At 53.8% G+C, this 42,676-nt stretch carries 34 protein-coding genes and 2 pseudogenes; 13 read left to right on the forward strand and 23 right to left on the reverse strand.

What is annotated here, in order from left to right; all coding sequences use genetic code 11:
- The 3 genes from G461_RS25910 to G461_RS0112850 form a co-directional block, all read right to left on the reverse strand.
- The coding region (locus G461_RS25910; RefSeq protein ID WP_211236276.1) for a transposase at positions 1-163 on the reverse strand (163 nt) is incomplete at its 3' end.
- 167 nt (positions 164-330) lie between these two features.
- The gene (sstT, locus tag G461_RS0112845; RefSeq protein WP_026972152.1) at positions 331-1,581 is read right to left on the reverse strand and encodes a serine/threonine transporter SstT; all 1,251 of its coding nucleotides are present in this window, start codon (positions 1,579-1,581) and stop codon (positions 331-333) included.
- Positions 1,582-1,776: 195 nt separating this feature from the next.
- Positions 1,777-2,340: an acyltransferase gene (locus G461_RS0112850; protein ID WP_084429234.1), complete on the reverse strand. Its 564-nt coding sequence runs from the start codon at positions 2,338-2,340 to the stop codon at positions 1,777-1,779.
- A 244-nt stretch (positions 2,341-2,584) separates the two neighbouring features.
- Between G461_RS0112850 and G461_RS0112855 the strand changes: the two genes are divergently transcribed.
- From G461_RS0112855 to G461_RS26270, 4 genes are all read left to right on the forward strand, one after another.
- Positions 2,585-4,288, forward strand: a complete 1,704-nt coding sequence (locus G461_RS0112855) for a proline--tRNA ligase (RefSeq protein WP_026972154.1) — start codon at positions 2,585-2,587, stop codon at positions 4,286-4,288.
- A gap of 294 nt (positions 4,289-4,582) precedes the next feature.
- On the forward strand, positions 4,583-7,576 hold the full coding sequence (locus G461_RS0112860; protein ID WP_026972155.1) for an EAL domain-containing protein: 2,994 nt from the start codon (positions 4,583-4,585) through the stop codon (positions 7,574-7,576).
- Positions 7,577-7,636: 60 nt separating this feature from the next.
- Positions 7,637-8,773 carry a patatin-like phospholipase family protein gene (locus G461_RS0112865; protein WP_026972156.1) on the forward strand — a complete coding sequence of 379 codons (1,137 nt, stop codon included), beginning with the start codon at positions 7,637-7,639 and terminating at the stop codon, positions 8,771-8,773.
- A gap of 144 nt (positions 8,774-8,917) precedes the next feature.
- A complete protein-coding gene (locus G461_RS26270) occupies positions 8,918-9,805 on the forward strand; it encodes a GGDEF domain-containing protein (protein WP_051333559.1) in 888 nt (295 codons plus the stop codon).
- On the opposite strand, the gene tilS is transcribed toward G461_RS26270, so the two are convergent.
- The 4 genes from tilS to rnhB all read right to left on the reverse strand — a co-directional run bounded on the left by tilS (position 9,756) and on the right by rnhB (position 16,227).
- Complete coding sequence (gene tilS / locus G461_RS24225) at positions 9,756-11,099, reverse strand: tRNA lysidine(34) synthetase TilS (RefSeq protein WP_051333560.1); 1,344 nt, start codon at positions 11,097-11,099, stop codon at positions 9,756-9,758. The two genes, G461_RS26270 and tilS, sit on opposite strands and share 50 nt — an antisense overlap.
- Before the next feature lie 33 nt (positions 11,100-11,132).
- Positions 11,133-12,089 (reverse strand): acetyl-CoA carboxylase carboxyl transferase subunit alpha, encoded by a 957-nt coding sequence (gene accA, locus G461_RS0112880; protein ID WP_026972157.1) that lies wholly within the window; start codon positions 12,087-12,089, stop codon positions 11,133-11,135.
- 11 nt (positions 12,090-12,100) lie between these two features.
- Entirely contained in the window at positions 12,101-15,532 is a 3,432-nt protein-coding gene (gene dnaE, locus G461_RS0112885) for a DNA polymerase III subunit alpha (RefSeq protein ID WP_245587178.1), read from the reverse strand.
- 95 nt (positions 15,533-15,627) lie between these two features.
- Positions 15,628-16,227 (reverse strand): ribonuclease HII, encoded by a 600-nt coding sequence (gene rnhB, locus G461_RS0112890; RefSeq protein ID WP_026972159.1) that lies wholly within the window; start codon positions 16,225-16,227, stop codon positions 15,628-15,630.
- A 211-nt stretch (positions 16,228-16,438) separates the two neighbouring features.
- On the opposite strand from rnhB, the gene G461_RS0112895 reads away from it, so the two are divergent.
- Positions 16,439-17,617, forward strand: coding sequence for a tetratricopeptide repeat protein (locus G461_RS0112895; protein ID WP_026972160.1), 1,179 nt, complete (start codon positions 16,439-16,441; stop codon positions 17,615-17,617).
- A gap of 115 nt (positions 17,618-17,732) precedes the next feature.
- Entirely contained in the window at positions 17,733-18,794 is a 1,062-nt protein-coding gene (locus G461_RS24230; protein WP_051333561.1) for a polysaccharide deacetylase family protein, read from the forward strand.
- Between the two features lie 3 nt (positions 18,795-18,797).
- On the opposite strand, the gene lpxB is transcribed toward G461_RS24230, so the two are convergent.
- From lpxB to rpsB, 14 genes are all read right to left on the reverse strand, one after another.
- Positions 18,798-19,943 (reverse strand): lipid-A-disaccharide synthase, encoded by a 1,146-nt coding sequence (gene lpxB, locus G461_RS0112910; RefSeq protein WP_026972161.1) that lies wholly within the window; start codon positions 19,941-19,943, stop codon positions 18,798-18,800.
- Positions 19,944-20,088: 145 nt separating this feature from the next.
- Positions 20,089-20,877, reverse strand: a complete 789-nt coding sequence (gene lpxA, locus G461_RS0112915) for an acyl-ACP--UDP-N-acetylglucosamine O-acyltransferase (RefSeq protein WP_026972162.1) — start codon at positions 20,875-20,877, stop codon at positions 20,089-20,091.
- A 12-nt stretch (positions 20,878-20,889) separates the two neighbouring features.
- Positions 20,890-21,345, reverse strand: coding sequence for a 3-hydroxyacyl-ACP dehydratase FabZ (gene fabZ, locus G461_RS0112920; protein ID WP_026959489.1), 456 nt, complete (start codon positions 21,343-21,345; stop codon positions 20,890-20,892).
- A gap of 14 nt (positions 21,346-21,359) precedes the next feature.
- Positions 21,360-22,388 carry a UDP-3-O-(3-hydroxymyristoyl)glucosamine N-acyltransferase gene (lpxD, locus tag G461_RS0112925; RefSeq protein WP_026972163.1) on the reverse strand — a complete coding sequence of 343 codons (1,029 nt, stop codon included), beginning with the start codon at positions 22,386-22,388 and terminating at the stop codon, positions 21,360-21,362.
- Between the two features lies 1 nt (position 22,389).
- Positions 22,390-22,899: an OmpH/Skp family outer membrane protein gene (locus G461_RS0112930; RefSeq protein WP_051326747.1), complete on the reverse strand. Its 510-nt coding sequence runs from the start codon at positions 22,897-22,899 to the stop codon at positions 22,390-22,392.
- Positions 22,900-22,920: 21 nt separating this feature from the next.
- On the reverse strand, positions 22,921-25,356 hold the full coding sequence (bamA, locus tag G461_RS0112935; RefSeq protein WP_026959486.1) for an outer membrane protein assembly factor BamA: 2,436 nt from the start codon (positions 25,354-25,356) through the stop codon (positions 22,921-22,923).
- A gap of 28 nt (positions 25,357-25,384) precedes the next feature.
- Entirely contained in the window at positions 25,385-26,731 is a 1,347-nt protein-coding gene (rseP, locus tag G461_RS0112940) for a sigma E protease regulator RseP (RefSeq protein WP_026972164.1), read from the reverse strand.
- Positions 26,731-27,927: a 1-deoxy-D-xylulose-5-phosphate reductoisomerase gene (gene ispC / locus G461_RS0112945; protein ID WP_026972165.1), complete on the reverse strand. Its 1,197-nt coding sequence runs from the start codon at positions 27,925-27,927 to the stop codon at positions 26,731-26,733. Before ispC ends, rseP begins: the two co-directional genes overlap by 1 nt.
- Position 27,928: 1 nt before the next feature.
- Complete coding sequence (locus G461_RS0112950; protein WP_026972166.1) at positions 27,929-28,771, reverse strand: phosphatidate cytidylyltransferase; 843 nt, start codon at positions 28,769-28,771, stop codon at positions 27,929-27,931.
- The gene (locus tag G461_RS0112955; RefSeq protein WP_026972167.1) at positions 28,764-29,555 is read right to left on the reverse strand and encodes an undecaprenyl pyrophosphate synthase; all 792 of its coding nucleotides are present in this window, start codon (positions 29,553-29,555) and stop codon (positions 28,764-28,766) included. The genes G461_RS0112950 and G461_RS0112955 overlap by 8 nt, the downstream gene beginning before the upstream one ends.
- A 64-nt stretch (positions 29,556-29,619) precedes the next feature.
- On the reverse strand, positions 29,620-30,177 hold the full coding sequence (gene frr, locus G461_RS0112960) for a ribosome recycling factor (RefSeq protein ID WP_026959481.1): 558 nt from the start codon (positions 30,175-30,177) through the stop codon (positions 29,620-29,622).
- A 21-nt stretch (positions 30,178-30,198) separates the two neighbouring features.
- A complete protein-coding gene (pyrH, locus tag G461_RS0112965) occupies positions 30,199-30,933 on the reverse strand; it encodes a UMP kinase (RefSeq protein WP_026959480.1) in 735 nt (244 codons plus the stop codon).
- Between the two features lie 77 nt (positions 30,934-31,010).
- Positions 31,011-31,859 carry a translation elongation factor Ts gene (gene tsf / locus G461_RS0112970; RefSeq protein WP_026959479.1) on the reverse strand — a complete coding sequence of 283 codons (849 nt, stop codon included), beginning with the start codon at positions 31,857-31,859 and terminating at the stop codon, positions 31,011-31,013.
- 98 nt (positions 31,860-31,957) lie between these two features.
- Complete coding sequence (gene rpsB, locus G461_RS0112975; protein WP_026959478.1) at positions 31,958-32,695, reverse strand: 30S ribosomal protein S2; 738 nt, start codon at positions 32,693-32,695, stop codon at positions 31,958-31,960.
- Between the two features lie 340 nt (positions 32,696-33,035).
- On the opposite strand from rpsB, the pseudogene map reads away from it, so the two are divergent.
- From map to G461_RS0113000, 5 genes and pseudogenes are all read left to right on the forward strand, one after another.
- Positions 33,036-33,848: pseudogene (map, locus tag G461_RS0112980) on the forward strand (type I methionyl aminopeptidase); the annotation flags it as partial.
- 28 nt (positions 33,849-33,876) lie between these two features.
- Positions 33,877-36,474, forward strand: a complete 2,598-nt coding sequence (gene glnD, locus G461_RS0112985) for a bifunctional uridylyltransferase/uridylyl-removing protein GlnD (RefSeq protein WP_342664370.1) — start codon at positions 33,877-33,879, stop codon at positions 36,472-36,474.
- Positions 36,475-36,525: 51 nt separating this feature from the next.
- Positions 36,526-37,560, forward strand: a complete 1,035-nt coding sequence (gene dapD, locus G461_RS0112990; RefSeq protein WP_026972170.1) for a 2,3,4,5-tetrahydropyridine-2,6-dicarboxylate N-succinyltransferase — start codon at positions 36,526-36,528, stop codon at positions 37,558-37,560.
- Between the two features lie 81 nt (positions 37,561-37,641).
- Positions 37,642-39,297, forward strand: coding sequence for an HD domain-containing phosphohydrolase (locus G461_RS25580; protein ID WP_051333562.1), 1,656 nt, complete (start codon positions 37,642-37,644; stop codon positions 39,295-39,297).
- Positions 39,298-39,462: 165 nt separating this feature from the next.
- The gene (locus tag G461_RS0113000; protein ID WP_026972171.1) at positions 39,463-39,855 is read left to right on the forward strand and encodes a tautomerase family protein; all 393 of its coding nucleotides are present in this window, start codon (positions 39,463-39,465) and stop codon (positions 39,853-39,855) included.
- A gap of 51 nt (positions 39,856-39,906) precedes the next feature.
- Here G461_RS0113000 and bamC read toward each other — a convergent pair whose 3' ends face one another.
- A complete protein-coding gene (bamC, locus tag G461_RS0113005; protein ID WP_169727257.1) occupies positions 39,907-41,028 on the reverse strand; it encodes an outer membrane protein assembly factor BamC in 1,122 nt (373 codons plus the stop codon).
- Between the two features lie 297 nt (positions 41,029-41,325).
- Between bamC and G461_RS0113010 the strand changes: the two genes are divergently transcribed.
- Both G461_RS0113010 and bcp read left to right on the forward strand, forming a co-directional pair.
- Entirely contained in the window at positions 41,326-41,853 is a 528-nt protein-coding gene (locus G461_RS0113010; RefSeq protein ID WP_026959472.1) for a glycine cleavage system transcriptional repressor, read from the forward strand.
- A gap of 16 nt (positions 41,854-41,869) precedes the next feature.
- Complete coding sequence (gene bcp, locus G461_RS0113015; protein ID WP_026972173.1) at positions 41,870-42,334, forward strand: thioredoxin-dependent thiol peroxidase; 465 nt, start codon at positions 41,870-41,872, stop codon at positions 42,332-42,334.
- 77 nt (positions 42,335-42,411) lie between these two features.
- Here bcp and tnpA read toward each other — a convergent pair.
- A pseudogene (gene tnpA, locus G461_RS25915) lies at positions 42,412-42,676 on the reverse strand (IS200/IS605 family transposase); the annotation flags it as partial.

Raw genomic sequence — 42,676 nt, forward strand, 5'->3', positions numbered from 1 at the left:
GCTCGACGACCTCACATCCCAACTGAGCACAGTAAACTTGAATACACCGATAGACTTCTTTCCCTACATTATTTCTCAATATCCTAAATCGGTACTTGGGCGTCCAAACTATGTGATATTGACACCGCCAAAATACGTGTGATGCTTGCTTGTATCTGCTCATGTTATTTGTCCTTTTGACTTCGCTAAAAATCAAAGGCGCATTTAGCATGAGCGGGTCTTCAGGCAAAGCCTCACCGGATGATAACCACCTACTGAAGTAGGTGGTTTAGGGCCGAAAATAAAAAAGCTACCCTCGGGTAGCTTTTTTATTATTCAACAGGCGCTAGCTTAGCTTTGTGTGCTTTGACGGTAGCTCGACAGGTCGGCCGCCACATTGGCGCCTGAGTGACTAGCCGCCGCAGTAAACACTACGTCGGTTGAGCTGTTCAGTGCGGTTTCAGCCGAGTCTTGAATCACACCGATAATAAAGCCAACCGCCACAACCTGCATCGCCACTTCTGGCTCGATACCAAACAAGCTGGCAGCCAGTGGAATAAGTAGCAGCGAACCACCCGCTACGCCCGATGCGCCGCACGCCGAGACCGAAGCCACCACACTCAGCAGCACGGCAGTGGCAAAGCTCACCTCAATACCCAAAGTGTTCACCGCTGCCAAAGTTAGCACGGTAATAGTGATCGCCGCACCCGCCATGTTAATAGTCGCACCCAGTGGGATGGATACCGAATAGGTGTCTTCGTGCAGCTTAAGGCGACGACATAGCTCCATGTTAACCGGAATATTGGCCGCTGAGCTGCGGGTGAAGAAGGCAGTAATACCACTCTCACGTAGGCAGGTAAACACCAATGGATAAGGATTTTGCTTGGTGTGAAGGTAGACGATGATCGGATTCACCACCAAAGCCACCAGCAGCATCGCCGCTAGCAGTACCGCTAGCAGGTGGCTGTAGCCCCACAGTACCGAAAAGCCGGTCTCAGCGATGGTGCTGGCTACCAGGCCAAGAATACCCAGTGGTGCGAAACGGATCACCATCTTAACCACTGCCGACACGGCATTGGCCAGATCGCCCACCATCTGACGGGTGGTGTCAGTGGCTTTACGAAATGCCAGGCCGAGACCGACAGCCCACACCAGCAGACCAATGAAGTTGCCTTCAATCAGCGCATTCACCGGGTTATCGACCATCTTGAACACGAGATTGCTGAGTACTTCCTGCAAGCCTTGTGGCGCGCTGCGCTCAACGGCGGCTTCCAACACCAACTCAACCGGGAACAAGAAGCTAAGGGCGACCGCAATCAGTGCGGCAGAAAAGGTACCGATCAGGTACAAGATGACGATGGGGCGCATCTGGGTATTGCTGCCTTGCGCCTGATTGGCCAGGGCCGACATCACCAGCACAAACACCAGAACAGGTGCGACTGCACGCAATGCCCCGACAAACAAGCCACCCAATATATCCAACGACAGGGCCAGCTGAGGTGCAACGATAGCCAGTACCGAGCCAACGATAATGGCGATAAAGATCTGCATTACCAAACTGCCTTTTAGCAGCCATTGAAGCAGAGACGGACTACGATCCATGATATTTCCTTCTACTACGTTGTGTTAACCGCAAGATAATACACCATATACAGAAGGATATTTTGATCAACCCAGCAAATAACAGCTTAGTGAGCTGGAATTATTGCTTTACCTTCGAAGTAAAAAGCAAATCAAACCAATCACTCAGCATTAACGCGCGCCGCGCATCAGGGCTGGCAATTCAGCATAGCAGCACTATTTGTCGCGACGATCGCCGATCACCGCAGCGGGATTACCCGCAACAATGGCATAGGCCGGCACATCACGGGTCACTACCGCGCCCATGCCCACCACCGCATGATCGCCAATGGTGACCCCATCAGTTACGCACACATTGCTCCCTAGCCATACGTCCTTGCCGATCACTATGCCTTGGCTGCGCACCGCTTGCTGAAACACTGGCATATCCGGGGCCATACCGTGATCGAAGGCATAGATGCGACAGCCCGGGCCGATCCGGGTTTGCGAGCCGATACTCACCCCCGCCCGTCCCCCATCTATCGAGCAGCCATGGTTAATCCCCACATCGTCGCCAAGGGTCAGTGGGCCATGCACAAAGCAGCCTTCCGCTACCGCGATGCGCTCACCACATTCGATAGACCGGCCCGGCTCCGCGAAGATCCGCGCCGTCTCAGCAATAAAGGAGTTAGCCCCCAGCGTCACCGTCTCCAGCGCTTGCAGCTTAGCTTGTACGGCTTGTTGCCACGGCTCAGCCCAAGCCAACTGCTTAGGTTTGAGGCTGTAATAGAGCCAGGGCATCGCATTCAAACGTTGCTTGTGTTGCTCAATAAGTTGCTCTGGGGAGTAGGCCTGCCAGGGCTTATCAGGATTGGAACTTTGCAAGGTCGCTCTCGGTAGGTGGAACACTAACAAGGGATTAGTTTAGCAAGATGGTCTCGCCCATGGCACTGGGATGGCCTGCATTTCCCGGCGAAACACTGACAGCCAGCCACCAGCCTGTTACAATCGCCCAGTTTTAATGAATCACCAATGAAGGACTGATATGCGTTCCAGCAAATATCTTCTGTCTACGCTAAAAGAAACGCCTAGCGACGCTGAGATTATCTCCCATCAGCTGATGCTGCGCGCAGGAATGATCCGCAAGCTGGCGTCAGGTTTGTACACTTGGCTGCCAAACGGTTTGCGTGTGCTGTCTAAGGTTGCCCAAATCGTTCGCGAAGAGATGAACGCGGCCGATGCCATCGAGGTATCGATGCCGGTGGTTCAGCCCGCCGACTTGTGGCAAGAAACCGGCCGTTGGGACAAGTTTGGTCCTGAGCTGCTGCGCCTAAAAGACCGCCATAGCCGCGACTTCGTACTGGGCCCAACCCACGAAGAAGTGATCACCGAGCTAGCGCGCAAAGAGATCAACAGCTACAAACAGCTGCCGCTGAACCTGTATCAAATCCAAACCAAGTTCCGCGACGAAGTTCGCCCACGCTTTGGTGTGATGCGCTCGCGCGAGTTCTTGATGAAAGATGCTTACTCTTTCCACCTCGACCAAACCAGCCTGCAGGAAACCTACGACGAGATGTACGCAGCCTACTGCCGCGTATTCGAGCGTCTAGGCCTGGAGTACCGTCCGGTATTGGCTGACACCGGCAGTATCGGTGGTAGCGTATCCCACGAGTTCCACGTACTGGCTGAATCCGGCGAAGACGCCATCGTGTTCTCCGACCAAAGCGACTACGCCGCCAACATCGAGAAAGCTGAAGCACTGGCACCGCAAGGCGAACGCCCAGCTGCCAGCGAAGAGCTACGCCTGGTCGACACCCCAGATGCGAAGACTATCGCCCAGCTGGTTGAGCAGTTCGATGTGCCGGTAGAGCGCACCATCAAGACTTTGATTGTGAAAGCCAGCGAAGAGTCTGAGCATCAGCTTATCGCGCTGATTATCCGTGGCGACCACGAACTAAACGACATCAAGGCCGAGAAACTGGCTGATGTTGCCGCACCGCTTGAGTTTGCCAGCGAACAAGAAATTCGCGCTGCCATCGGTGCAGGCCCGGGCTCACTGGGCCCGGTTAAGCTGCCAATCCCATTTGTGGTTGACCGCGCTGCGGCGCACTGTGCCGATTTCGGTGCTGGTGCCAACGTAGATGACAAGCACTACTTCGGCATCAACTGGGGCCGTGACGTGGAGCTGGGCGAAGTGGCCGACCTGCGTAACGTGGTTGAAGGCGACCCAAGCCCATGTGGCAATGGCACCCTGTCTATCAAGCGTGGTATCGAAGTGGGTCATATCTTCCAGTTGGGAGATAACTACTCTACCTCGATGAACGCCGCGGTATTGAACGAGCAAGGTAAAAACCAGGTAATGACCATGGGTTGTTACGGTATCGGTGTTTCGCGCATCGTGGCTGCTGCCATTGAGCAGAACAACGACAAGTACGGCATCATCTGGCCAGAAGCGATCGCCCCGTTCAAAGTGGCGATCGTACCGATGAACATGCACAAATCACATCGCGTGCAAGAAGTGGCTGAGAAGCTGTACGCCGAAGCCAAGGCGAAAGGCATCGAAGTGCTGTTCGATGACCGTAAAGAGCGCCCGGGCGTGATGTTCGCTGATATGGAATTGGTGGGTATCCCGAATGTCATCGTGATCGGTGAACGCGGCCTCGATAAAGGTGTGGTTGAGCACAAAAACCGCCGCACCGGAGAGAAGACCGAATACGCTATCGACGATATTTGGAGCGCGCTAGCGTAAATCCTTGGTGGGTTGTGGCTTAGCCGCAGCCCACGCTTTCTTTCTATCAGCGCTTTCTCCTATCAGCTCTTTCCTAGAAGCCCGTTCTCCTGTAAGCCCTTTCAGCTAAACGCTTTTTCCTCGTTACAACACCATTCCAGTACACTGGAAACATCCTAAGTGCCCCACAGCACACTCCCTGCGTTAAATACCCTCTCAGTAAAATCTAGCTCTCAATTTCAGCAAAAAACGATGCTGAAAAGTAACCGCTTACGCTAAGTTATTTTGACAGTAAAAATATTATAAGGATATCGCATGGGGCTAAATCATCGCCGCAACACTATCGCTGTATTTACCCCCTTTGTGAGTGGCTTTTATCTGGGTGAAATGTGTGCACAACTGCAAGCGCGCGCCGCTCAAGACAACTTCGATATCATCTTTATCATGACCAACAGCTTTAACGATTATCAACAGGAGATATCGTTCGAGCTGATTGATGCGGCCTTGGTGATCTTAAACGCAGTCTCTCCCGCTTTAATCCAATCCCTGCTCGATAACAGGATCCCGGTGGTATCGACGGTGGATGACTACTTTCCCAAGCCCGTAGAGGTGATCGAAAGTAACCAACGGCAAGGGGTTGAGCGAGTGTTCGAGCACCTCTATTCGCTTGGCCATCGAAAAATCGGCTATGTGGCAGACATGTCGATTGTTGATTTTCGTAGTCGTTTTGACGCCCTACAAGGCTGCTATCGCTCCCACCAGCTAAGCTTCGATGAAGACTGGCTGTTCCGGGTGAATGACCCCTCAACCCTCGGCGGCGCACAGGCAGCCAATGAGTTCTGTGCCCGCCGCCCAGACTGCACAGCCCTTATCTTTGCTGCCGACCAAATGGCTATTGGTTTCTCACTGTCGGTGAAAAAGCGCGGCATCAGTATTCCGCAAGATATTGCCATTGTAGGAGTGGATAATTCACGACTCTCCAACACCCCCGATCATCAGCTCACCACTGTCGATCAGCAGATCCCAGAGCTGGCCAATCGCGCCATCGACCGCTTGCTGCAACGCCTCAATGGCGCCGAGTACCGAGCCAAGCATGTGATCGTCGACCAACAGCTAGTGATACGAAATAGCTGCGGTAGTCTCGAACCCTGTCCGTCACTCAGTAGCGAAGAACAGCTTCCCGCCGCCGACATGTTGGACAACGATGAACTGGCGATGGCCTGCGCAGGCCTTGGCTATGAATGGATCAAGACCATCTCGAATATCTGGGGGCCATTTTTCGACTGGGGCTGCATGGCCTACAACGACACGGAAGACAGTCAACAGCTGCACTTGGAAGAGGTGTTCTTCGACCTACACACCAAACGTACCGGCGCTTCCATGCCACAGCACTGCCGCGTGCAACACTTTCCAAGACTACCGGCGGAAGATACCGATACCGATGCCCCCACCATGCTGACCATCCTTCCCATTGAGGGCGACGGCCACCCTTGGGGAGTGTTGTCTTTGGTTAAGCAGCTGCACCCGGAGTGCAATCAAGAGCGCTACAAGATGTTTGCCTACTACCTGGTGCTAATGTCCTTTTTCATGCACCGGGAAGCGCTGGCCGACCACCTGCGTCAGCGCGAGCAAACTGCCAAGGCCTTTGCCGAGCATCTGGAGGTGGTGGCCAATACCTCCAACGATGGGATTTGGTCGTGGGATCTCAAAGCCAATCAAGTAGAGTGGAACAGCCGCTCGCTGGACATGCTCGGCTTTACCAGTGCCGAGGACCAGCAAGCCTATGGCAATATGCGCTTCCTCGAGCGAGTTCACCCACAAGACAAACCCGCGGTGAAACAGCACATCAAACAACACTTCGAGAAACAGCAAGCCTTTGACTGCACCTACCGGATGCAAGCGCGCAATGGCAACTACCGCTGGGTCCACGCCTGTGGCGAGACCATCGTTGAGAGTGATGGCAGTATCTCGCGTTTTGTCGGCGCACTCACCGACATCACCGAGAGCCGCCGCTCGCGCGAGAAGATCAACTACTTGGCTTATCACGACAGCTTGACCGGCCTACTCAACCGCAACGCCTTAAACCAGAAGGTTCAGGCGCTGTTTACAGAGAACCCAGAGCAACCCTACTGCTTGATGCTATTGGACTTAAACCGCTTCAAGCTGGTCAATGACAGCTTTGGCCACCCCACCGGCGATGAGTTGCTGCGCCATGTTGCCAGCTCAATCCAAAAAACCCTGCGCAGCGAAGATATCATTGCCCGCCTCGGTGGCGATGAGTTTGTCATTGTCACTGCGATGGCCGATAAGCAACAAGCCATGGAGTTGGCCAAGCGCATCCATAGCCGCTTGAGCGAGAGCTTCACCATCCACGGTAATGTGTTTACCGTTACCGCCAGCATTGGCCTCAGCTTCTACCCCAGTCAGGCCGACAACTATCAAGCGCTATTACATAATGCCGATATCGCCATGTATCAGGCGAAATCCCAACACAGCGCAGCGCCCAAGCTCTATCACCCCGGTATGCATATCGATACCAAATCCGAGGTCGACCTGGAGCAAAGCCTGCGCCGGGCCATTGAACAGCAGCAACTAAGCTTCGCCCTGCAGGCGCAGTTAGACCCTTCCGGGCTGCGCCTGGAAGGTGCCGAAATGCTGGCACGCTGGCAGCACCCAGAACTAGGGGATGTGAGCCCGGGGAGATTCATTCCACTGGCCGAGCAAACCGGCCTTATCAATCCGCTGGGCAATTGGATCCTCGATCAAGGCATTGCCTGGCTGGCACGTTGGCAGGCCCAGCTTCCGCCGTCGTTCTGCTTGTCGCTAAACGTCAGTGCGGTGCAGCTGGTAGACAATAAGTTTGTAACCTCCGCCCTGGATAAGATCTCCGGCGCTGGCATCGCGCCTGAGCAGCTAGGCTTTGAGGTCACCGAAACAGCAGCCATTACCGATCTTGCGCAAACGGTGGAGCAGCTAAAAAAACTGGCCAAGCTGGGCTGTAAAATCGCCTTGGATGATTTTGGGACTGGTTATTCCTCGCTAGGGCTGATCACCGAGCTGCCGCTCACCACGGTCAAGATTGACCGCAGCTTTGTCCAACAGCTCACTCAAGGCGAGCAAGCACTCAAGGTCATTCAACCGATAACGCAAATGTGTCATGCGCTGGGATATCAAGTGGTCGCTGAAGGGGTCGAACAACTCCCGGAAGTCGAGCTACTCAAACAAGTGGGCTGCGATCTTATCCAAGGCTTTTACTACGCAGCGCCAAGCAGCGAGCAGGAGTTTGCTAAACGCTACCTGGCCGATTAACCAGCACAATCACGCTTTGGCTAAGACAGCAAATCTCTATTGTTGTCTTATACTTACGCCATGCCAAAGAAAAATAAACAGGCCCGCGTCGCGCTGGTTCTTACCGGTGGCGGCGCCCGCGCTGCCTATCAAGTCGGCGTACTGAAAGCCATTGCCGAACTCTACCCGCGTAACCATGCCACTCCCTTTGCGGTGCTTTGTGGCACCTCCGCTGGGGCGATCAACGCAACGGCCTTAGCGGTCTATGCTTCCTGCTTTCGCTTGGGGGTAAAAAAGCTTGAATACATCTGGCGTAACTTCCATTGTCACCATGTGTTTCGTACCGATATGCGCTTGGTGGTGGGCCGACTCAGCGCGGTGATGTTTAAAGGCTTGCGCGCCGACTACGCGGGCGATCTGAGCTTTTCGCTGCTGGACAATCAACCTTTGGGTGACCTGCTTAACCGCTATCTCAACTATCAACGTATCGATGCCAATATCGCCAAGGGCTACCTGCAGGCACTGGCCATTACTGCGTCTAGCTATGCCGATGGCCGCTCATTGTCGTTCTACCAAGCACCTGCGCATCAGCAGGACTGGCAGCGTCACCGCCGCTATGGCTCGCGCACCCAGATCCACACCAGCCACCTACTGGCCTCGGCGGCCATCCCGATGATCTTTCCGGCGATCCGCGTCGGGCAACATTTTTTTGGCGATGGATCCATCCACCAGCTCAGTCCACTTAGCCCAGCGATTCACTTAGGCGCTGACAAAATCTTGACCATTCATTTATCTCAGCCCGGCGAACTTGATACCCATCACCTGCCGCAAGCCCCCAACGGTGCCAAGATTGCCGGCCACCTACTCGATTCGATCTTCTCCGACACCATCGACTCCGATCTGGAGCGTTTGCAGCGAATCAACCGCAACCTGTCGCTGCTAAATCCCAAGCAGCAAACCTCCTTGCAGCTGCGCCCCATCGATAATATGAGCATTCGCGCCAACATCGATTTTGAAGCGCTGTCCCATGAATATTACTGTGAACTGCCGCGAAGTGGCCGCTTACTCCTAAAAGCCTTAGGGGTGAAACAAGATAAGCCCTCGGCGCTAACCAGCTTTATTATGTTCGAGAATGGCTATACCAACCGCCTGATAGAGCTGGGCTATCGCGACGCCTGCAAGCAACAAGCCGAGCTGCAAGCCTTCCTCGGCAGCTAACCAGAGCGACAAGCTGGCAGCTGCTGTTTGATGTAATTTTTACCCACTGTTCAAAAATGGTACAGACATTGCTTTAGTAACCCTTGTCAGGGTCAAGTCAGAATCATGACGCTGGTTTTTGGGTTATGGAAAGAGCGATAAGCTATGAGTGATGTTTTGCAATTTGACCGTGATTTCACGGCAACTTCTCGGAAGATCGGTAACTTTACTGAGAACAATGAGCTGAGCGCAAGCCAGAAACTGGCCTTTGTGGAGAGCCTGCTGCAGGACTTAACACTGGAAGGGCTACTGCAAACTTTTGCCGCTCAGGTGTACAAGCATGTCACCTTTTCCTCGCTGCGTTTATCGGCAGGTGAGGTCTATCTTGAGCAGCAGATCTTCAGTGGCCAACGCTACTATCGCAGCATCGCATTAAACGAAGGTCGCCAAGCCTTGGCGCGTATCACCTATACCCGTGATACCCCCTTTGCCCACAACGAAATCGATATGCTCAAGCAGCTCTCGCAGCTGGCCCAAAGCGCCATCAAGAATGGCTTGCAACTGTATCGTCTGCAGCAGCGAGTGCGCAGCGACTACCTCACCGGTATCGGCAACCGCGCTCACTTTGACGAGGCCTTAAACACTGCCGTCGAACAGCAACAGCGGCAAAGTAAAGAGAGTGATCAAGGACTGACCTTGATGCTTATCGACCTAAACCGCTTTAAGCAGATCAACGACGAGCAAGGCCATCCAGTGGGCGATCAGGTGTTGATTCACTTTGCCAATACCTTGAAGAGCATCACCCGTGGCGGCGACCAAGCCTTCCGTATTGGTGGCGATGAGTTCGCCATGCTGCTCACGCCCTGCTCCTCGGACAGCGCCGAACTGATTAAGCTACGCCTCGACCAAGCGCTATTGGAGAACCCGGTACTCAGCCGCTACAAGGTGTCAGCCGCGGTCGGCGCCTGTCGCTGGAGTGAAGGGAATAGCATCGATGAACTGATCAATCAGGCTGACCAGTCGCTCTATCAGGACAAGCATCAGTCCATCTAAAGCCAATGCCCGCACCCGGCATCGATTGCCAGGTGCGGCTGCTGTAACAGCCGGCAATGGCCACCAACTCATCCCCGTAGAACACTAAGGGGATGCGGGCCCGCTGCCAAGGCGAAATGTCCGCCTCTTGTAATAGCTTCTTCAGATTCCTCCGCCCCGAACGCTCCAGCGCATCGAACAGTAAGTTGTCGACTTGATGACGAAAGCGGATTGTCACAACTTGCCCCTCGGGCGGTAACAAGTTGCCGCCTTCAAAACAGTCCAATAGCCCGCCATGGGCAAAGCGTAGTTGTGGCTGTGTCGCGATATCCCATGTGAGCGGATCCGCCGGCTGTTGCAACAAGACTGTAGGCACCGCATACAAGCGCCCACGAAAGCGGCGCAGCTCCCCCTGCTCCATCGACACCGCCATCTTGGCATCGGCGCGCGCCTCAAGCTGACTACGTAGCTCGCTGAGCTGTGCAGCACTGGGGTAGCTCCAGCCTTGCTGGTTCAGCCAGTATCGTAGAAGGTTATTTTGCCGCGGCGTAGACAGGCTTAGCACCTCATCGCACAGCAGCGCACCCTGCTGCATGCACTGTTGCAGGTCGATGGTAGCCAGATCTTGATTGAGGCTCTGGGCTTCCTGTAACAGCTCGATGCTGCGACAACTGTTGCTTAAAAACTGTGGCCAACGGTCAGAGAATAGTGGGATCACCTGTTGGCGCAGGAAGTTGCGGTCAAACTCGTCGCTTTGATTGGAGGGGTCTTCCACCCAACTGAGCTTATGTCGCTGGGCATAGCCCTCAAGTTGTTTGCGGCTGAAGCCAAGCAGCGGGCGCACCAGCTTGTTGGCGGCAAAGGGGCGTGACACCGGCATCGCTGCCAAGCCATTCACCCCGCTACCGCGTTTGAGATTGAGCAGCAGCGTCTCTAGCTGATCATCACCGTGGTGGGCGGTAATCAATAGCTCATCGCTTTGTAGGTGCTGGGCAAAGCTGTGGTAACGGGCATCGCGCGCCAGCGCCTCAAGGCTCTGACGGGGCGCTTTTTGAATGCTTACCTGTTCGGCCAAGAACTTGGCATCAAGCAGCTTGGCTTGCTGCTGACAATGTAGCTGCCACTCACCGGCCTGCTCTTGCAAGCCATGATTGATATGGATGGCGCGCAGCGCCAGGTCATGCTGTGTGGCATAGCGCTGGGCCAGATGCAGCGCGACCGTAGAATCGAGCCCACCACTGAAGCCGACCAATAGGCTGTGGACACCAGCTAAGTGGACTGTGAGTGCGTCGGAGAATTGCGAGTACAGGGGCATAGTAATGAACAGGGAGCCGAAGCTCCCTGTTTGCTAGCAGTAACCGTAGGACATCAGCCGCTGGTAGCGTTGCTCCAGCAACTCATCGACGCTCAAGGCCTTGAGCTCGTTTAAGTCGTTCAACAGTTTCTGTTTCAGGTTGAGTCCCATCTGCGGCACGTCGCGGTGGGCGCCACCTTCAGGCTCGCTGACGATGCCATCGATAAGCTCAAGCTCTTTTAGGCGATCAGAGGTAATCCCCATCGCTTCGGCCGCTTGCTCGGCTTTGTCGGCGCTCTTCCACAGGATTGACGCACAGCCCTCTGGCGAGATAACCGAGTAGGTTGAGTATTGCAGCATGTTCACCCGGTCACCCACACCAATCGCCAAGGCGCCGCCGGAGCCGCCTTCACCGATCACGGTGCAGATGATTGGCACCTTAAGGCCCGACATCACCTGCAGGTTCTTGGCAATCGCCTCACTTTGACCGCGCTCTTCTGCGCCCACGCCCGGGTATGCGCCTGGGGTGTCGATAAAGGTGATGATCGGCAGGTTAAAACGCTCCGCCATCTCCATCAAGCGCAGGGCTTTGCGGTAGCCCTCAGGCTTTGGCATGCCAAAGTTGCGGCGTACCTTCTCTTTCGTCTCACGGCCTTTCTGTTGGCCGATAACCATCACTGGCATGCCGTCTAAGCGGGCGATGCCACCGACCACCGCTTCGTCGTTGGCATAGGCACGGTCGCCGGCCAGCTCGTCGAAGTCGCTAAAAATCTGCTCGATATAGTCGAGGGTATAAGGGCGCAGTGGGTGACGGGCCAACTGAGCAACTTGCCAAGCATCCAAGTCGCTGAAAATCTTGTTGGTCAGGTCCTGCTGCTTTTGCTGCAAGCGAGAAATCTCTTCCTGAAGGTCGACATCTACACCTGCCTCGGAGTTGACGATACGCAACTCTTCAATCTGCGCCTGAAGCTCGGCAATGGGCTGTTCAAAGTCTAGAAAATTCGGATTCATAGTTTTACTTCTTAGTTAAATTCCAGGCGCACCTGCTGCTTTCCTAGGAGCAGGCTCAGTGACTCAATCAACTCGTCACTGGGCGTAACCCGCCAATCTGTGCCCAGTTTTAATACACCGGTTGCACGGTCCCCTTGATAATTCACGGTAATCGGACAGGTTCCTGCACGATAGGGCTGCACTGCATCGCAAAAGCGCTGCCAGAATTGCTCATCGATGCGTTCGCGCAACAGATTCAGATTGAGAGTTCTGACCCAACGTTCCCTGGCCTGAGTAATGTCCATGACTTCTCGCGCAGTCATTTTAATACCACCAGAGAAGTTATCAAAGCCGACCTGCCCTTGAATAATCAAAATTCGATCTTTCACCAGCAAGTCTTGATACTGCTCGAAGACATCGCTGAAGAAGGTGATATCCAGCCGCGCGCTCTTGTCATCGATCTGCACAATGCCCATCTTAGCACCGCGTTTGGTCATCACCACCCGGCTATTTAACACTAAACCGGCGATGGTAGTGGTCTTATCTTTGGCAGTTGGCCGTAAATCCACCAAGCGACCGGCGGTATAATGGCGAAATTCCTGCAAATATTGATTCACCGGATGGCCGGTTAGATACAGGCCAAGGGTTTCGCGCTCCCCTTCCAACCAAACCTTATCACTCCACTTCGGCACATCGGCAAAGGCCGGACGGCTCTGCTCATCTTCCACCGCCAGCACGCCAAACAGGTCGTCTTGGCCTTGAGCATTGGCCTGCGCCTGCTGCGAGGCCGCCTTCAAGGCATCGCCCAAGGTCGCCATCAAGGCGGCGCGGTGTGGACCAAGGTTGTCCATGGCACCGGAGAGGATCAGCTTTTCGATGACTCTGCGGTTGATGCGTTTTAGATCCAGGCGACAGCAGAAGTCGAACAGGTCGATAAAGTCGCCGCCTTCGGCGCGCGCTTCTAGAATAGCGTCAATCGGGCCTTCACCCACGCCTTTAACCGCACCGATACCGTAAACAATCTGCTCTTTCTCGTTGACCGAGAACTTGTACAGACCGGTGTTCACATCGGGCGGCTGGATCACCAGCCCCATGTTGTTGCACTCGTCTACCAAGGTAACGATCTTATCGGTGTTATCCATATCCGCAGACATTACCGCCGCCATAAAGTAAGACGGATAGTGCGCCTTCATCCATAGCGTTTGGTAAGACACCAGTGCATAGGCGGCGGAGTGCGATTTGTTAAATCCGTAGCCGGCGAATTTCTCCACCAAGTCAAAGATCTTCATCGCCAGCTCGCCGTCAACGCCGTTGTTGATCGAGCCCTCTTCGAACACCGCCCGCTGCTTGGCCATCTCTTCAGGCTTTTTCTTACCCATCGCACGACGCAACAAGTCAGCACCGCCGAGCGAGTAGCCCGCCAGCACCTGGGCGATCTGCATCACTTGTTCCTGATAGAGAATAATCCCGTAGGTCGGCTCCAGAATTGGCTGCAAGCTGTCATGCTGCCAGGTGGCATCCGGGTAGGAGATCTCCTCACGGCCGTGCTTACGTTCGATAAAGTTATCTACCATGCCCGATTGCAGCGGACCGGGGCGGAACAGCGCCACCAGTGCGATCATATCTTCGAAGCAGTCGGGCTTTAGGCGCTTAATCAGGTCTTTCATACCGCGCGATTCCAACTGGAACACCGCGGTGGTTTGGCAGGCCTGTAACACCTTGAAAGATTTCGGGTCGTCCACTGGAATAGCGGCGATGTTGACCGGCTCTTTACCGCGCTTCTCCAGCACTGGATTGAGCATATCCAGCGCCCATTGGATAATGGTCAGGGTCCGCAGACCCAGGAAGTCGAACTTCACCAGCCCGGCGTATTCCACGTCGTTCTTATCGAACTGGGTGACCGGGTTATGACCCTCGGCATCACAATACAGCGGCGCGAAATCGGTGATGGTGGTGGGCGAGATTACCACGCCCCCGGCGTGCTTACCGGCGTTACGCGTGACCCCTTCGAGGATCCGCGCCATGTCGATCAGCTCTTTAACTTCCTCATCGCCGTTGTAGATCTCCGGCAGGCGTGGCTCAGCTTCAAAGGCCTTGGCCAGGGTCATGCCCGGGTCCGGCGGAATCAGTTTGGAAATCCGGTCAACAAAACCGAAGGGGTGGCCCATCACCCGGCCCACATCGCGCACCACCGCCTTAGCGGCCATGGTACCGAAGGTGATAATCTGCGATACCGCATCCCGGCCATACAGCTCGGCCACGTGGTCGATCACCTCATCACGGCGATCCATACAGAAGTCAACGTCGAAGTCGGGCATCGATACCCGCTCTGGGTTAAGGAAGCGTTCGAACAGCAGGTCGAATTCCAACGGATCGAGGTCGGTAATCTTTAGCGCGTAGGCCACCAACGAGCCCGCACCGGAGCCCCGCCCCGGTCCCACCGGAATATCGTTATCCTTACTCCACTGGATAAACTCCATTACGATCAAGAAGTAACCGGGGAAACCCATCTGGTTGATTACTTCGAGTTCGATGCGCAGGCGGTCATCATACTCAGGGCGCTTCTCGGCCCGCTCCACCTCGTCGGGGAACAAGAACTCGAGGCGCTCTTCGAGGCCTTCCTCACTGACTTTTACCAAAAACTGCTCAATGGCCATCCCCTCGGTGGGGAAGTCGGGCAGGAAGTACTCGCCCAAGCGCACAGTCACGTTGCAGCGTTTGGCAATCTCCACCGAGTTTTGCAGCGCCTCGGGGATGTCGGCAAACAGCTCACACATCTGCTCTTCTGAGCGCAGAAACTGCTGACGGCTGTAGTTCTTTGGCCGACGCTTATCATCGAGGGCGAAGCCATCGTGAATCGCTACTCGCACTTCGTGAGCCTCAAACTCCTCTTCATGGAGGAAGCTCACTTGGTTAGTCGCGACGACAGGCAGCTGCTGCTCTGCCGCCAGCTGCACCGCCATATGTAGGTAGGTTTCTTCGTCCTCACGTTCGGTGCGGATAAGCTCAAGGAAGTAGTGCTGAGGGAAGTGCTGCTGATAGAAATCAACACAGCTTTGCACGACATCAGGGTTGCCCTTAAGCAACGCCTTACCCACATCGCCCTCACGGGCCCCGGAGAGCAAGATCAGCCCTTCGGCGTGCTCCACCAACCACTCGCGATCGAGCACAGGACGACCTTGTACCTGTCCACGCAAGTAGGCCTTGGAGATAAGCAGGGTAACGTTTTTGTAGCCTTGGTTGTTCTTGGCGAGCACGGTGATCCGGCACTGCTCGCCCTCGAGCTCTGGACTAATCATCCAAAAGTCGCAACCGACGATGGGCTTGATGCCAGCGCCATGGGCGGCGCCATAGTACTTCACCAGACCACACAGGTTGGTTTGGTCGGTCAGCGCCAGCGCAGGCATGTTTAGCTCGGCGGCGCGGGCAACAATGGGTTTAACCTTATTCAGGCCATCTACCATCGAGAAGTCAGAATGCACCCGCAGGTGGATAAAGCGCGGCTCGACGCCTTGCTCTTGCTCAGAGCCAGCGTCGCTCATCTGCTGATCACTCACGCCTAGCTCCCCTGCCCCAGCGCGCGCTGCACCGGTTTAAAGCTGCGGCGGTGTTCCGGGAGAGGCCCAAGTTCTGCCAGCTTTTCCATATGCAGTGCGGTGGGATAGCCCTTGTGCTTGGCAAAACCATACTCAGGATGAAGCTTATCCAGCTCAGCCATCTCATGGTCACGTTGTACCTTGGCGATAATCGAGGCGGCGCTGATCTCGGCCACCCGGCCATCACCTTTGACCACCGCTTCTGCAGGCAGGCCAAAGTCTGGCGTGCGATTGCCATCCACCAACACATAGCCGGGCTGAACGCTCAAGCCTTGCACCGCGCGTTGCATCGCCACCATGGTCGCTTGCAAGATGTTCAGTTGGTCAATCTCCGCGGGCGTGGCGCGACCAATCGCCCACGCCAGCGCGTTGGCCTTGATCTCTTCGGCTAAGGCCAGGCGCTTTTTCTCGCTGAGCTTTTTCGAGTCGTTAAGACCAGTAATCGGTTTGCTTGGGTCTAGGATGACCGCTGCAGTTACTACATCGCCCACTAGGGGGCCTCGGCCAACTTCGTCAACACCGGCGAAATAGCCAGCGATGGGAGGGTATTCAAATTCAGTCATTCAACGCGCTTGTCTGGTTATCGTGCGCGGTTTTACCACGCTACGTTAGTACTCCCTATATGTTACCTCAGCTACCAAAAAAAAGCCGCCCCCGCACCACCGCTTATGCCGGATGACCTCAAATCATTGCAAATGAGATAAATGTGATTACCGACATCGATAAGGTTTTGATATAACGCATTTTTTATTACTCCAAGATCCAAGTACGACTATGAATAGACGATTCTCATCCTTAAGTATCGGTATCGCAGCGCTGGTGCTAAGCCTTTCAGCAAACGCCGCCTCGATTCAGGTTCTCAGCGCAGTAAAAAAAGACACGCCGATTAGCGGCGCCCAAGTCACCTGGCAGCGCAGCGGCGAAAGCTCGCTTCGTTCACAAACCAACAGCCGTGGTCAGGTAGAAATGGGCGGCTTCGCTGACGATGGTGACACCACCATGCTGATCGAAAAAGACGGCTACTCAACCTTGGTGGTGAAGTGTCCCTGTGATGGCTTCACCTACGCCCTCTCTCCTGAGATGCCAAACCTTGATGGTATGCGCATCGTACTGACCTGGGGCGCGAAACCCTCTGATCTCGATTCCCACTTAACCTACTCTGGCAACCATATCGCGTGGTATGCCAAAGAAGGCAACAACGCCCATCTGGATGTAGACGATACCGACAGCTATGGCCCAGAAACCATCACCATTACCCAGCGTAAACAGGGCGATCGCTATGTCTACATGGTGCGCGATTACAGCAACCGAGACCAACTGAACTCCAGCGCCCTATCTCGCAGCAACGCGCGCGTAGAGGTGTATGTAGGCCGCACCCTTATCCGTAGCTACCAAGTGGCCGAAGGCATCGAGGCCAACAATTGGGTGGTATTTGGCATCGATGAGAGCGGCGCCTTCCACGACATTAACCAGTACCTGTCTCTGCCTAGTGAAGAGAGCAGCCGCGACCATATGCGCGAGCTGCTGGCTGCGGATAGCTTCGAGAGTCATGCGGTGATCACCGATGCGATGAAGCAGCGCGCCCGCCAGCTAAACACCCGCGGTGAAGCGGTTTACGCCGAGGGTAACTACGAGCAGGCGATGTACCTGTTCCAAGAGGCGCTTAACCTAAACCCAGAGTTCAGCCAAGCCTATGGCAACTTGGGCGTGACCTACCCCAAACTGGGCCGCGATGCAGAAGCGCTGTGGGCCAACCGTAAAGCGATTGAGCTCGCCTCCGGTAGCCGCGCCAACACCATTAAAGCCGGCTCATTCTTTAACATCGCCCGCATCTATGAAAAAGCCGGTAACTGGCCAGAGGCGCTGACTCACTTCGAAGCCGCATTGGCGCTGCGTGAGCATAGCGCCTACCACAACGGCATCGCGCGCATGAAAGAGAAGTTAGCTAACTAGTTCTCGAGCTTACCAGCCAATGGCGTGGCATAGAGCTGCGCCATTTTTTTATACTCAAGCGATGACACAACACTTAAACCGTTATCGCTCACCATTTATCGAATGAATCACTGACATGCTAAAACAGATATTCAGCGGCCTATTGCTCGCGGCAATTTCGCTAAACTCAGCGCAAGCAGAACCCGCTAGCCCCATCGCGACCTTCGCGTCGATGGAGGCCTATAACCGCGCCTCCGCCAATGAGATTGCGGTCTTCTCACTGGCTTTGAAGCAACAGCTTGAAGGCGAGCTGTTTGAGGGAATTAAAGTCGACAATCCCTATGTCGCATCGGCACAGCGTTGGATAGCACTCACCCAACAGCGACTGTTGGACAACATGAACAAAGCGGGCGATAGCGCGCTAAAGCGTTGGCCAGAGCTTATCGCCTACGCCGAAGCGTTGCTGGCGCATGAGGAACCGAACTGGCTGAGCGAGGCCCAAGACTTTCATCAACAGTACATGCGTGAGCAGCTGCGCTTGGCAGCCCTCTTCCCGCGAGTTAGCAGCGAAATTGCCAGCTTGGGCGAGCATGAGCAAAGCGGCTTCGAGCTAGCGGACGGCGAGTTTATGCTGAGCTTCGATGATGGCCCTCACCCCAGCCGAACCGAAGCACTGACCGACTACCTGGGCGCACAGGGCATCTCAGCGGCGTTCTTTGTATTGGGGGAAAAACTAGGCCAGCCCGAGCGCTGGCGTGGCGCCTACCAAGGGCACTGCCTGGCATCCCACGGCTGGGCGCATAACCCCCACCGTGAGCTCGCGCCTGCTATCGAATCGCTGAGCAATACTCAGGCGGCCATCCATGCGGTGAGCGATGGCGATAACTCGGCCCCGGTTGCGTTTCGCCCGCCCTATGGGATGCGCAGTGAGGCTGTCAGCGAGTACACCGCTCAGCAGAACATCCCGCTGGTACTATGGAATATCGACAGCCTGGACTGGCGGCGCGATCTCAGCGCCGAGCAGGTGAGCCTGCGTGTTCAGCGACTGATGCTATTGTGGCGTCGCGGTATCATCTTGTTCCATGACATCCATCCCAAGGCGCTCGACGCCCTACCGGCATTGATGCCGATGATGCAGTTGGATGGTCTGCAGTGGAGTGACTGCCAGCAGCGCCTCTATCCCTCAGAGCCTAGCTGAGCGCTACAGTAGCTCGGCAACCGCTGCGGCGGCGCGCTCATCGGCGTCGCGGCGGATGGTTTGGTGCAGCTCCTCAAAGCGGGCCAGCAGTGCGTTGTTGTCCTGCTTAAACAGGCGCAGCAACTCGGCTGAGAGATTCTCCGGTGTGCAATCATCTTGGATAAACTCCTGCACCAACATGTCATCGGCCAGCAGGTTGGGCAGCGCAGCATACTTGGTTTTGACCAAGCGCTTGCCTATCTCGTAGGTCAGGCGGTTAAAGCGATAGCCTACCACCATTGGCCGCTTCACCAGCATCGCCTCCAAGGTGGCAGTGCCCGATGCCAGCAGTACCACATCGCTGGCAGCCATGGCATCGCGCGCCTGGCCATCGACCAAGGTCAGCGGCAAGCCCTTACCAAACTCTTCAACCAAGGCCTCGAACTGCTCGCGGCGGCGGGCATTCACCAAGGGCACCACAATCTGCAAGTTCGGGATCTCGGCATGCAAACGCTTGGCAGCTTGCAGGTAAACCGGACTGAGTAGCCCAACTTCGGCATTGCGACTGCCCGGCAGCAAAGCTAGGGTTGGTGCGTCGCTGCTAAGCCCGAGTTTGTCGCGTGCTGGTAGCTTGTCGCTCTGCAGTGGGATCTGATCGGCCAAGGTGTGGCCAACAAACTCACAAGGCACATCGAAGCGATCATAGAAGGCTTTCTCAAAGGGCAAGAACACCAGCACCTTGTTGCAACCCGCCTTGATCTTAAACACCCGTTTTTGCTTCCAGGCCCACACTGAAGGGCTAACATAGTGGACGGTTTTAATGCCCGCAGCATGGAGCTTGGCTTCAACTCCAAGGTTAAAATCCGGTGCGTCGATACCGACAAACACGTCGGGTGGATTGCCCAGATAGTGCTGAATCGTGTTTCTGCGCACCTTGAGAATCCGTGGCAAGCGCCCCAATACCTCAACCAGCCCCATCACCGACAACTCTTCCATATCGAACAGCGCTTCACAGCCTTCAGCCTTCATCAGCGGCCCAGCAATACCGCTGAAGCGGGCATTTGGGTAGCGCTTTTTGAGTGCCTTAATCAGACCTGCGCCAAGAATATCGCCAGAGACTTCTCCGGCAACCAGCGCAATATGGGGGCGATGTGACGATGAATGGCTCAAGTTACGCTCCAAAGATGATTCAACAAATGGGCTAGCTCGCCCCGAGGTTAGATGCGGAATACTAACATAGCCATCTGACCGGTAAGAGAAAATCAGGGATAAAAAAACCGGGCTAAAGCCCGGCTCTTTATCGGAAAAAGACCCGCTAGCGAACGATGCCGCGGCCGTTTTCCTTCAGGAAGTCTACAAACAGTTGAACTTCGCTGTGGGTCTTGGCCAGCACTTCGATCTCTTCAATGGCCTGCTCCAAGGTATTACCGCTGCGGTACAGCACTTTGTAGGCATTGCGCACTGCGCGAACCACATCTTTCGAGAAGCCTCGACGCAGCAAGCCTTCGGTATTAACCGCCACCGGGCGGGCATAGTTGCCCACGGCCATCACGTAAGGAGGCACGTCTTTGTTTACCGCAGCGCAGCCACCGACAAAGGCGTATGAGCCCACTTTACCAAACTGGTGGATAGCAGCCTGGCCACCGAAGATTACTGCATCGCCAATCTTCACATGACCCGCCAAGGTGGCGTTGTTAGCAAAGATACAGCCATCGCCAATCACACAATCGTGGGCGACGTGGGCGTTAATCATAAACAGGTTGTTGCTGCCGATCTTGGTCAGGCTCTTATCCTGAACCGTACCGCGGTGAATCGTCACGCTCTCACGGATGGTGTTGTTATCACCAATCTCGAGGAAGGTTTCTTCACCGGCGTATTTAAGATCCTGACAATCTTCGCCCACCGACGCGAACTGGAAGATCCGGTTATTCTTGCCGATGGTGGTGTTGCCTTTAATGACAACATGAGAGGCAATCTGGGTGCCCTCTCCAATCTTTACCTTACCGCGAATGATAGAGAAAGCGCCGACGCTCACATTCGCGCCAAACTCAACCTCACCTTCGATGATCGCGGTAGGGTGGATAGTCACAGTGTTATCTGTCATTCAGTGTTCCAATTACTTATAGGCGCGGCGGGCACACATAATTTCCGCCTCGCAGACGATCTCATCCTCGACCTTTGCAACACAGGCGAATTTGCCGATGCCACGGCGGTCGCGAAGTAAGGTCACCTCCATGTGCATTACATCGCCAGGTCCCACTGGCTTTTTGAAGCGCGCGTTATCAACGGCGGCAAAATAGTACAACTCGTTGTCGGCTGGTTTGCTGGTCGATTTAAACGCCAACAAGCCAGTACATTGCGCCATCGCTTCTAAGATTAGCACGCCGGGAAACACCGGTTGCTGCGGGAAGTGCCCGGTGAAGAACGGCTCGTTGAAGGTCACGTTCTTCACACCAAGCAGGCGTTTGCCCGCTTCGAAATCAAGTACCCGATCGACTAGCAGAAACGGATAGCGATGGGGCAGAAGTTCAAGAATGTCCTGAATTTCTAAGCGATTTAATTCGTTACTCAAGGTGTTGTCCTAACTTAAGAATCCTGATCTCCGACCTGCTTTTTCTCAAGCGTGGTCAAACGCTTGTGCATGTCGTCCAATTTACCCAGTCGTGCGGTCAAGCGGCGCCACTCACGGTTACCCATAGCAGGCATACCGGATGAGTAGGTACCCGGCTCGGTGATCGACTTAACCACCATGGTATAGCCGGTGATAGTCACCTGATCGCAAATACTGATGTGGCCATTAATTCCCACATTGCCGCCAAGGATGCAATAGCGACCGATAGTGGTTGAACCAGCCATCTGCACGCCACCGGCGATGGCTGTGCCCTCACCTATCTGGCAGTTATGGGCCATATGCACTTGGTTATCGATAATCACATTGCTGGCGATGGTGGTGTCATCGAGGGCGCCACGGTCGATAGTGGTTGATGCACCAATCTCGACGCTATCGCCGATAATCACCGATCCCAGTTGTGGGATCTTCACCCAGCGTCCGCGGTCGTTGGCGTAGCCAAAGCCGTCTGAGCCGATCTCGGTGTTGCTTTGTACCAAGCAGTTCGCGCCCAGTTCAACGCCATGGTAAATGGTGACATTGGCCCAAAGTTTGGTGCCATTGCCGAGCTTGGCACCTTGGCCAACCACACTACCGGCGCCGACTTGCACGCCATCGCCAAGTACCGCATTGGCCTCAATCACTGCGTTAGCAGCGACACTGACGCCTTCGCCAAGCTGAGCGCTAGGGTGGATCACCGCCGACTCGGCAATGCCTTCAGCGCAAGTGGGTGTGGTGTCCATCAGCTGGGCAAGCTTGGCATACGCAAGATACGGGTCGTCAGCCAACAATACGTTGCCAGCAAACTCGCCGGCTACCGCAGGGGCGAGGATCAGCGCAGAAGCCTGACACTGACTTAATTGGTCACGATATTTTGCACTGGTCATAAAACTAATATCGCCCTCACCAGACTTATCCAGCGGGGCGATACGGGAGATTAGCACGCTGCCATCTCCCCGAAGTTCTAAGCCCAGCTGCTTGGCGATATCAGCTAAGCTAATTTGCATGTTACTTGGCCTTGGTCGCTTCTTGAATCACTTGCTCAGTCACGTCCAGTTTGTTGCTGAAGTAAGCAGTTGCATCTAAAGGTAGCACCAAATCGTAGCCGCCACTCTCTGCAACAGTAATAACGGCTGCTTCGATGATGGCCATCAACTTACCTTGCTCCTGTACGCTACGTTTGCGGCGGTCTTCTTCGAAGTAACCACGTGCTTGCTTGTACTGGTTGTCCAGAGATTGCAGCTTGCGGTTCATCTGGATCATATCCGCTTCGCTCATCAGCGCTGCATCACGCTCGCGCTTCTCTAGCAGGGCCTGTAGCTCGTCTTCCAGCTTGCGGATCTCTTGAGCACGCGGCTCGAACTCATCACGAATGCGCTTGTCGCTCTCTTGGGCTTGTGGCATTTCCTGGAAAATTCTCTGAACATCAATCACAGCGACTTTGGTTTCAGCCTGTACGGCCAGGCTAGGGAAAACCAACGATGCGCCTAGCACCAGAGTAGAAATTAGTTTTTTCAAGAGATAGCTCCTAAATTCCAATTAGAATGTTTGTCCAATATTGAACGAGAATGTTTCTTTGCGGTCACCCGCGTAATCTTTGATTGGCCAAGCCAGTGAGAACACCAATGGTCCCATCGGTGACAGCCACTGCAACGACACACCCGCCGAAGCACGAATTCGATCTGGAGAAGAATAGTCGCCGATTCGATCACAGTTGCGCAAGCAGTTCATGTTCTTATAGCGATCGTAATCAAACTCGGTATCCCACACGGTACCAAAGTCCATAAAGGCCGTGGTACGTACCTGACGAATATAGGCTTCATCCAGGAATGGGGTAGGCAGAATCAGCTCCACCGAGCCCATGGCAATGGCGTTACCGCCCACCGAGTTCTCTGAACCGATAATGGTATCTTGACCTTGGCCGCCATCAACATAGATACCTTTCGGCCCCACTGTGTTAGAGCGGAAGCCACGCAGGGTGGAGTAACCACCGCCGTAGAAGTTTTCGAAGAACGGCAGGATGTGGTCGCTGCCATCAATCTTGCCATAGCCGTTACCGTAGCCCACCCGGCCTTTCAGCATGATCACGTAGTCATGATTGCGGGTGATCGGGAAGAAGTGGCGACTCTCGAAGTTCGACTTGTAGTACTGAACGTCGGAGCCCGGTACCGTAATCTTGGTCGAGAAGCTCTGCGATGAACCCGACGATGGGAACATCGAACGGTTCAATGCGTTACGGTTCCAGCCAATGGTCACATCCAGGGATTCAAAGGTACGCGAGTTATCATCGCTACCGTTACTGGCATGTAGCTCCCAGAAATCTTGGATCTGCTCGTAGGCTTCCAGCTGAGAGATCTTGTTCTGCTCAACACCCAAGCTAAAGCTCAGGCGGTTGTTTTCGTTAACCGGGAAACCCAAAGTGCCACGTAGGCCGATGGTTTTGTTGTTGTAGTCCACCAGATCCGCGTTAGATGCTTCGAAGTCGGTGTAGTACAAACGACCACCGAAGCTCACCCCATCTTTGGTGAAGTAAGGGTCGGTGTAGTTGATATCAAAGTTTTTCGAGTACTTGTTCGTACTTACGTTGATACCGGCGCGGTTACCAGACCCCAAGAAGTTATCTTGCTGGACACCGGCTGACAGGCTCAAGCCCGATTCAGTACCGTAGCCCACACCGGCGTTAAACGAGCCAGAAGGCTGCTCTTTCACGCTGAAGTTAACATCCACCTCGTCGTCAGTGCCCGGCAAACGTACGGTTTCCACATCAACGGTTTCAAAGAAGCCTAGACGGTTCAGACGGGTACGACTCTGCTCCAGCAAACGACTGGAAAGCCACGTGCCTTCCATCTGGCGCATCTCTCGGCGCAGTACTTCGTCTTTGGTAATCACGTTACCGCTGAAGTTGATTCGACGAACATACACACGAGCACCCGGCTCGATATTGATGTTCATCTTCACGGTGCGGTCTTCATCGTTAATCTCAGGGAAGACCTGAACTTGTGGGTAGGCATAGCCGTAGCGGCCCAAGAATTGCGCAAGCAGATCTTCGGTTTCGGTTACCTTCTGGCCGCTGTAGGTCTCACCCGGGATCAGGGTGACCAGCGCTTCCATCTCTTCGGCTTTATCCAGCAAGTTGCCGCTTAGCTCCACCTCACTGATGCTGTAAACCTCGCCTTCGTTGAGGTTTAGCGTGATGTAGATGCCCTTGCGGTCAGGGGTAAGTGAGACTTGAGTGGACTCCACCTGGAAGCGCACATAGCCGCGGTCGAAGTAGAAACTGTTGATGGTCTCGATATCAGCAGCCAGCTTTTGCTTCTGGTACTTCTTATCGCCCAGTACGTTCCACCAGGCTACGCTGTCGGTCAGGCTCATGCGCTTGATGAGCTCACCGGCTGAGAAGTCTTGGTTACCGATGATGTTGATCTGCTCAATCTCGGCAGAGATACCTTCTTGGAAGTTAAAGCGCAGATCCACCCGGTTACGCGGCAGCGGGGTGACGATTGCTTTTACCCGGGCGCTGTATTTACCGACGCTGTAGTAGAAATCTTCCAGGCTCTTTTCAATGTTCTGGATGTTGGTTTTATCCAGCGGCTCACCGATGCGGATACCCGAGGCGGTCAGCGACTCTTCCAGTTGCTCAGACTTGATGTCTTTGTTGCCCGAGAAGCTGATGTTACTGATGGTGGGTCGCTCCACAACGCGGAATACCACCGCATCGCCATCGCGAAATACCTGTACATCTTCATAGTTACCGCTGGCATAAAGCTGTTTGATGCTGTCGATAATATCCTTGCTATCCACATCATCGCCAACCCGTAGTGGGATCTGCAACAGCGCGGCACCGAGAGATACCCGCTGCAAGCCTTCAACACGAATGTCTGCTACTTCAAACTCCGCAAGGCTGGCATCGTTCGCAACCGCCGTACCGGTCATGCATGCCAGAATAACCCCGGCAAGAACCTGCTTTTTAAACATAAAAAACGAAATATTCCTAATTATATTGTTATAAGCGCATTACGTCGTTGACCACGGCAAGCACCATTAGGCCCATTACCAGTGCGGCTCCCAGCCGATACGCAAAATCCTGAACTCGTTCCGAAACCGGCTTACCGGTCGCTGCTTCAACAGCGAAAAACAGCAAGTGCCCACCATCGAGCACAGGTAGAGGAAACAAGTTAATAATCCCTAAATTAACACTTACTAAAGCAACAAATCCGAGGAAATACACCAGCCCATAATCAGCGGTGGCGCCAGCCCCTTTGGCGATGGAGATAGGCCCGCTAAGATTATCCAAAGACACCACGCCTGTCACCAACTTGCCAATCATCGAAACGGTCAGCGTGGTCAGCTGCCAAGTTCGCTCGACGGCTTTGCCGAAGCTATCAAACAGTCCGTACTGAATGTTGAGTTTGTACTCTTCCGGGTAACTTCCAGCGGTAGGCGCAATACCCACGTAACCTTGTAGCTCACCGTCAACCTCACGGGCACCCGGCCGTACGCTGATGTTAAGCAGCTGCGCACCTCGTTTGACTGTGAAATCAAGCGTTTGTTCTGGGCTGGCTTGAATAATTTCGACAAACTGTGGCCAACTGGCCAATTGTTCACCGTTAATGCTCAGCAATTCATCACCGACTTGAATACCGGCCTGCTCAGCCGCGCCACCTTTGACCACTTGGGCGGTGGTAAGCTCCACCTCTGGGCGAAACGGTAACAGGCCCAAGGCCTGCAAGGGGCTTTGCTGATCATTGAGCTCCCAGGTTTGGCTATCCAAGGTCACTTGCTTAAGGCGCTGATTGCTGTCGCGTACCTCAAGGCGGATCTCTGACTGGCCTACTGACTCAACCAGCGCCAAGTTAACCGCTTCCCAATCGATGGTCTCTTGACCGTCGACGGTGATGATTTGATCGCCCACTTGCAAGCTCGAGCGCGCAGCAATCGACTCAGCCGCCACCTCACCAATCACCGGTTTGACGCTGGGCACGCCAATCATAAAGGTCAGCCAGAACGCAAAGATAGCCAGCAGGAAGTTGGCGATAGGGCCGGCTGCGACGATGGCACTGCGCTTGCCAACGCTTTTTGAGGTGAAGGCTTGCTGCTTAAGCTCGGCCGGGACTTCTTCAACCCGCTCATCGAGCATCTTAACGTAGCCACCGAGGGGGATCATTGCGACCACATATTCAGTGCCGTCTTTGCCCATCCGACGCCATAGCGCCTTACCGAATCCAATGGAGAAGCGTTCAACCTTCACTCCACAGCGGCGGGCAACCCAAAAGTGACCGAACTCATGAACGGTAACCAAAATTCCCAGGGTTATGACGAAAAACATCGCGTTCCATAACGCTTCAGCCATTACACTCTTCCTACTAACTGAGCAGCCGTTGCCCGAACCTGTTGGTCTAGCTCCAACAGCGCTTCAATCGAATCTTGTTGAACACCGCTTGGAATGCGCTCCAAACACTGCTCTACGATCTGCGATATCTGTAAATATTCCAGCTGCCCCGACAAAAATGCCGCCACAGCGATCTCATTGGCCGCATTCAAGGTCGTGGTCGCGGCTTGGCTATGGTAACAGGCGTCGATGGCAAGCTTCAAACAAGGATAACGAGAGAAGTCCGGCGCTAAGAAACTCAGCTCTCCCAACTTCACAAAATCCAGCGGTTCCACCGAAGTCGGCACCCGTTCAGGATAAGCCATGGCATAGGCGATAGGTGTTGCCATGTCCGGCTGGCCAAGCTGAGCCAGCACTGAGCCATCGCAGTATTGCACCATCGAGTGGATGATCGATTGGGGATGCACCACCACTTCAATCTGCCCACGCTGGGTATTAAATAAGTGCTTGGCCTCGATGTACTCGAGGCCTTTGTTCATCATGGTGGCCGAGTCCACCGAGATCTTCTGCCCCATCGACCAGTTTGGGTGGGCACAAGCTTGAGCCGGGGTCACCGCACTGAGCTGCTCAACCGGGGTGTAGCGAAACGGTCCGCCAGAACCGGTTAACAGTACCTTGCTGACACCGTTTGCAGCCAAATCGCAATAGCCAAGTTGGGTTTGGATAGCTTCCGGCATGCATTGGTAGATGGCGTTGTGCTCACTATCCACCGGCATAATCGTCGCACCACTGCGTCGCGCCTGCTCCATCAACAGGCAGCCACTCATCACTAAAGACTCTTTGTTGGCCAGCAACACAGTTTTACCGGATTTGACTGCCGCCATGGTGGAGTGCAGTCCCGCCGCGCCGACGATCGCCGCCATCACCAGGTCGACCTCGGCCGCTTGCGCAAGCTGATTGATCTCGGCCTGCCCTCGAACCAACTCACAGCTAAGGCCATTGGCTGACAATGCACCCGCCAGCTGCTCACTGGCATCGGCATCAGCCATCGCCACAAAGCGCGGGCTAAACTCACGACACAGCTCAAGCATGGCCTGATGGTTGCGGCCACCAACCAGCCCAAAGACAGAAAAGTTGTCAGGGTTATCCCTGACAACTTTTAGGGTACTGGTACCAATGGAGCCGGTGGCGCCGAGGATTAACAGCTGCTTGGCCATACTACATCCACATCACATAGCAAAAGGCGAATACCGGCATGGCTGCGGTCAAGCTATCGATGCGATCAAGCAGACCACCATGACCGGGTAGCAAGCTACCGCTGTCTTTAATGCCCGCTTGACGCTTAAACATGCTCTCAACCAGATCGCCAATCACCGAGGCGATCACCGTTAGTGCGCTGGCCAGTGAGAACAAGGCCACTTTGTCGCCCGCTAGATCAAGGTATAACAAGGCAACCACGTTCACTAAACCGGCAACCAGCAAGCCCCCCAGCAAGCCCTCAATGGTTTTCTTGGGGCTAACGTTCGGCGCCAGCTTGTGCTTACCAAAGCGTTTGCCGGCAAAGTAGGCGCCGCTATCGGCGGCCCATACCAAGGCCAACACATAGCACACCCAGATACCGCCATTGATGTGGTTATCAGGGTCGAGGTCTCGCAGATAGAGCATCGACCAGTAGAAAGGCAACAACACCAACAGGCCTGCCACCAACTTAAACCAACGCATATCCTTCCAGCGCTTAGCGCTATCGGGGTAGCCACGCATCAGCAGCACACTACCGAGCCACCACAGCAGACCGGCGCTTAATATTGCCACAAACCAAGGATTGGCGGCGAAGCCGCTTAAGGGGATGAGCCACACACTGGCGCTGAGAACAAGGGTAAAGCTGGCGAAGCTTAGTACGCGACTGCCGTTGTCAGGAGCCACAATACGCGCCCACTCGCGGGCTGCCAGTAACACCACGCCGCCTAGGGCTAGAGCAAAGCTAAAGGTCGGAAGCAAAAAAATCGCCGCCAGGGCGATGGGGGCCAAAATCAGGGCGGTGGCGATGCGTTGTTTAAGCAAAATTTTCCTCGTTCATACTATTACTCATAAGCAGCTTGCGTACTTGCTCCCCTGTACAGCCAAAGCGGCGTTCTCGCTGCACGTAGCACGCCAGTGCGGCAGCGAATGCTTGCTCGTCAAAATCAGGCCAAAGGACGTCACTGAAGAATAGTTCTGCGTAAGCCATCTGCCACAGCAAGAAGTTACTAATGCGCTTCTCTCCGCCGGTGCGGATCAGCAGATCGATATCAGCAACCGACTCAGCGGCAATCTGTTGATTCAGGGCTTGCTCGTTGATATCGCTGGCTTGTAGCGTTCCTTCGGCAACTTGTTGTGCCAGCTGTTGCGCGGCTTGGGCAATGTCCCAACGGCCGCCATAGTTGGCAGCAATATTTAGGATCAGGCCGTCGTTGTTGGCAGTCATCTGTTCTGCTGCCTGAATGCGCTGACGTAGCTTATCACTAAAGCGCGAGGTGTCACCGACTATCCGCAGGCGGACATTGTTGTTTTTCAGCTTTTTGACTTCCCGCTGCAAAACACTCAGGAAAAGGTTCATTAAACTTGACACCTCCTCCTCCGGGCGGCGCCAGTTTTCACTGCTGAATGCAAACAAGGTTAGGCTCTTGAGCTCAAGTTGCGTCGCTAAACTCACGACCTTACGTACTGCTTTCACCCCTGCCTGGTGACCCAAAACTCGCAACTTACCACGCTGCTGAGCCCAGCGACCGTTGCCGTCCATAATGATGGCGACATGCTGTGGAAGAGCATCTTTTACTGCTTTTATCTGCTCCAGACTCGAACTCATATTTCCCATGTCCATATAAAAAAGCCGTGTAAAGCTACACGGCTAGATAACATCTATGCGTTGCTTAAACTTCTAGCAGCTCTTCTTCTTTGGCTGCCAGCATTTCGTCAACTTTCTTCACCGCTGCATCGGTGATCTTCTGAATGTCATCCTGTGCGCGACGATCTTCATCTTCGCTGATTTCTTTTTCTTTTAATAGCTCTTTCACGTCACTGTTAGCGTCGCGTCGAATATTACGAATCGCTACGCGACCTTGCTCAGCTTCACCACGTACAACCTTGATTAGGTCGCGACGACGTTCTTCGGTCAGCGGAGGCAGAGGAATGCGAATAACGTTACCCGCAGACATTGGGTTCAGACCCAAATCAGAGCTCATGATCGCTTTCTCTACAGCCTGAATGGCAGAGTTGTCGAATACGGTCACAGTCAGGGTACGGGAGTCTTCAGTAGACACGTTACCCACCTGGTTTAGCGGGGTGTTAGTACCGTAGTAAGGAACCATAATGCCGTTTAGCAGGCTTGGGTGGGCACGACCGGTGCGCACTTTGCTCATTTGGTTCTTCAGCGCTTCCAGGCTCTTGTCCATGCGCTGCTTAGCATCTAGTTTGATATCTTCAATCACGTTGGGATCCCTTAGTTTTGGTTATGCGTCAATGTGATGAATGGTGGTGCCTTCAGAAGCGCCCATAACCACGTTCTTCAGAGCACCCGGCTTATTCATGTTGAATACACGAATTGGCAGGTTGTGGTCACGCGCCAAGGTAAAGGCGGCCAAGTCCATCACTTTTAATTCTTTTTCGAGTACTTCCTGGTAATCCAGTTCACTGTACAGGGTCGCATTCGGGTCTTTTACCGGATCTGCGCTGAATACACCGTCGACTTTGGTGCCTTTGAACACCGCGTCTGCTTCAATCTCAATGCCGCGCAAGCAAGCAGCAGAGTCGGTGGTAAAGAAAGGATTACCGGTACCTGCTGAGAAAATCACAACCCGGCCAGACTTGAGGTTACTGATCGCCTCGGCCCAGTTGTAGGAATCACATACGCCATTCAATTCGATGGCTGACATTAGTCGCGCATTGACGAAGTTACGGTGCAGGGAGTCACGCATTGCCAGGCCGTTCATCACGGTCGCCAACATGCCCATGTGGTCGCCAACGACGCGGTTCATACCCGCTTTAGCCAGACCTTCACCCCTGAACAGGTTACCACCACCGATAACCAGGCCCACTTGAACACCTAGTTCAACCAGTTCTTTGATCTCTAAAGCCATACGATCGAGCACTTTAGGGTCGATGCCAAAGCCTTCTTCACCCATTAGGGCTTCACCAGACAATTTAAGGAGGATACGACGATAGGCAGGTTTAGGAGTGATACTCATATTAATATGCGTCTCTTTAGTGTAACGAATACAAGAAAGGTTGCGGCATGATACCGCAACCTGGGGTGCAACAAAAATTACTTTTTAGATGCTTCGATCTGCGCCGCAACTTCAGCAGCGAAATCTTCTTCTTTCTTCTCAATACCTTCGCCAACTTCCAGGCGAATGAAGCCAGCTACAGTTGCGCCTTTCTCTTTCAAGATAGCGCCAACAGTTTTCTTAGGCTCCATGATGAATGCTTGGCCAGTCAGAGAGATTTCACCGGTGAATTTCTTCATACGGCCGGTAACCATTTTCTCTGCGATTTCAGCTGGCTTGCCTTCGTTCATGGCAATCTCGATTTGCAGCTTCTTCTCTTTCTCTACAACGTCCGCTGGAACGTCTTCTGGAGACAGGTACTCTGGCTTAGAAGCAGCAACGTGCATAGCAACGTGCTTCAGAGTTTCTGCATCAGCTTCACCGGTTACTGCTACACCGATGCGCTCACCGTGGCGGTAAGAAGCAATGCTTGCACCGTCTAGGTATTCAACGCGACGGATTGAGATGTTTTCGCCGATTTTAGCAACCAGTTGAACACGCTCTTCTTCGAACTTCTCTTTCAGAGTTTCGATGTCGGTTTTCGCTTCAGCAGCTGCAGCAGCTACTTTCTCTGCGAATGCAGTGAAGTTAGCATCTTTAGCTACGAAGTCAGTTTGGCAGTTAACTTCTAGCAGAGCCGCAAAACCTTCACCTTGTTTGATGATGATTGCGCCTTCAGCAGCGATGTTACCTGCTTTTTTAGCTGCTTTCGCCGCACCGCTCTTACGCATGTTTTCAATAGCTAGCTCGATGTCGCCATTGGTTTCGGTAAGGGCTTTTTTACAATCCATCATGCCTGCGCCGGTACGATCGCGCAGTTCTTTTACTAGGGCAGCAGTAATTGCCATTTGTTCAATCCTCGAATTTTAGGGATAAAACTCAGGGGGCGAAATTGCCCCCTGCTAATCACTAAGCGTTAGCTTAAGTAAAGGGCGTTACGCGCGTATTACTCAGCAGCCGCTTCTTCTACAAAGCCGTCTTCTTCGGCTTGTACTACGATGTCTTCTTGACGACCTTCGATTACGTTGTCAGCAGCAGCTTCCAAGTAAAGTTTGATCGCACGGATCGCATCATCGTTACCAGGGATAACGTAGTCTACGCCGTCTGGAGAAGAGTTAGTATCAACAACAGAAATAACCGGGATACCCAGGTTGTTTGCTTCTTTAATAGCGATGTGCTCGTGCTCTGCGTCGATTACGAACAGAACGTCAGGCAGACCGCCCATGTTTTTGATACCGCCAAGGCTCTTCTCAAGCTTTTCCATTTCGCGAGTACGCATCAGCGCCTCTTTCTTGGTCAGCTTCTCGAAAGTACCGTCTTCGCTTTGCGCTTCCAGATCTTTCAGACGTTTGATTGACTGACGAACGGTTTTCCAGTTAGTCAGCATACCACCCAACCAGCGGTGGTTTACGTAGAATTGGTCAGAACGGATAGCGGCTTGCTTAACTGCTTCACCTGCTGCGCGCTTGGTACCTACGAACAGTACTTTGCCTTTCTTAGCAGCAACTTTGCTCAGCACGCCCATTGCGTCGTTGAACAAAGGAACAGTTTTTTCCAAGTTGATGATATGAACTTTGTTGCGAGCACCGAAGATGAACGGCTTCATCTTTGGGTTCCAGTAACGGGTTTGGTGACCGAAGTGGACACCCGCTTTAAGCATATCGCGCATCGATACGTTTGCCATTTTGAATTCCTCTATTGGGGTTAGGCCTCCACGCACCCCATTTGCCGACCAAGCTAAACTTGGCACCCCGGCTCATGTGACGGCACGTGTGTGTGTTTAATTAAGTTTGTTGTGACCAGATAGGTCTAGCCGCTTACACGACTGAGAGCCCACAGGACACGGCGCGCTTTATACCATAATTCGCCTAGCGGATAAAGCAAAAACCACAAACAGAAAAGTCATGCGAAGCGTCAACTCTAAAGGCCACCCGACCAATAAAACCGGGGGATTGCGCGGCAAGCCTACAACTTAGCTACGCCTTGGGTTACACTGAGCGGCTTAAACCAAGCACCTTACTCAACTATTTGTAGAATCCATGAGCGTAAAGATTAAAAATTCTGAGCAGATCGAAGGTATGCGCATCGCTGGCAAACTGGCCGCGGACGTGCTCGATATGATCACCCCTTTCGTCAAAGCCGGTGTTAGCACCGAAGAGCTAAACCAGCGCTGTCATGACTACATCGTGAATGAGCAAGGTGCCATTCCAGCGCCACTGAACTATCACGGCTTCCCTAAGTCGATCTGTACCTCGATTAATGAGGTGGTTTGTCACGGTATCCCCTCTGAGAGCGAAATCCTCAAAGATGGCGATATCATGAACATCGACGTCACCGTGATTAAAGACGGCTTCTATGGCGATACCTCCAAGATGTTCTTGGTGGGTGCTGCCAACGCGCAAGACAAGTTACTTTGTCGGGTCACCCAAGAGGCGCTGTATCAGGGCATCCGCGCGGTGAAGCCCGGCGCGAAAATCAAAGACATCGGCGCTGCCATTCAGAAGTACCTGAAAAAGGGCAACTACCGCTATGGCATCGTAGAGAACTTCTGTGGCCACGGCATTGGTGAGAGCTTCCACGAAGAGCCGCAAGTGATGCACTGCCGCAACTTCGACAACACCCCGATCCAAGCAGGCATGTGCTTCACCATCGAGCCGATGATCAACCAAGGCAAGAAAGGCAACAAGGTTGATGAGGACGATGGCTGGACCGCCCGCACCATCGACGGCAAGAACTCAGCTCAGTGGGAACACACCCTGCTGGTCACCGACACCGGGGTAGAAGTTCTGACACTGCGTGATGAAGAAGACTTCCCGCGCGTAATCACCCACAGCTAATCCCGACAGGTCTCAAATCATGGAGTTGATGATCGAGCAACCTAGCTTGCCAGAGCTCAGCGAACTGAGCATGAGCTCGGCACGCGATTACTTACAGCGCCTGCAAGAGTGGCTAGCCCAACAGTTTAATCAGGGCATCCATGTGGAAGAGTTGGTGCAGGCTCGCTCAGAGCAGATGGACAGAGTACTGGCCAGCCTGTGGCAGCACTTCGAACTGCACCTGCACCCAGAGCTCGCGCTTACCGCCGTGGGCGGCTACGGCCGCGGCGAACTGCACCCCCACTCTGATATCGATATCCTGGTACTCAGCCCCAGCCGCATCAGCGATGAGGCGGGCGAGAAGATCAGCCAGTTCGTGACCTTCTTGTGGGACATCCGTCTTGATGTCGGCCACAGCGTGCGTACCCTCAAAGAGTGCACCAAGCTCGGCCGTGAAGACATCACCATCGCCACCAACTTGCAAGAATCACGACTGCTTTATGGCAACGCCAAGGTCTATAGCGAACTGTGTGAGGCGGTGCGCTGCGACAGTTTCTGGCCATCCGATAAGTTCTTTGAAGCCAAAAAGCAGGAACAGCTGCAGCGTCACTCCCAGTACAAAGGCAATGCCTATAGCCTAGAGCCCGATATCAAGGCCAACCCCGGCGGCCTGCGTGATATTCAAACCATTTGTTGGGTCGCGGGTCGCCATTTTGGCAGCAGCGAGCTGGACCATCTGGTCACCGAAGGCTTTCTGACCAAAGCCGAAGGCCGTGAACTGCAAGATTGCCGTGATTTTTTGTGGCGAGTTCGCTTTGCCCTGCATATCCACCTTAATAAAGCCGACGACCGTCTGCTGTTTGATCGCCAATTGGCAGTGGCCCAGTCGCTCGGTTATCGCGGCGAGCACAACGCGCCGGTGGAGCGTCTGATGAAGCACTTCTTCCAGACCATCCGCCGTATCAGCGAGCTCAACGAGATGCTGCTCCAGCTTTTCGATGAGGCCATCTTGGGCAACACAGCCATCGATGTGCGCCCCATCGACGTGCATTTTCAATTGCGCGGCAAGCTTATCGACTGCTGCGACAAACAGTTGATGCTACAGCAGCCCGAACAGATCTTGGTGATGTTCCAGCACATCGCTGATAACCCTGAAATTGAAGGGATCTACTCATCCACCCTGCGCCAGCTGCGTGAAGCACGCCGCCGCCTGCCACAGTGGATTGAAGACTTGCCCGGCTGTAAGAAGCGCTTCCGTCGTCTTATCAAACACCCGAATGTCACGGCCTTGGCCCTGACCTTAATGCATCGCTACGGCGTGTTGGCGGCCTACTTTCCGGCCTGGAGCCGCATCGTAGGTCAGATGCAGTTTGACCTGTTCCACGCCTTCACCGTGGATGAACATACCCATCGTCTGATCCGCAAGATCCACAGCTTTAACTTTGCAGAAACCGCACAGACCCATCCGCTGTGCTGCGAGATCTACCCGCGACTCGAGCGCCCCGATCTGCTGACCATGGCCGCGCTGTTCCACGATATTGCCAAAGGACGCAAGGGCGATCACAGCGAGCTGGGTGCCATCGACGCCGAGCAGTTCTGCCTGAATCATGGCTACAGCAAGCCCTCAGCGAATACCGTTAGCTGGTTGGTTAAACATCACCTGCTGATGTCAGTCACCGCCCAGCGCCGTGATATCTACGATCCTGAGGTTATCAGCGAGTTTGCCAAGGTGGTCCGTGACCAGCGCCACTTGGATATGCTGTTGTGCCTGACCGTAGCTGACATATGCGCTACCAATGATGACACCTGGAATAGCTGGAAGCGCACCCTGCTGGCCGATTTGTACAAAGCGACCAAGCAAGCCCTGCGTCGAGGCCTGGAGAATCCGGTGGACGTGCGTGGCGTGATCCGCGACAAGCAAGACAAGGCCATCGAACTGCTCGCCAAGAAGAACTTCTCGCAAGAGCAGATCCGCGAGCTATGGAAACGCTTCCGTGCCGACTATTTCCTGCGCCACACGCCTGAGCAGATCGCATGGCACAGTGAGCATTTGTGGGGCCACTCTATCCATCAGCCGCTGGTGCTGGTGAGCCGTAAAGCGACCCGTGGCGGCACCGAGATCTTTATCCACAACAAGGATATCGATCACCTGTTCGCCTCAGTGGCTGCAGAGCTGGACCAAAAGAACCTGACCATTCACGACGCGCAGATCATGGCCAGTCGCGATGGCTACGTGCTGGATACCTTTGTGGTACTGGAGCGCGACGGACAACCGCTATCGAGCGAGCGAGGCCTCGAGCTCAAGAGCAGCCTGCAAAAGATGCTGCTGTTCGAAATGCCCATCGATATCCGCCAACGCCGGGTACCGCGTCAGGTTCAACAGTTTAATATCAAACCACGCATCGATTACCTGCCAACGCGTAGCAATCGCACCTTGTTAGAGGTTGTCGCGTTGGACAAACCGGGCCTACTGGCCAAACTCGGTGCCGTGTTCCAATCACAACAGCTCACCTTGCATGCCGCCAAAGTCACCACCATTGGCGAAAAAGCCGAGGATTTCTTCTCGTTGAGCAATGCCCAGCGAGAGCCACTGACCGAGGACGAGCAGCAACAGTTGCGAGAAGTGTTGGTCGAGGCGCTGAGCTAAACCAAACCGATTCATTATTACCCGTAGATAAGCGCAATTATGGAGAACCACATGTCTACATTTTTTAGTTACGCCGTGGGCGTTGGAAGTAAGAATGCCAAAGGCGAATGGCTAGAAGTGTTCTACCCCGCCCCTGTATACCAGCCACAGCAAGCTGAAGTTGATGCCCTGACTAAAGGCCTGGACTACCAAGGCGGTAAACAGCTTATCGAGCTTAACGAAGAGATTCTGGAAACCCTGCTAGCGAACGCAGAAGCCGCTGGCCTGAGCGCTCAAGTAAGTGCGCTGCAAACCCTCAAAGGCAGCGAACAGCCGCGCGTGCTGTGTCTGCTTAGCGAAGATAATGCCGCAGAGTCAACCCCAGAGGCCTACCTGAAGCTTCACCTGCTGTCACACCGTTTGGTCAAACCGCATGGTGTTGACCTAAGCGGTATCTTTGCAGTGCTGCCAAACGTTGCCTGGACCAACCAAGGCGCGGTTGATTTGGAAGAGCTGCCAGCCAAACAGCTGGAAGCGCGCGCCAAGGGCGAGCTGCTGCAGGTGACCTCGGTGGATAAATTCCCGAAAATGGCCGACTACGTGGTACCAAGCGGCGTGCGTATTGCTGCCACTTCACGGGTGCGCTTGGGCGCTTATATCGGCGAAGGGACCACCATCATGCACGAAGGCTTCTGTAACTTTAACGCCGGTACAGCCGGTACCAGCATGATTGAAGGCCGAATCTCTGCCGGTGTGTTCGTTGGCAAAGGCTCAGATCTGGGCGGCGGCTGTTCAACTATGGGCACCCTGTCAGGTGGCGGCAACATCATCATCTCGGTCGGTGAAGAGTCGCTGATCGGTGCTAACGCCGGTACTGGTATTCCTTTGGGAGACCGTTGCATCATTGAGTCTGGCTTGTACATCACTGCTGGTACCAAAGTGGTACTGATTGACGATAACAAACAACAAGCTGGCACCGTTAAGGCGCGCGACTTGGCCGGTAAATCAGACCTGTTGTTCCGCCGCAACAGCATCAGTGGTGCGATTGAGTGTCTGACCAATAAGTCAGCCGTTGAGCTGAACGAGGCGCTGCACGCCCACAACTAAGGTCTAAAGGCCAGTACTAACTGTATTGTTATTATAGTCTCCATGTCGCATACTCAGTTTGATGGCATGGAGGCTAAATCAATGAAGCGTTATTGGTTATATCTGGCTGGCACCACCCTCACCCTTCTGGTTGTAATGAGCTTCACCACCTTGGTGTTGACCCACAACCGACAATACCGCAGCGACGAACTCTCGGCACAATTGGACGAACATCTCGCCAGCATCCAAACGCAGCTGGATGAACTCAGCGAAGACGCTCAGCACCAATTGCGGTTTCTCTCATCCCTAGACAGCAGTGAGCACGCCTTGGCACAAGGCCAACTTGATACCTCTGCCGATATCCTCTCCCAACTGATGGCCAGCCAAGCATATATCCTTCAGGCTCGCCTGCTCAGTTCCTCCGGCCAAGAGCTGTTGCGATTTGATAGCAGCGCTGCTGGACCGATACGCACCTCGAACTACGACCTGCAAAACAAAGCACGCCGTTATTACGTGGCAGCACTGTTATCCACCGCGCCGGATGAGGTCTACTTCTCAAGCATTGATCTAAATGTAGAGCGGGGAGTGATTGAGCTTCCTTATCAACCGGTGTTACGTGTCGGAATGGCAGTGACAGCCAAAGATAGTGGCCAAATCCTCGGCTTCGTGCTGCTCAACTACGATATGCGGCTGATCTTCGCCAAGCTGCAAAAACAGCTCAGTGCACATATGCAAGCCTATCTAGTGGCGCCTAACGGGCAATTTCTGCTGCACCCGTCATCGAATCGCCGCTATTGCAAGGATCTTAACTGCAGCCACTACTTCGATAAGTCTCAACTAACCAACGATATTCGGCAGCAACTATTCTTCGAAGGACAAATGGCCTCGATAACTCTGGCTGCGCCAAGTAAAGACTTTCACCCACTCTATGGCGCGATCGTACTGCGTTACTCGCCCGAGTACCTTCCAGCCATCACCGCCCACGACAGCTCGAGTCTACAGGTGGTTTCAACGCCGCTTTGGTGGGTATGGTTGGCGGTAACACTCGCCTTATGCACCGGAACCTGTGGCCTGCTGGAGTACCGCATACACCATCTCAAAGAGAGCTGGCAGCGCATGAAGATGCATGGGGTACTCGAAAAAATCACCGAGCTTATCGAACGAGTTCAAGAGGATGACGATCCGGTAACCGGTAGCCACGTTCAACGCGTCTCGTACTACTCTAAGCTAATGGCAGCCGCAGCCCGACTTGAGCCATCGCTGGTTCAGGATATCTACCGTTACGCCTCACTGCACGACATCGGTAAGATCAGCATCCCCGACGCCATCTTGAAAAAGCCCGGAAAGCTTGATCCGCAAGAATGGGCAGTGATGCAGACTCATGTGGAGAATGGCTACCAACTCATCAAAGAGTTCAACATCAGCCCGGTGGCAGAGAATATCGTTCGCTGCCACCATGAGCGCTGGGATGGCACAGGCTACCCACGCGGCTTGAAAGGCACCGATATCCCGGTGGAAGCACGCATCGTAAGCATAGTCGATTGCTTTGATGCGCTGATGTCTGAGCGCCCCTACAAGCCCGCATTCAGCTTTGAAAAGTCGGCTGGCATCATCAACGAGCTGAGTGGCAGCGCCTTTGAGCCCGAGCTGGTAAGGCTGTTTAATCTGCTGGAAGATGAGTTCGCCAAGTTCCGAACACCGGTGGGAGATAGTCGAACCGAAGAGTTGTTGGCATTACGTGCTGTACAGATGCAGTAGCTGTAAAGCAGGCTTGGCGGTTGCCGCAAAACACTAAGCAAACCGTCATTAAAGCTTCGCTTTGCTTCACTCAGCAGCCTGTATATAGTGCTGTAAGGCCTGTGTAGTAGCGCGCTGCGCGTTCAGGCTGGAATTCGTATTCCGTATTCTCGCAAAGGATTGCCCATGCCGCACTGCATTATCGAATGCCCGACCACACTCAGCCGCCATATCGGTTTTCAGCTTCTGGTTAACACCATCCATGACTCGCTGGTCGCCTCAGACTTGTTCCATCACGATAAGATCAACACCCGCGCCTATATCAGCGAGCACTTCAAAGTAGCGGGCTCTCGCCAAGAGTATCTGCACCTGGATCTATGCTGTGAAGAGCTGCTGGAACAACAGCAAATGCAAGGCGTGGCTCAGCAGTTAAGCCACAGCATCTATGAGCTGCTACCAAAGCTTTCCAACCTCAGCATACGCATCCATTTACCGCAGCAAAGTGATTTTGTGCAACACTTTAGCGGCCCTCAGGTTGTGGCGCTAAGCGAGCAGCGAGACACCCGCCAAGCCATATAGAAAAAGCCAGCGAATACGCTGGCTTTTTAATCTCTACTGAATGTGCCTTGATTAGTTAAGCGGCGTATCACCCCGTTTCATCATGATGGCGAAGTAAGGGTAGAGCTGATGCAACACATCGGCACTCAGTACTGCATCACCGCCGTCGGCAAGGGTCATTAAGGTATTATCGCCGCTCGAGCCTAAGGTCATCACAAAGTCACCAGTACGGAACTTCAAGTCTTCCAAGCCGTAGCGCTGGCGGATCTCATTGGAAGGACTCTTACGTTTTAGGTAAAGCTTGCCGGTGTTCGACACGTAGTCAGTGATCTCAAAGCCTAGCAGCGGCAAGATCTCACGCAGTCGCTTCATGGTCTTATCCAAATCGGCATCGGCGCGGAAGTTAGCCACACCTGCATTCTCAATCATGAGCACTGATACACTCTCATCGAAGTACTCAGCCACTTCTTGTTCATTCATCGCCGCTAGCTGAGCTTGCTCGCGCTCCAACTGTAACTGCTGCTCATATTGCTCACGCTGTTCGGCAATAAAACCAATCAGTTGATTTAACTCGATGTTAGCCAAACGACGGCGCTCAAAGCTATCGAACACAGTTTCAGCGGGTTCGTTTTCGATGGTTTTATTCACATCAATCAGCTCAACGGAAAAGCCTGCGGTACGGCCATGGGGCATGATTTGCAGGCTGTATTGGAAGCGTTGGCTCAAACGGTGGGTTTTGCTTCCCCACAATCGACCATCAACCTTGCTCTCATCTACAATCCAGTCGCTTAACCAGATGCCCGCTTGCGCATCAGCCACCTGAAAACGACCACCGCGACCTGCAACATAGTCGTTTAGTAACTGATCCATTAGCTCACGGCTCTGACCTTCGCCTTGAGATTGTGGGATATCGAACCAGAAGATCACGCCGGAGTTGAGTACCTCGAAGCGGCTGCCAGATACAACGTTGAGTACCTGAACTGGCGGGCGCACATCCACATCGCCACCCACTCGGTTGTTTGCCTGTTCGCCCAGCGGCGGAACAGCGAACTCGTCGCTGTAGGCTGGCGGATTTACACCTTCTGGCGTACTAAGGGGTACCAACAACTCACTGTCGAGATACTTGAATCCTCGCTCTGCTTGGCGGGCTCGCTCGGGTGATGAACATGCGGCAATGAACGAAGCTGTAACCAAACAAGTGGCCAGTTTAAATAGAGAACCAGAAGCTAACTGCATAGTGTAAAGTCAGGATACTTGTAGATGAAAACCTTGGCGGGCAAGTCGGTTGCGCCTCCCTGTACAAGCTCGCTATGTTACTTAGCGTACTGATTAAACACAAGGCCAAGCCCGGTTAAGCTGTGACAAATGTGAGTTTTCGATCATCTTGTTTGAACAAGCGGCAACTCAGCGGCAAAGCGCGGCCCCCGCCCTAGCAATCCCCGGCAAAGCCAAGTAAGCTGATGGCACCCTAGACTTGTCTTCAAATCGCTTATGACTCAACACCTTGTAGTAACCGCCGTCGGTACCGATAGGCCAGGTATTGTCAATCAGCTTACTCAGCTGGCCAGTCAGTGTGGCTGTAACATTGTCGATAGCCGCATGGCGCTATTCGGCTCCGAGTTTACCCTGATTATGTTGTTGAGCGGCGAACACAACGCCATGCTGCAGATCGAAACTCGACTGCCGATCATGGCTCAGCAGCTTCAGTTGCTCACGGTACTCAAGCCAACCACACCGCACACCCAGCTCGACTACCACACCACCGCCTTGTTGCAGCTCACCATTACCGACTCGCCCGGCGTCATTAGTCAGGTCACCCAACTGATCAGCGATCATGGCCTGGATCTGGTAGGCCTGAAGTCGAACTTGTTTAGCGAGCAAGGCAACGAGATGCTGAGCGCCGAGTTTGAAGCCAAACTAAGTACCGATGCCGATCACAAACTTTTATCTGCAGACTATGATCGGCTTTGTGAGAAGCTAGGTACTCAACAACACCAACTTCAATTTCTGTCAATCTAACGGAAAGGACGCATTCATGAATACGCTTACTGCAGGCGCTGCTGCCCCCGCATTTACTCTGCCCAACCAAGATGGCACTGAGATTAGCCTCTGCGATCTGGCTGGCAAAAAGGTGTTGGTTTACTTCTACCCCAAAGCACTGACGCCCGGTTGTACCACCCAAGCCTGTGGCTTGCGTGATAGCAAAGAAGAGCTTGATGCACTAAACACCGTGGTGTTTGGTGTTAGCCCTGACCCGGTTAAGCGCTTGCCTAAGTTCATCGAAAAACATCAGCTGAACTTCGACCTGTTATCTGATGAAGACCACAGTGTGGCCGATCAGTTTGGTGTGTGGGGCCGCAAGAAGTTTATGGGCAAAGAGTACGACGGCATTCACCGCATCAGCTTCTTGATCGATGAGAACGGCCAGATTGAGAAGGTCTTCGACAAGTTTAAAACCAGTAATCACCACGACGTGGTGGTGGATTACCTAAAGGGTTAATCGCCCGCGGCAATAAGTAAATATCCACCTTCTAAAGAAGGTGGCTTTGAATGAGCCCCCTCGAAGGGGGCCTTTGTCTAGTGCAGCGCCAACTCACCTTGCTCTTGACGCTCAACTTTCTCTTGATGTCTTACATATCGGCGTATGATTTCTTCGTTAATACCCACAGTATCTACGAAATACCCTCGCTGCCAAAAGTGGTTGCCCCAAAGCTTGTTCTTCCTCAAGTACGGAAACTTGTTGAATAGCTTCAGAGCTATCTTCCCTTTTAGCGCCCCATCAGCTTGGAAACACTCAGCTTTGGCGGAACCTTTACAATCAAGTGTACGTGGTCACTTTGGA

The organism is Aliagarivorans marinus DSM 23064 (assembly GCF_000429485.1).
GTDB lineage: Bacteria > Pseudomonadota > Gammaproteobacteria > Enterobacterales > Celerinatantimonadaceae > Aliagarivorans > Aliagarivorans marinus.

Bases quoted from the DNA above. Each gene is read 5' to 3' on its own strand.
- sstT (WP_026972152.1), bottom strand. From the start codon at position 1,581: ATGGATCGTAGTCCGTCTCTGCTTCAATGGCTGCTAAAAGGCAGTTTG.
- G461_RS0112850 (WP_084429234.1), bottom strand. From the start codon at position 2,340: ATGCCCTGGCTCTATTACAGCCTCAAACCTAAGCAGTTGGCTTGGGCT.
- G461_RS0112855 (WP_026972154.1), top strand. From the start codon at position 2,585: ATGCGTTCCAGCAAATATCTTCTGTCTACGCTAAAAGAAACGCCTAGC.
- G461_RS0112860 (WP_026972155.1), top strand. From the start codon at position 4,583: ATGGGGCTAAATCATCGCCGCAACACTATCGCTGTATTTACCCCCTTT.
- G461_RS0112865 (WP_026972156.1), top strand. From the start codon at position 7,637: ATGCCAAAGAAAAATAAACAGGCCCGCGTCGCGCTGGTTCTTACCGGT.
- G461_RS26270 (WP_051333559.1), top strand. From the start codon at position 8,918: ATGAGTGATGTTTTGCAATTTGACCGTGATTTCACGGCAACTTCTCGG.
- tilS (WP_051333560.1), bottom strand. From the start codon at position 11,099: ATGCCCCTGTACTCGCAATTCTCCGACGCACTCACAGTCCACTTAGCT.
- accA (WP_026972157.1), bottom strand. From the start codon at position 12,089: ATGAATCCGAATTTTCTAGACTTTGAACAGCCCATTGCCGAGCTTCAG.
- dnaE (WP_245587178.1), bottom strand. From the start codon at position 15,532: ATGGTAGATGGCCTGAATAAGGTTAAACCCATTGTTGCCCGCGCCGCC.
- rnhB (WP_026972159.1), bottom strand. From the start codon at position 16,227: ATGACTGAATTTGAATACCCTCCCATCGCTGGCTATTTCGCCGGTGTT.
- G461_RS0112895 (WP_026972160.1), top strand. From the start codon at position 16,439: ATGAATAGACGATTCTCATCCTTAAGTATCGGTATCGCAGCGCTGGTG.
- G461_RS24230 (WP_051333561.1), top strand. From the start codon at position 17,733: ATGCTAAAACAGATATTCAGCGGCCTATTGCTCGCGGCAATTTCGCTA.
- lpxA (WP_026972162.1), bottom strand. From the start codon at position 20,877: ATGACAGATAACACTGTGACTATCCACCCTACCGCGATCATCGAAGGT.
- lpxD (WP_026972163.1), bottom strand. From the start codon at position 22,388: ATGCAAATTAGCTTAGCTGATATCGCCAAGCAGCTGGGCTTAGAACTT.
- bamA (WP_026959486.1), bottom strand. From the start codon at position 25,356: ATGTTTAAAAAGCAGGTTCTTGCCGGGGTTATTCTGGCATGCATGACC.
- rseP (WP_026972164.1), bottom strand. From the start codon at position 26,731: ATGGCTGAAGCGTTATGGAACGCGATGTTTTTCGTCATAACCCTGGGA.
- ispC (WP_026972165.1), bottom strand. From the start codon at position 27,927: ATGGCCAAGCAGCTGTTAATCCTCGGCGCCACCGGCTCCATTGGTACC.
- G461_RS0112955 (WP_026972167.1), bottom strand. From the start codon at position 29,555: ATGAGTTCGAGTCTGGAGCAGATAAAAGCAGTAAAAGATGCTCTTCCA.
- pyrH (WP_026959480.1), bottom strand. From the start codon at position 30,933: ATGAGTATCACTCCTAAACCTGCCTATCGTCGTATCCTCCTTAAATTG.
- tsf (WP_026959479.1), bottom strand. From the start codon at position 31,859: ATGGCAATTACTGCTGCCCTAGTAAAAGAACTGCGCGATCGTACCGGC.
- rpsB (WP_026959478.1), bottom strand. From the start codon at position 32,695: ATGGCAAACGTATCGATGCGCGATATGCTTAAAGCGGGTGTCCACTTC.
- glnD (WP_342664370.1), top strand. From the start codon at position 33,877: ATGATCGAGCAACCTAGCTTGCCAGAGCTCAGCGAACTGAGCATGAGC.
- dapD (WP_026972170.1), top strand. From the start codon at position 36,526: ATGTCTACATTTTTTAGTTACGCCGTGGGCGTTGGAAGTAAGAATGCC.
- G461_RS25580 (WP_051333562.1), top strand. From the start codon at position 37,642: ATGAAGCGTTATTGGTTATATCTGGCTGGCACCACCCTCACCCTTCTG.
- G461_RS0113000 (WP_026972171.1), top strand. From the start codon at position 39,463: ATGCCGCACTGCATTATCGAATGCCCGACCACACTCAGCCGCCATATC.
- G461_RS0113010 (WP_026959472.1), top strand. From the start codon at position 41,326: ATGACTCAACACCTTGTAGTAACCGCCGTCGGTACCGATAGGCCAGGT.
- bcp (WP_026972173.1), top strand. From the start codon at position 41,870: ATGAATACGCTTACTGCAGGCGCTGCTGCCCCCGCATTTACTCTGCCC.